Raw genomic sequence first — 44,361 nt, forward strand, 5'->3', positions numbered from 1 at the left:
TATAAATATTGTCGCCAATTTTCTCATAAAGCCATAATCATCTTTGTTGGCTCTTTGTATATATTTTGTAACGAAGCTGAATTTGCCTGTATAATGAAGCATCTCGAAGTCCACATTACGGTAAAGAGAGCCTGAAATGAGTGAACGTATATTAATTATCGAAGATGATGAAAGATTAGCCAATTTAATACAAGTTTACCTAATCCGTCAAGGATATATGGTGGATTGGCACAATAGCGGTGAAGGTGCAGAAGAGAAGATACAACAAATTAATCCTGATTTGGTTATCTTAGATGTAATGCTCCCTGAAAAATCAGGCTTTGATATCTGTCGAGACATACGTTCATGGTTTACCAACTATATTCTTATTATGACCGCTAGCGAAGACAATATTGATGAAATTGTCGGATTAGAGTTGGGTGCGGATGATTATTTAGCCAAACCTGTTGAGCCGCGATTATTACTTGCTCGGATTCGAGCATTGCTACGACGCAAACAGATCGAAAATGATAAAGAAGGCTTAAAAGAACCTACCACCGTGTTTAACAATAATACTTTGACCTTTGAAAATTTAGTCATTGATGGTGAAAATCGCAAAGTATTATTAGACGGACAAGAAATTGATTTAACGACAGCTGAATTTGATTTACTCTGGTTGTTGGCCAATAATACCGGTAAGATTCTATCTCGAGATGATATATTTTCCCAAGTAAGAGGTATTGACTTTGACGGTAGTGATCGTTCAATTGATGCCCGAATTTCTCGATTACGACGCAAGCTATTTGATGATCCAGATAACCCATCACGAATTAAAACGGTTCGAGGAAAGGGGTATTTATTCATGCGAGAAGGGGAAAACCATTGAGACAATTATTAGCTAAACCGCTATTTTTCAATCGTCGCATCGTCTTTTATCTGGTCATTTTACTTTCATTACAATGTATTATTGCTTATGGTGCATTATTAGTATTTGATTCGTTACCTTCGTCATTAACTGATATGCCTGATGATCATATCGTTTTTCGTGAGTCTCAGCGAGGAACGGTTAACTTAATTCGTAAACACATTGATGAGAATAAACAGCGACCACTGCAAACAGTGATTGATGAGTTACAGCCTTATTTCGGCTATCCCATAAAAATTTTACCAGCAAACACTACATTATCTCATTCGATAAAAAAAGAGTTAGAAAAACTAAATTTTGCTTATGATGGTGATGATGAGGTGGTATATATTGACCTCAATGACGGACATTTATTGCAATTAGGTCCGATTCTAATGCGAGATATATTAGCATCAAATACCATGTCGTTAAGTGTTTTTCTTATTATTTGGGCTTTATTTAGTGCCATAATCTTTTTTATTTTAATCTATTTTGCCTTCAGCGCCGTATGGAAAGATCTGGTCAACATACGTCAAACTGCCGAACAACTAGGACAAGGCAATTTAAAAGCACGTACCGAAAATGTGAAAGGTTGGCTATTCAAACCATTAGCCAACGTTTTAAATAATATGGGGACTCATATAGAGCATTTGGTGAGCACTAACCAAACGATTTCGCATGCAATGGCACATGAACTACGCACTCCTCTTGCACGAATGCGATTTGAGTTGAGTATGCTTGAAGAATCTACTGACGAAGATGAAAGAGTCGCATTACAAAAAGGGATGAGTGATGATATCGATGAACTCGAAACATTGATTAACGCTAGTTTGAATTATTTCAAAATGCAGCAAAGCAATATTGAATTAAATCTCACTACAGTATCGTTAAAACAGTGGGGTGAAAAAGTTTGTCAGTCATTAGCGCTATTTAAACCTAAAGGTTTTGAGCTCGTTTGCCATAGCCAAGATGCCAACGCCAAAATTGATACAAATTTAGCAGAAACTATCGTCAAAAATCTGCTACTCAATGCTTTTAAGTATGCAGCGCATAAAGCGGTATTAAATATCACTAAACAGGATAATCGTGTTATTTTGGAAATTGATGATGATGGTACAGGGATTCCTTTTGATGCGCGTGAAAAGATCTTTATGCCATTTGCTCGTCTAGATACCAGTCGTACTCGATCAACGGGTGGTTATGGATTAGGATTAGCTTATGTAAAATTAATGGCAGAATTTCATGACGGTAAAGCGTTTGTGGTTACCAGCCCATTAGGGGGCGCACGATTTGTGGTTTCAATAAAATCAGGTGATTTTTAATCATTTTTTATCATTAAGATTTATGATAAAAAATGATCATATTGGTTATTTATCGGTATTTCATTTTTTTACTGCTATTATAGGATAATATTTACTCTATTGCACAATGAGGTGAGTATTATGGAAAATGATTTAAAACCTTCTATTCCAACAGGTTATTGGCTTAAATTGGTGATAATTTTCTTTTTGGGATGGATAGTAATTTATGCTGGCAGATCGGTTTTAAGTCCCTTAGTTGGTGAATTACAAACTCAGTTTGGTTTAACTAAAGCTGCAACCGGTGGCATCATGAGTTTGTTTTTTCTTGCTTATACCTTATTTCAAATACCATCAGGTATTCTCGGTGATAAAATTGGCCGTAAGCGAGTTTTAGTCACTGGGTTTTCTTTATATGCTATCTTCATCGCGGCAATCTATTTTGTACCTTCCTTTACAATCTTCTTAATCCTTTGGATGTTAACGGGTGCTGCACAAGGATGTTATTATGGACCTCAATATGCGTTATCGTCTGAAGCCATTCCGAAAAAATGGATAACTTTAGGTAGTGCCATCATTGGTAGTGGCATGTCTTTTGGTATAGCAATGGGATATTATCTATCCAGTGTGATGATCTCGGTTTTCAATACTTCATGGAAAATACCTTTTGTGATGGTGGCGATGCCAATCGTAATAGTTACTATTTTGATGATTGTTTTTATTAAAGACAAATCCAAATTTTCAGTCGCATCCCAAACTTCAGAAAAAACCAATTTTTCTCAACTGTTTAAAAATCGCAATTTAGTTTTGGCATATATCACCATCTTTTGTTCTATTTATGGTTTTTTTGTTATTATCACTTGGTTACCTAATTATCTTGAAGTAGAACGCGGCATGAATAAAATTGAAGCGTCACAAATTGCCTCAATTGTACCTTGGATCTCAATTATTGGGACACTATTGTGTAGTTATGTTTCAGATAAATTAGGTCGCCGTAAACCGGTGGTCTTATTTATGATGCCGTTATCTTTAATAGCCATTTTTTCAATAGTCTATTGTGATTCTTATGCGGTACTTGTGGCAGTGCTGATACTATACGGTTTTATTGGTAAAATTAGTTTAAATCCGGTACTGATCGCTTTAGTTGCTGATAATGCGCCTAAAGCATCATTAAGTACTGCATTTGGACTATATAATTTTTTTGGTATGGCCGCCTCAATCTGTGCCCCTTACTTTACCGGCCTTATTGCCGATAAGACAGGAAGTTTAAATAGTGGATTTTACCTAGCAGCAGTTATAACATTGGTTGGCATAACGGCAATGTTATTTGTTAAAGAAGCAAAATCCGCTAAGCAAAGTTAATTCATAGTAATGGTTTTATCTATTTTTAATCATTATTATTAATCAATAATTTTGCTAAAATTATTGCGGAGTATTATCCGTTTGAGCTGAGATATTTTTCAAAAAATTTAAATCTCATGTTTTAACGTTTCGAAAAAACAAAAAATTTGCTATATTCGTCGGTCAAAAGGATAAAAATGATAAATCTCATTTCTAAATTGGTCATGAGTAAATAAATATATAATCAGAGGTTTTTTATGAGCGGTGATTTACCGAACGAAACTCGTCCAACAAACTTTATTCGTCAAATTATTGATGCAGATCTTGCTGCCGGAAAATATAAAACAACGCATACCCGTTTTCCGCCAGAACCTAATGGCTATTTACATATTGGTCATGCAAAATCTATCTGTTTAAACTTCGGTATTGCCCAAGATTATCAGGGTAAATGTAATTTACGTTTTGATGATACCAATCCAGCTAAAGAAGATATTGAATATGTTGAATCAATTAAAGAAGATGTTCGTTGGTTAGGATTTGAATGGGATGGTGAGATTTGCTATTCATCTGACTATTTTGACCGTTTATATGAATATGCATTAGAGCTTATCAATAAAGGTCTTGCTTATGTAGATGAACTGTCTGCTGATGAAATTCGCGAGTATCGAGGCACCTTAACACAACCCGGTAAAAATAGTCCTTATCGCGATCGCAGTATTGAAGAAAACTTAGCATTATTTATCCAAATGAAAGAGGGTAAATTTGCTGAAGGAAAAGCTTGCTTACGAGCGAAAATTGATATGGCATCACCTTTTATTGTTATGCGAGATCCTGTGTTATACCGGATTAAATTTGCTGAACATCACCAAACTGGTAATAAATGGTGTATCTATCCAATGTACGATTTTACTCACTGTATATCGGATGCCATTGAAAATATCACCCATTCACTTTGTACCCTTGAGTTCCAAGATAATCGTCGTTTATATGACTGGGTTTTAGATAATATTACTATCGAAGCCAGACCTCATCAATATGAGTTTTCAAGATTAAATCTTGAATATGCGATTACTTCTAAACGAAAATTAACCCAGTTAGTTGCTGAACAAATTGTTGATGGTTGGAATGATCCGCGTATGCCAACTGTTTCAGGTTTGCGTCGTCGTGGCTATACTCCATCTTCAATCCGTGAATTTTGTCGTCGAATCGGGGTAACTAAACAAGAAAATACCGTTGAAATGAGTACTCTTGAATTTTGTATTCGTGAAGATCTCAATGAAAATGCGCCGCGAGCGATGGCGGTACTTGATCCGGTTAAAGTGGTCATTGAAAACTTTTCGGCAACAATCGATGAAGTATTAAGCATGCCAAATCATCCTAATCGACCAGAACTCGGTCACCGAGAAGTCATGTTTACTCGCGAAATTTATATCGATCGCGCAGATTTTAGAGAAGAAGCTAATAAAAATTATAAGCGCCTTGTATTAGGTAAAGAAGTTCGTTTGCGTAACGCTTATGTGATACGTGCTGATCGCGTTGAAAAAGATGCAGAAGGTCATATCCAAACTATTTATTGTAGCTACGATCCTGCTACCTTAAATAAAAATCCTGAAGATGGACGTAAAGTGAAAGGTGTTATTCATTGGGTATCAGCCAAGTTTGCCAAACCAGCCGAAATTCGTCTTTATGATCGTTTATTTAACACCCCAAATCCAGGTAGTGCTGGAGACTTTTTATCAACCATTAATCCAAACTCTTTAATTATTAAACAAGGATTTGTTGAGCCAAGTTTACAAAAGGCTAAAGCTGAACAAGCCTATCAATTTGAACGTGAAGGTTATTTCTGTCTAGATAGTAAATATGCGACTGAAGATAATCTGGTGTTTAATCGTACGGTAGGTTTAAGAGATAGCTGGAACGAAGCATAATTATAATAAAAACGCCAATTTCAATTGGCGTTTTTATTTTCTTCTCTATAATTAATATTATTCGGCTTTTTTAACCTCTTTTAGTAATTTTAAAGCTAACAGCATTAAAAATAATGCACCAGCTATTAAAACTCCCCAAATTAGCCATTTAGATAAAGAAGATGAATTGCTCGAATTATCATCGGTTTGCAATAATACCTTTTGGTTACCTAATTTAACTTTATCACCTAAATAAGCTTCTGGTACATCTTTTGCAGATATGGTGTCAGATAGTAGTGCTTTTTCACTTAATGATGCCGGTTTAGCTTTTGCCGAACCCCAAGCAAGAATAAATGGTCCATTATTAGCGCTGTTAAAAATAATCCTCATCCGATATAAGTAAGCGGTAACAGAAGGTGGGGTATCTAAAGAGGCATTAATTGCTTTAATTTTTAATTGTTTAATATTTAAAGTCGAATTGTTAATGTTAATTGTTTGACTTTGATTGGTATCATTTATTCTGCGAAAAATATAATCATCAAGTTTATGCCATGTTTTATCATTGTCACTAGTTTTATAAAAAATAGTTGCCGGTAAAACAGTCCGTTCATTTTGTAGTTTAACAGTGAGCTGTTTAATCGGTAGTGAGGTGGATAATTGATAAATAGCTTCTTGCTCATCAGCTGAGATTAAGTTTAAATCGATTGGATACAGATCCCTTACTGGCGTTGCTTTTCTTGATGTGAATTTAACCGTTTTAATAGTAGGTATTAATTGCTTATCTGATTTTAACTGTAAAATCCAATAGATAGATTTGAAATTCATACCAGACGGTAAGTCAATTGTATTAACGTTTAATGATTGATTATTGTTATTATTTGTCAAAGACATTATCGGAACATTATCTATCGCTGTTTGCCATCTTTTCAAATCGTTACTATATAGAAGGTTAGCGCTGGCTTGCCAATTTGACATTTTCTCGAAATCGATAGATAAACGACTAAATGGTTGGCCTAATTTAATTTCACTAGGAATTTGTAACAAATAGGTTGCCTGATATTCATTTGGTTTATTGGCGTTATCAAGGTTAATTTGTACATTCTTATTATTGATGTTGATATTATATTGGCCAATTGCAGATTGTTTTTTTCCTTCTATCTCATCTTCTTGATTATTATTGTTATCGTTTTCTTGATGGTTATCTAAGCTATAAACGGTGACCGGAAAAGTCTGATTTTCATCATTTTGTTGATAAACATTAGCTAATGCAAAGGGAACGGGTTGGCCTTTTTGATTGAAAACTCGAACATCATCTAATGTGCTTGATAATGCTTGAGTATAAATATCACCGGTCAGCTCTATTCGGTTATACATACTTTCGCTGTCGCTAAGTTCAATCATAGCACCATAGGCATATTGATTAGTTTTATCTGCTGCCTGACTTAAACCACTTATTAGCAAAAGTGAGCTTAATAAGATTTTTTTCATAACTTTCTATCCATTAAATTAAATAATATTCAGGAAGTTGTATTGATCTCAATGGTGAATAATGCAATTTTGTTCTTCCTGAATTTGTGTGATATTGGTTTATCAATTTAAATTATATCTTTAATATTTTTATTCATTTTCGACCACACTTTCATCATTTTGTTTCGGTGGTAACGGTGCAAAATAACCGATCAGTAACATCAATAATGCTACACCAATAAAGGCAAATGCTCGTAGTAAACCATCAATTTCTCTGATATCAACAAATATCAATTTAATAATAACAATCATTTGCATTAATTGACCACAAAACCATATTTTTCGGAGTGAATAACGGTGTCCTATAGCAATTAAAATCACAGCGCTTAACATCCAAAGTAATGATAAGGTCATTTGTACAATATTGTTGTGCCATAAATTAAATGTACTCCAACTAATATCAAATGTTTGACTCAAACAACGCAGAACAATACTGTTAGCCCAAAGGAATGTTAATGTCAGTAACAATATCACAATCAAATTAGGTAATGGTATTTTAAAGTTAGCTAAATTGGTTGTTTTATTTTCAATTTGCCAATAATTCATCGCTAATTTTAACCAAACGCAAAACATGATTAAGCTAAAAATGGCACTTTCATCAAGTGGATTAATAATTGGGATATAAGGCCAATAGATAATTTGTCCACTCATACCAAGTCCTACAATCAAATAGAATGCCATATAACTAATAAGTGGCAGCAAACCGATTGACCAATAACTTTTTATCAATGTGAATGACGTAATATATTGGCGTTTAATAAGGATATAGAATAGCAAAGTAATGCCGCTGGCAATCGTTGCTAATAAACTCCATTTTATTACCTCATATCCCCATGGTAAGGTATCGAAAAGATGGAATATTTCCCGAGAAAACCATCCGAGTAACATCCAAAATAGACTAATATGTAATAAAATAAATCGGTTATTTATACCGGTATTACTATTTATTTTGCTATCCTGTATTTTATATAGATAGATATAACCACTTATGAAGGCGGCGATCCAAGCTAGATTGCAAGGCCAATAGCTAGAAAAATAGTAACAGGAAACATCATGGCTTTTTAGCAAACTTATTGCCAGTACCGCCCAAAGTAATAGCATTCCATGACAGATGATATTCCAATTAATCTTTTTACCAATGAAATACCATAACCAAAAGGAAGCAGTAAAACATAATAAAATTAATGGTATTTGCAAAATAATTTGCTGTAAAAATAGCGGGATGCTTAATAAAATCCACGATATCCAAACAACAACAGCTATAGATAAGCAAAAAGATTTGATTAATTTTGTTACTTCGTTTTTTTGTCCATATTGGTGCCATAAACAAGTATTAACTAATAAAACAGTGCTACTAATTCCTAAAAGCGAAGCGTAAAGTATAGGCGTTAGTTGATTATTTTCTAACGATATTGCTGCAGATATAATCCCTAACGACATGATCAAGGTACCTGATAGCGCTGTACGGTAGTATTTTTGAGAGAGCATAATCCAGGTAATAGCGGTTCCCTCAAACATCCACAATGTAGCAGTCCAATTGGCACTAAGTGCAAGCGGAATAGCTAATGTGATGAATGAAACACCAATAGCCAACCAATATAACGATAGTGTTTTTGCTAATGATTTCCACAAATGGAAAATAATAAAGGCACCAACAAGATAGAATAATCCAAAGCCTAGTGATGAAAATGCTGGACCAAATTCCCATTGTTGGGTAATAGCATATTGTAATCCAAATCCGCATAAAGGGGCGCCAAACAGTAATAACAAATCAATAATATTCTGGTATTTCTCTTTATTATGGATACTTCGAATTGATAACAATACCGCTAACACACCGTAAATTACTAAATTACCAAGTATAAAGATCTGACATTCTTTATAAAATTCTGGCGTAAAACTCTGTATTCCCCAAACTAGCGATACAATAAAAGTAAAAGTAAATCCTATTAGATTAAGAATTCGCCAAGATTGTGTGATACTGATTATCAAGATTGCGGTTGAAATCATTAAATAATAACTAAATAACGCAACATGATTACCAGAACCATCGGATAATAAAATTGGTGTTACATAGCCACCAACGCAGGCAATGATTGCCAAACTTATGGTTCTTTGCAAAATAGAAAATAAAATACTGGAAGAACATATCACAACTAAAATAGCAAAGGTGATTAATGCTGGGATTAACTCATATAACTTGAAGGCAGCAAAAATGGTCAGATATAAAATTGCTATTGCACCACCTTGTAATATTAGGGCATAAATTTGACGTTTGCGGCGTAATTTCCAACCAATAGCTAATAAACCAATTCCTAATATAAGTGCACCTAAAATTCTAACTTCAGGTGAAAGATAATGGCGCTGATGTTCAATGCCGTATTTAAATAGATAGGTCAGTCCCAAAAATAGAATTATGATAGCAATTTTAGTAATAATATTGACTTTAATTAACCAATTAAACAAGCTGTAAGCGATATTAGTTTCATTGCTACGAGAATGTTTATGATATGATTCAAACGGATCAGATGAATCTTGTTTAATCTCAGGTTGGTTATCCGGTTCGGTGATTTGTGGTGAGAATGCTTGCTCAATAATTGTTAGAGTTTCGACTTTTGCTCCATCATGTTCAACACTTAATGTGTTTTCAACTATTGATTCAGAATCAGATTGGCCAGTAGTATCAGGTAAAACTGGTTCATTTTGCTCATTAATTGCCAAGTTGGAAAAAGTTTCTTGTTGATGGGATGGTTTTAATGGCTGTATTGTCTCTAATTCTACCGTTACTGATTCTGAATTGCTTTCTTCTATTTCATTAGAATGCATATTAACCGTTGATTGAGCCATTTTTTGCTCAATCTCAATAAAATTAGTTTTATTTTTAGAGATAGAAGGGCTATTGAGTACTGATTCTTCTTGTGTCGTACTGTTTTCTTCTTCTACATGGGTTTTATCTGATTGATAAAGCTGCTGTGTAAAGGATAAAAGATGTTGTTGCAGTTCGGTTAATTGGTTCTGTAAGGCTGTTATTTGTTGCTTCAAATTAGCAAAATTAGCAAATACTGCAATAAACAGAATGATAATGAGGAAATAAAAAAAGAATTCCACCCTACTTTCCTTATATTTCTAACAAAGATACTTATATTTTTTTTAAATTGTTAATACACATATATTTATTTTCAGATTCAGTAAATCAATATTTATTCAATAAATCAATTTATTTTTTTAATTTAATGATCTCCTTCCGTTAAAAATGTTGTTTAAAATGGTAATCAAAGTCCTACATGACAGTAAGATACCTCATTTAAGGTAAAAAAACGGTTACTCAAATTCTTTTTATTGAATCATATAATGATTTTTAAGATAGCCTCTTTAGTGACTTTCTTTTATAATACTGCTCTATTTTTTCCCTTTTTTAGCTTAAAAAGAGTACTTAGGATGAAAATTTTAGCTGGTTCTTCTGCTCTATCTACATTTCGTATTAATAAAATCTTAACTTCATGTCGTGAACAATCTATCCCTATCATCAATATTGAAGCGCAATATATTCACTTTGTTGATTTAACAGATGAATTGATTGGTGAACAACAATCAACTTTGGATAAGCTGTTGCAATATGGCCCTAAAAGCGCGCAGATAGCTGTAGAAAATTCAGCAAGTAAAATACTCTTTTTAGTTACCCCACGCGAAGGCACCATTTCACCATGGTCATCAAAGGCAACCGATATAGCCCATAATTGTGGACTATCACAAATTCATCGAATAGAGCGTGGAATTGCTTATTATGTGCAAGTTAGTTCACCTTTAACCGCTATACAACAAGATATCTTCCTTGGATTAATTCATGATCGAATGATGGAGACGGTATTAAGCAGCTTTGAGCAAGCTCAGCAGTTATTTAAAGCCGAACAACCTAAACCAGTAACCACTATTGACTTATTAGGGCAAGGTCGCCAAGCATTAGAAGCTGCTAACCTAAAATTAGGTTTGGCATTAGCGTCGGATGAAATTGACTATTTGGTTGAGAATTTTCAAAAATTAAACCGTAACCCGACCGATATTGAACTTTATATGTTTGGTCAAGCAAACTCTGAACACTGTCGACATAAAATATTTAATGCTGATTGGGTAATTGATGGTGTAAAACAACCAAAATCACTGTTTAAAATGATAAAAAACACCTTTGAACATACCCCAGATTATGTGTCATCTGCTTATAAAGATAATGCCGCGGTAATGGATGGTTCGAAAGTTGGACGATTCTTTGCTGATTATGAGAATCGAACTTACAATTATCATCAGGAGTATGCCGATATTCTAATGAAAGTTGAAACGCATAATCATCCAACAGCAATATCTCCTTGGCCAGGTGCGGCCACTGGCAGCGGTGGTGAAATTCGTGACGAAGGTGCGACAGGTAAAGGTGCTAAACCTAAAGCCGGATTAGTTGGCTTTTCAGTTTCAAATTTACGTATTCCTAATTTTGAGCAACCTTGGGAACAAGATTTTGGTAAACCCGATCGAATTGTTAGCGCCTTTGATATTATGATGGATGGCCCTTTAGGTGGTGCGGCATTTAATAATGAATTTGGTCGTCCGGCGTTATTAGGCTACTTCCGTACTTATGAAGAGAAAGTCAATAGCTTTAATGGCGAAGAGGTCAGAGGCTATCATAAACCAATTATGTTAGCCGGTGGTATGGGAAATATTCGTCGTGAACATATCCAAAAAGGTGAATTTCCTATCGGCTCCAAATTAATTGTATTAGGTGGGCCAGCCATGAATATCGGTTTAGGTGGTGGTGCAGCCTCATCTATGACATCAGGACAATCAGATGCTGATCTTGATTTTGCTTCAGTTCAACGTGATAACCCTGAAATGGAGCGTCGTTGCCAAGAGGTAATCGATCGTTGTTGGCAACTGGGTGATAAAAACCCAATTTTATTTATTCATGATGTTGGTGCTGGTGGTTTGTCCAATGCGATGCCTGAACTAGTTAGCGATGGTGGCTGTGGCGGTCAATTTGAATTGCGCAAAATACTAAGTGATGAACCCGGAATGTCACCGTTAGAAATTTGGTGTAATGAATCTCAAGAGCGTTATGTACTAGCGATTCATCCGCAAAGTCTTGAGCTATTTGATGAACTTTGTAAACGAGAACGCACTCCTTATGCGGTGATTGGTGAAGCCACAATAAATAAAGCAGTAGTGTTACATGATGAACATTTCAACAATAATCCGATAGATTTACCGTTAGATGTGTTATTGGGCAAAACCCCTAAAATGTTACGAGATGTTAAATCTAGCCAAGCAGAAGGGGATCATTTTTCAACAGCGGATATCAATTTATATGATGCAGTAAAACGAGTTTTACATTTGCCAGTTGTAGCGGAAAAAACCTTTTTAATTACCATAGGTGATCGTTCGGTAACCGGTATGGTCGCTCGTGATCAGATGGTTGGACCTTGGCAAGTGCCGGTTGCCGATTGCGCGGTGACAACAGCCAGTTTAGACAGTTATTACGGTGAAGCAATGTCAATGGGGGAACGAGCTCCTGTTGCTCTGCTTAATTTTGCTGCATCAGCTAGATTAGCGGTTGGTGAAGCAATTACCAATATTGCTGCGACAAATATTGGCGACATTAAACGTATTAAGCTTTCAGCTAACTGGATGGCTGCCGCCGGTCATCCAGGTGAAGATGCTGGTCTTTATCAAGCGGTTAAAGCCATTGGTGAAGAGTTATGTCCTGCTTTAGGATTAGCTATTCCGGTTGGTAAAGACTCTATGTCAATGAAAACAACATGGCAACAAGATGGTGAACAAAAAACGGTAACTTCACCGTTATCATTGGTGATTTCCGCTTTTGCGCGTGTTGAAGATGTGCGTAAAACAGTTACCCCACAACTTTGTACAGATGAGGATAATCTATTACTATTTATTGATTTATCTAAAGGTCATCAAGCATTAGGGGCTACAGCATTAGCGCAGGTTTATCGTCACCTAGGGCAAAGAACCGCTGATGTCCGTGATGCCAAAGAGTTAGCGGATTTTTATCAAGCTATCCAAACGTTAATCGCTCAAAAAAGCTTACTGGCTTATCATGACCGTTCAGATGGTGGTTTATTGGTTACATTGGCTGAAATGGCATTTGCCGGGCATTGTGGTATTGATGTTGATATTCATTCACTCGGTAGTGATGTAATTACTTCACTGTTTAATGAAGAACTTGGTGCAGTTATTCAAATTCGTGGCAGTGAGCTAGACAAAGTGATGGCCTGCTTTAACCAGTTTGGGCTTTCGCATGCAGTTCACACACTAGGAAAAGCTAAAGCTGGACAGCAATTTATTGTACGCAATAAAACTGCTGTGGTGTATAGCGAATCGCGTCTAACGTTAAGAACATGGTGGGCTGAAACCACATGGCAGATGCAACGTTTACGTGATAATCCAGCATGTGCCGATCAAGAGCATCAACTCAAACAAAATGATGAAGATCCAGGCTTGAATGTGCAACTTACCTTCGATCCAGCGCAAGACATTGCTGCACCTTATATCGTCAAAGGTGTAAAACCGAAAGTGGCAATTCTACGCGAACAAGGCGTGAACTCACATGTTGAAATGGCAGCAGCATTTGCTCGCGCTGGTTTTGAATCAGTTGATGTCCATATGACGGATTTATTATCTGGCCAAGTGACCTTGAATCAGTTTAATACACTTGTTGCTTGTGGTGGTTTTTCATATGGTGATGTATTAGGGGCAGGCGAAGGCTGGGCTAAGTCGATTTTATTTAATGAACAAGTTCGCCATGAGTTTGAACAGTTTTTCCATCGTAATGATACTTTGTCATTAGGGGTCTGTAATGGTTGCCAGATGATGTCGAATCTAAAAGATCTGATACCTGGGGCAGAGTTATGGCCGCGTTTTGTACTTAACGTATCGGAACGTTTTGAGGCGCGTTTTAGTTTAGTTCAAATTCAATCTAGTCCGTCATTACTATTTACCGATATGGCAGGTTCGCATATGCCGATTGCGGTTTCACATGGTGAAGGTCAAGTCGAAACCCGTGATTTAGAACATTTGACTCGTTTAGAAGCTTCTGGCTTGGTTGCAGTTCGATATATTGACCATTTTGGTAAAGCGACAGAGCAGTACCCGGCAAACCCAAATGGTTCACCAAATGGTATTACCGCAGTAACCTCAAGTGATGGTCGAGCAACGATTATGATGCCGCACCCAGAGCGAGTATTTAGAACGGTAACCAATTCGTGGCATCCAGATAATTGGGGTGAAGATAGCCCTTGGATGCGTATTTTCCGTAATGCTCGTAAGCAACTTGGTTAGTAAAAAAAATCGCCGACAATAGTCGGCGATTTATAAACATAATTTTAGCTTTAACCGTTTACTTTTTTCTACTCTTTAACGGCTGTGCTAAATCATTATTCATTCTTCGCAATAATTGCTCAGTTGTTTCAAAGTTAATGCAAGCGTCGGTAACTGATACCCCATATTTGAAATTTTCTTTTGGTTGTTCGGATGATTGATTGCCTTCAAATAAATTACTTTCTATCATGACACCAATAATTGAATTATTACCTTGCTTAATTTGCTCAATAATTGAGTCAGCAACAATTGGTTGATTACGGTAATCTTTGTTTGAGTTGGCATGACTACAATCTATCATTAGGTTAGGTACTAATTTAGCCTTATCCATTTGCAGTTCACATAATGCAACATTTTCAGCATCAAAATTAGGTGCTTTGCCACCTCTTAGGATGACATGACCATGTGGATTACCCAAGGTTTGTAATACGGTAACTTGCCCTTGTTGATTAATACCCACAAATCGATGAGCCATGGAGGCTGATTTCATGGCATTAATCGCCACATCTAAACTGCCATCTGTGCCATTTTTAAAGCCAACAGGCATTGATAACCCTGACGCCATTTCGCGGTGGGTTTGTGATTCCGTGGTTCTTGCGCCAATAGCCGACCAGCTGATTAAATCACCAATGTATTGAGGTGTATTTGGGTCTAATGCTTCAGTGGCAATGGGTAAGCCGATTTTAGAGATATCAAGAAGTAATTTACGGGCTTTTTTCAGACCATGTTCAATATCAAACGAACTATCCATATGCGGGTCATTGATCATACCTTTCCAACCAACGGTCGTTCTTGGTTTTTCAAAATAGACACGCATGACAATAAATAAGTTATCTTTAACTTCATCAGAAAGTTTTTTCAGTTTATGCGCATATTCAATTGCGGCTTGAGTATCGTGAATTGAGCAAGGACCGCAAACAATCAATAAACGGTGATCGCGACGTTCTAAAATATTTACGATGGTTTGGCGTGAAGTGGCAATTTGGTTTTCTAATTCAGAAGATAATGGATAAAGATTTTTAATCTCTTCTGGGGTGATTAGCATCTGTTCATCTCTGATTCGAACATTATTTAGTGTGTCTTTTAACATTTTATTTTCCTTGTTAAAATCATTCATATTTTTTATATGTAAAATATTAAATACATAAACATGACATATGTAAACACAAAATTACATTGCAGTAAACTTAATTTTCGATATTTCACTTAATTAATTTAGTTATGTAATAAAATGTTTACATATTACCTGTGAAACTGTGATTTGATAGTCGATTATTTTTTTGTTATAACTGACTTTAAGATTAATAAGTTGTGACCAGCATAATTTTTACTATTAGGAACTCATCAGCATGAAGAATGATAAGCGATTCCTCAATTTAATGGGGACCATAATTCAAATCTGGGTCGAACATGATCAAGCAAAAGATTTATTAGATATAGCTGAAAAAAAATTAATTGATTATGAACGTCGTTTTAGCGCTAATTGTCGCAATTCAGATTTAATGCAAATCAATCTTAATGCCGGTATTAAGCCTGTAACAGTAAAACCCGATCTTTTTACCTTGATAAAAATAGGTAAAGCGCAAAGTTTAATTAATAATCGTTTTTTAAATATTGCAATTGGTCCGCTCATACAAGCATGGCGAGTCGGATTTCATGACGCTAGATACCCACCGGATTCAGAGATTCAGCAACTTTTAACTCTCATCGATCCAAATGATATTGTTTTGGATGAGGTAAATAAGTCGGTATTTTTAAAATATAAAGGAATGGCCATTGATCTGGGGGCGTTAGCTAAAGGGTATTTTGCCGATAACATACTGCAAATTTTTAAAAAACTGAACGCAAAATCGGCATTTATTGATTTAGGGGGCAATGTATTAACTTATGGTGAGTGTCCCTTTCATGATGATGGATTTTGGCGAGTAGGTATTCAAAACCCGTTTCAAAGCCGCGGCAATGTAATTAAGGTATTAAAGATTAAAAATCAATCGATAGTCACATCTGGACTTTATGAAAGAACATTTAATTATAAAGGTAAAACTTATCATCATATTTTTAATAGTCAAACCGGATATCCTGTAGAAACAGACATTGAAAGCCTTACCATTGTATCAACGCATTCAATAGATGGTGAAATTTTGACGACGCAACTCTATGGTTATAGTGCCGAGAATGCGATAAAAAAAATTAATCAATTAGCCAATATTGAAGGAATGGTTATTACCACCAATAAAGAATTTGCCTGTTCAAATGGGTTATTGACGTAATCTACAGCTAATTTGGTTATTTAAGATTAGTCATTAACCCGATAATTTATGGTATAGAAGAGATGAATAGGTCAATGAGTTCTTTTTCCACACTGCTAAGCATTTTATGAGAAGAGTAGGCAATAAAATAACTCAACGAGATGAGATCCAAAGGCAGTGGTATTAAATTATATGCTAGATCACCTGGTTTTTCATTGACACAGACGCTTTCAGGGATAAAGGTAATTCCTAGCCCTTTTTTAGCTAACTCAACAAGTGTAAAAATGTTACTACTTTCGAGAATAATATTGGGTTGAATCCGATATTTTTGAATAAGATAATCAACTTGTTGACGAATTGCTGAACCATGTGCAGTCAAAATAAGCTTTTCTTGTAACAATGATTTCATGAATTTATGATTATATTCATTAGCATTAACTTCTTTTCGATATAATTTTGAGGTTTCTGGTATTAAGGTGTAATATCGATGTTTACCACATTTATGACAAATTAAATTTTGGGATATTGTTTCTGGATTCTGTCCTATAAAAAAATCCAGGGTTTGATTTTCAATTTTTTCTTCACTATTTTTAGGAATATATTCATGTAATTCTATTTTAATATCAGGATATTTACTCATAAATTTAGGTAAAAATAGCGGTAGTAGATAAGTCCCTAAACTTGGTAATACACCAATTTGGATAACGGTATAATCACTGTCAGTATATTTTTTGATTTTTCTTTTGAATTGTTCTTGTTCGTTAACTAATGATGTTAAATACTGATAATAGATCTTTCCAGCTTCGGTTAATTGTAAAGGGGTACTTTGCCGATTGATAATATCAATCCCTAGTTCATTTTCTATTTTTTTTATTGTTTGAGTTAGATATGATTGAGAAATATACAAATTCTGCGCAGCTTTAGTGTAATTGCCATGCTTAAGTAAAACATCAATGTATTGCAACATACTGAGCGAATTAATTTTTGCCATTTGTTTAAATTCTTTTATTAAACCTCATTATAATAAATTACTTATAACCCCATAATTAATCAGCTATTTCACAAACCTTTTTTTCTGTTCTACACTAGCTTACATAATGATTTGCACAATAGTCAATAGGCCTAATATAACTAAAATTCAATCTACTTCTTTGTGCTGTCGACTAAAGAATTTGTATTACTAAAATTTTAATATTGATTTAATTGTACTGTAAGGTACTAAGTGAGGTTATAAAGTGAAATTCGTTGGTATAGTTGGAACTAATTCAGATAGTTCTACTAATAGAAAATTACTTCATTATATGAGAGAACATTTTGCTGATAAAGCAGAAATTGAAGTTTGTGAAATAAAATCGTTACCGGCATTTAATGAACCGAAGGATAAAACGCCTCCTCCAGCGGTTAAAGCGTTATCGGATAAAATTGAATCGGCTGACGGAATCATCATTGCGACGCCAGAATATGATCATTCAATAACAGCCGCGTTGAAAAGTGTTATTGAATGGCTGTCTTATACCACCAGACCGTTGATTAATAAATGTGTCATGATTGTTGGTGCATCACACGGTATGTTAGGTTCTTCAAGAGCCCAAGCTCATTTAAGGCAAATCTTAGATGCTCCTGAATTGAAAGCCCGTATTATGCCTAGTTCTGAATTTTTATTAGGAAAATCTCTGCAAGCATTTGATGAAAAAGGTAATCTGGTTTATTTAGACAAAGTGAAAGAATTGGAAGAGTGTTTTGACGAATTTTTATTATTTGTAAAATTAACTAACCAATTACTGGCGACAGAAAAATTTAATACCGAGCAAAATAAAAAATTCAGTTGGTTAAAAACAGCAGAAGAAGGAGCATTGTCATGAAATTAATTGGAATTGTTGGAACTAATGCTCAAGAATCTTATAACCGAATGCTATTACAATTTATGCAAAAACATTTTAAGCATAAAGCAGAAATTGAAATATTAGAATTGACCGATGTCCCAATGTTTAATGAGTCAGATGATCAATCTAATAGTGATATTATTCAGCATTTTAATAATAAAATTATTGAGGCTGATGGCGTTATTATTGCAACACCAGAACATAATCATTCGATTCCTTCAGCTTTGAAAAGTATTCTTGAATGGCTTTCATTTAATTTACATCCTTTTGATGGTAAACCTGTGATGATTGTTGGTGCATCTTATGATGTACAAGGTTCGTCACGTGCTCAATTACATTTACGCCAAATTCTTGATGCCCCAGGTGTTAATGCAACCGTTATGCCTGGCTACGAATTTTTGCTCGGTCAGGCACATCATGCTTTTGATGAACAGGGTAATATTAAATCAGAACGGACTATCGATTTTCTTGAAAGTTGCTTTTGGCGTTTTTTACGTTTCACTCAAGTTGCTAATTTACTTAATGTGCCGGAAGAGATTACCTATGAACCGGGCCAATATTGTGTAACTGCGCCTGGACATAATGGTGATTTACCTATGGTAGTTACGTTATCAATGGATCGTATTGAATCAATTGATATTGATACTGAAGGTGAATCAGAGGGAATTGCTGATGTCGTATTTAAACGTATTCCTTCACAAATTCTTGAAGGTCAGACCCTTAATGTTGATATTTTATCAGGAGCTTCAGTAACGAGTAATGGTGTTATCGACGGCGTGGCTAAAGCAATAAAAATGGCAGGAGCTAACCCGGATGTATTACGTAAAAGACCGAAAGCACCGAGTGCGGTCGATACTTCAGATGCACAGTATACTACTGATGTAGTGGTAGTTGGTGCTGGTGGGGCTGGATTATCCGCAGCTGCAAGTATTTTGCAGGAAGGTAAAAAGGTCATAGTCGTGGAAAAATTCCCAGCTATTGGCGGTAATACTGTACGGACCGGAGGTCCAATGAATGCGGCAAATCCGCAATGGCAAAACACTTTTGATGCTATCGCGGGTGAAAGTCATACTTTACAGGAAATTTCGGCTATTGATGAGTCAACGATTGATAGTGAATATCTTGATGATTTTAAAGAGTTAAAACAACAGATTACCAACTATTTAGCTGAAAATACCGGTAAAACAGGTTATTTGTTTGATTCAGCATTATTACATCGTATCCAAACTTATCTTGGTGGTAAACGTACAGACCAATCAGGTAATATTATTTATGGTCAATATGATTTGGTTAAAATTTTAACTGACGAGGCATTAGAATCGGTCAAGTGGCTTGAAGATGTTGGTGTTGAGTTTGACAAACACGACGTGACAATGCCAGTTGGTGCTTTATGGCGTAGAGGTCATAAACCGTTAAAAAGTGAAGGTTATGCATATGTTTCTGCTTTACAGAAATATGTTGAAGATCATGGTGGCGTAATCATTACTGATACAGCGGTTAAAGAACTGATAGTTGAAGATGGACATGTATCTGGAGTTATTGGTACTGGTTTAAATGGTAAAAAAATTACCGTTAAAGCCAATGCTGTCATCTTGGCATCAGGCGGTTTTGGTGCAAATACTAAAATGTTAAAAGAGTATAATACTTATTGGACAGAAATTGACGATGATATTAAAACCTCTAACTCACCAGCTATTACAGGCGATGGTATTATTTTAGGGCAAAGTGTTGGCGCTGATTTGGTCGGTATGGGATTTTCTCAAATGATGCCGGTTTCCGATCCTGACACAGGTGCATTATTCAGTGGACTACAAGTACCACCGCAAAATTTCATTATGGTAAACAAGCAAGGTAAGCGATTTGTTAATGAATATGGTAGTCGAGATAAACTAACTCAGGCCGCTATTGATAATGGTGGGTTATTTTATTTAATTGCTGATGAACAAATTAAAAAAACGGCTTACAACACTTCGCAAGAAAAAATTGATAAGCAAATTGCTGCCGGAACGCTATTTTGCGCTAACACCCTAGAAGAGTTAGCTGAAAAACTAGCAATGGATCCGACAGTCTTTAAACAAACTATTGCTGATTATAATACTTATGTTGATGCTGGACACGATCCTGAATTTGGTAAAGATGTGTTTGATCTAAAAGTTGAAATTCCGCCATTCTATGCTACGCCAAGAAAACCGGCAGTGCATCATACAATGGGTGGTTTAAGAATTGATACACAAACTCATGTATTAGATAGTAAGGGACAAAAAATTTCCGGTCTATATGCTGCAGGTGAAGTGGCAGGAGGTATCCATGCAGGAAATCGTTTGGGCGGTAACTCTCTAACTGATATTTTTACATTTGGTCGAATTGCAGGAAAAACGGCTTCGCATGACATAAATCTAAGGAAGGATAGCAATCATGGATCAAACAAATAAAACGATAAATCGATGGGTAGTACTAATTGCCTCAACTTCGATTTTACTTTGTACTGGGGCCATTTATGCTTTTAGTGTATTCGCCGAACCATTAAGCCTTGCAAAAAATTGGAGTAAAGCGGATGTCATGATTGCATTTTCAATTAATGCAGCAGTGGGTCCTATTCCGATGATACTAGGTGGTTTTTTAACCGATAAAGGGTTGGCAAAATGGTCTAGTGTTATTGGTGGACTGTTATTTGGGCTTGGTTTTTTCCTATCAGGTTTTGTTACCAGTCCAATTATGTTGTATGTAACTTATGGATTATTAAGTGGTTTTGGTCAAGGATTGGCCTATTCTGGCTGTTTAAGTAATACTATAAGGTTTTTCCCGGATAAAAAAGGTCTTGCCTCCGGAATTATCACCGCCGGGATGGGCGGTGCATCGATTATCGCTGCGCCGATAGGTCATCATTTAATTGAAAATTATGGGGTCTTGCATGCTTTTCAAACACTTGGATGTAGCTATTTAATCGTCGTTGTGGTTGCCAGTGTCTTTATTAAAGTTGCCCCCGTTAATTACCAACCAGAAGGCTGGACTCCGGCAAGTATTCAACAAGGTAAAGCTATTATTAATAAAAATTGGCTAGAGATGTTACAAACACCTTATTTTTACCTTATATTTTTTATGCTTGGAACAGGGGCTTTCTCGGGATTAATGATTGCCTCAAACGCCTCTGGAATTGGTCAACAAATGTTTGGATTAACTGCGGGTATTGCTTCATTTTATGTGAGTTTATATTCGTTAAGTAATTGTGCCGGGCGTGTAGTTTGGGGGACGGTGTCAGATAAACTGGGACGAAATAAAACATTGAATATCATTTTTTTGGTAATTATCTTTGCTTTTATCGCATTTTTATATATACCATCGCAAATAGGTTTTGCAATAGGAATTATAGCGTTAGGTTTATGTTTTGGTGGTGTGATGGGCGTTTTCCCGCCAATGGTAATGGAAAATTATGGTCCAGTTAATCAAGGCGTAAACTATGGTGTCATTTTTATTGGCTATTCTTCAGCAGCCTTTTTTGCCCCCAAAGTAACCGCTGATATTTTAGCAAATAATGGTGGAAGTTATACCTATGCGTTTTATATCGCTATTTCAGTGGCATTCGTTGGTTTAATATTAAATATAATCTATAAATCACTAAAGAATAGACAATAATATTTGAGTTTATTGTCTATTATATTGGTAAAGGGAGCACACTGTTAGTGCTCCTTTATTTACATATACAATATCATTTAACATAGTTAAATAAATTTTATGAGTTGTTTATTGACTCAAGTACCACACTTTTCTCTATTCCATCCATTACTTCAACCTGACCAATTTTAGTTGGAATTACTAACCGAAGCTTACCAGAAATAACTTTTTTATCTCGTAACATATGGGGAATGTAAGATTCGATTGCCATCTGTTCTGGTCTTTTAACTGGCAGTTTAGCTTTAATTAATAAATTTTCTATTCTTTCAATATCTTTATCTGCCAACAGACCTAGCAATTTAGCTGTTTGTGCCGCCATTAACATACCAACACTAACTGCTTCGCCATGTAACCAATTGCCATAGCCGAGCTCGGCTTCAATGGCATGCCCATAGGTATGACCAAGATTTAAAATAGCACGCATATCTTGTTCGGTTTCATCGGCGGCAACCACTTGAGCTTTTAATTCACAGCAGCGATAAATACAATAACTTAAGGCATCGACATCTAAATTAAGCAAATCATCAATATGAGTCTCTAACCAATTAAAAAAAGCAGAGTCCATAATAATGCCATATTTAATTACTTCAGCTAGACCGGCAGAGAGCTCTCTTTGTGGTAAGGTTTTTAAACAATTAATATCAATTACCACTGATTGAGGTTGATAAAATGCGCCAATCATATTTTTACCTAAAGGATGATTAATAGCCGTTTTACCGCCAACTGAAGAATCGACTTGAGATAATAAGGTTGTCGGAACCTGAATAAATTTAATTCCACGTTGGTAAGCAGAAGCCGCAAATCCTGCTACATCACCAATAACTCCCCCACCAAGCGCAACAAGTATACTGCTTCGAGTATGATTATTGGCGAGTAAAGCAGTTAAAATTTGGTTCCATGTTTCCATCGTTTTGTATTGTTCACCATCTGGGACAATAACCGAGTCAGTTTTGACGCCATGAGCCTCAAGCATATCAAGCAAATCTTGTAAATAAATCGGAGCAATGGTGTCATTGGTGACAACAAGTACTCTCTGGCCACTATGCAGTTTAAAATGTTCAAATTGACTAAGTAAGTTTTCACCAATAGTAATTGGGTAACTGCGATTGTCTAACGCCACATTTAAGATCTTTTGCATAATTTTTTCCAGATAAGTTAATACCAATTTAATCTTGCATGTTAACGATAAAAAAGTAGCAGTGCAACTTAGAATCATTTAAACTTACTGGTAATTTTTATCTGTAATGTTGAATTTATATGTCTTTATCGTTAGTGTTAGCCCAAAAAAATTGGTGTGTTGGTGATATTGAAGGTAATACTCAGCAAATCATTGAACTGATACAAAACCATTCATCGCATGATCTTATTATTTTTTCAGAACTTGCAATCTGTGGTTATCCTCCAGAGGATTTAATTTATCGTAATGATTTTAAAATTCGTTGCCAACAGGCTTTATCAACTATTAAACAAGCAAGTAAACAATGTGGAGTGATTGTTGGACATCCACATTGGCAAGATGGCGTAGTTTATAATGCGTTGTCACTATTTTTTGAAGGGCAGCAGTTAGCGTGTTATCACAAACAGCTGTTACCTAATTATGATGTATTTGATGAAAAACGTTACTTTACTGCCGGTGAACACACTTGCGTTGTCGATTTTAAAGGCAAAAAAATTGGTTTATTAATCTGTGAAGATCTATGGCAATCTGAACCTATCGATCGAATTGATACGAATTGTGCAGATTTGGTTATCTCTATCAATGCATCACCTTATACTTATGAAAAACAGCAATATCGCCATGAACTGATTAAACAACATGCTCTAAGAACCGGTTTACCAATTATTTATGTTAATCAAATAGGTGGTCAAGACGAGCTTGTTTTTGATGGTGGATCATTTGTATGTAATGAAAAAGGCGATATCATTCACCAATTAAACTCTTTTGAAGAGCAAATTTCCGTTTTTCAAATGGGGCATAATTATCAACCTGTCTCTGTTTCTAAAAATGAACCACTAGCTGATGTTTATGACGCATTAGTTCTCGCGACTCGTGATTACATTACCAAAAATGGTTTCCAAGGAGCGGTATTGGGGTTATCTGGTGGAATTGATTCGGCTTTAACTTTGGCAATCGCTGTTGATGCTTTAGGTAAAGATAAAGTACAAGCAGTTATGATGCCATTTCGTTATACGGCTGATATTAGTATCACTGATGCTAAAGAAGAGGCGGAAATATTAGGTGTTGAGTTTGATATCATTTCAATCGAACCGATGTTTGATGCTTTTATGTCTTCTTTAACACCGATGTTTTTGGGAACACAAAAAGATACTACCGAAGAGAACCTACAAGCGCGTTGTCGTGGCGTCATTTTAATGGCTCTTTCCAATAAACGTCGAAGGTTAGTATTAACGACTGGTAATAAAAGCGAAATGTCGGTTGGTTATGCTACACTGTATGGCGATATGGCTGGTGGTTTTGATGTACTTAAAGATGTGCCTAAAACCATGGTCTTTGCATTATCTAAATATCGAAATAGCCGATCGTATGTTATCCCAGAACGCGTTATTACTCGTCCTCCATCAGCTGAACTTGCGCCAGATCAAAAAGATGAAGACAGCCTACCTCCTTATGATATTTTAGATGGAATATTAAAAGGCTATGTTGAACAAGATTTTTCCGTTGAACAACTGATTACGCAAGGTTATGATGAAGCAACTGTAAGGCGAGTGGTTAAATTAGTTGATATCAACGAATATAAAAGACGGCAATCAGCAGTTGGGCCAAAAATAACTGCGCGTAACTTTGGTAAAGGCAGACGCTATCCAATAACTTCTGCTTTTGGTTTTAAGAATTGGTAATCTCGAATTAAGGGCAAAGAGATATGAAAAAAATTGAAGCAATTATTAAACCTTTTAAATTAGACGATATTCGAGAAGCACTTGCCGATCAAGGCATTACCGGCATGACAGTCACGGAAGTGAAAGGGTTTGGTCGTCAAAAAGGACATACTGAACTTTATCGGGGTGCAGAATATATGGTTGATTTTTTACCAAAGGTAAAAATAGAACTTGTTGTTGCTGATGATATTTTAGAAACCTGTATTGAAACTATCATGAAAACAGCGCAAACCGGCAAAATTGGTGATGGAAAAATATTTGTTTATAATGTTGAACAAGTAATACGTATTCGTACTGGCGAAATGGATGAGTCAGCTATTTAATTTGACCGATTTGAATATCAGGGCGTTCTTGCCGAAGTAAATTATTGGTGACAATGCCTTGAATAGAACAGATAAGAAGTTGCATATTATCCCCCTTTTCAAGTAATAATAATTTTTCAGTGGTATTGGGCGCTGGAATCGTTTTAACGCCAACAACAGTTCCAGTATTTTTATGCCAGACTTGAATATCATCATTAACACTTCGAATCATTGGATTGGCGATATACAGAAGATTATCCTCCATACTTTTCCACTCCAGAAAGTTTAAACTGTCACGTATCTCATTTATATCGTTATCAATAATAAAACCCCAAAAATAGTATTTACCCATTTTTTTTAAATCCATTGCACTATCATAATAACCAATAAGTTTCAGGTTTTTATATTGAATAGGCGATTTGAAATACACAAAGTTTTTGTTAGTATCTGAGCGATTTTCAACGGGAATATAAGCTTGATTCTGGTTAAAAACCTCAACACTAGTATGAGTTTTTAACTCTTCTCTATGTGCATAGATATGATTAAAAAAATCTGGATTACAGGCTGTCAATTCTTGAATCAGTGGTAATTTATCTGCTGATGCGAAAAATGAAAAAAAAATAAAAAGCGTTAATATAGCGTTTTTAAACATGTTGATTGAAATTGACAATAATGGATACCATTTAGTTAATACCGCTGATTGTATAATTATTACAACAGAATAACAATCTAAAGGCGTCTTTTCTTTTTTAAAGAAATATTAAGATATTTACAACTAGTTAATTGTTAAAAAGTTGCTAAAAATCTTTAGAACAAAAAAATATAATTAATCAAGTTTAAATCAAACAAATATTCATTTATGGAAGACAGATCCCATATTTATTAATTAATACTAAATAATTGTTTGAATATCAAAAAAATTACTATAGTTTAGCATAAACTCATTCTTTGGAGTTACATGTTGTAGTAAGTGAAAAAGGGAATTTTTATGCTTAAGACATTAGCAATAAATATTAAACATGAGTTTTCTTACCTTAAAGATGTTACTTTACGTTCATTTTTTGGCGGATTCAGTCTGAATAGCGAATCAATTATGTTTGCCTGGATAGATCAAAATAATATTTATTTAAGGGCCCATGATGAGTATCGGTCAATGTTTATTGAGTTAGGTATGCTGCCACTTGATTTAATTTTTGATGGATCGCATAAACTACTTGATTACTATAGAGTTGAAGATGAATTACGCCAAGATAGACAAAAATTGCATACTATTGTACAAATGGTTATTAAATATGCTAAGCAAGATCTTGATGAGAAATTAGCTAAAAGCCAAAGTCGTTTAAAATCATTACCCAATATGACAGTTTCTTTGGAAAAATTAATGGTAAGTGCTGGTATTATCGATATTAACATTTTCAGAGAGGTAGGTTATTTGGAAACTTATTATCGGATAAAAAGTAAAAACCCAAAGTTGTCGATTAATATTCTATTTGGATTATTTGGCGCATTACATGGCCGACATGTTGGAACATTATCATCCGAATCGAAACAAATAATTGAATTAGCTTATCAGAATTTTTTGAAGAAAAAATAGGTTTTAAATTAATTGGTAACTTAATAATTAAGAAGAATACCATCATTAAATGTATTTTTAATAATGGTATTGAGTTAATTTTTTAGATATTTATCAATTATCTTTTTACGATGGTTTTCTACGGTTGGTTCTTTTAAATGGTTTAGGTGTTGGCAAGCCAGATAATAACGCCTGAGGGTCATATTGGCTAACTGGAATTGGGTGGTCAATGGCTTTTTCAATAGCGGGTAAGTTTTGTGAATAACGTTCACAAGCTAGTGAAATTGAATAGCCTTCAGCGCCAGCACGTCCGGTACGACCAATTCGATGTCTATAATCATCACAATCATCAGGAAGATCGTAGTTAAAAACGTGAGTTACATTTGGAATATGTAAGCCACGAGCTGCGACGTCTGTTGCTACTAATATATCAAGTTCGCCTTGAGTAAATTTATCAAGGATGGATAAACGTTTTTTTTGTGCAATATCGCCGGTAAGTAATCCAACACGATGACCATCAGCAACTAAATGACGCCAGATTTTTTCACAAGCGACTTTGGTGTTAGCAAATACAATGCTTCGCTCGGGCCACTCTTCTTCTATAAGTGTTTGTAATAATGCTAATTTATCTTCATTTGATGGGAAAAATAGCTCTTCTTTTATTCTATGACCAATTTTTTGTTCCGGTTCTACTTCAACATATTGTGGTTCATTCATGTATTCAAAAGCAAGTTCACGCACATTGTGGGTTAAGGTTGCTGAAAATAACATAGTAAGACGATTTTGTGGTGGGGTCATTTGTCTAAATATCCATCGGATATCACGGATGAAACCTAAATCAAACATACGATCGGCTTCGTCCAAAACAGCAACTTGAATTGCCCCTAAATTGATATAATTTTGTTTTGCATAATCAATTAAGCGTCCTGTAGTTGCAATCAATATATCCACACCGGCAGAAAGCATTTTTAATTGCTTATCATAACCATCACCACCATAAGCCAATCCTAATTTAATACCAGTTTCTTCTGAAAGAGGTAGCGCATCATTATATATTTGTACAACCAATTCGCGTGTAGGCGCAATAATGATAGCTCTTGGTTGATTAGGTTTATGCTCGGGTAATGGACCATTATTCAATAAATGATTAAATGTTGATGCCAAAAACGCAATCGTTTTACCTGTACCGGTTTGTCCTTGTCCTGCAATGTCAATTCCTTTGGTTGTTAATGGCAATGTTTGCTCTTGAATTGGGGTACAGTAAACGAAACCTTTTGTCTCCAATGCTTTGATGACTGAAGGGTGTAAGGGAAATTGATTGAAAGTTGTTTTTGTAAGATATGATTGAATCATTATTGTTTAGAAGATAATTATCAGAGTGCCGCAATTGTAACACACTAAATACAACAACTTCACTAATAATTATGTCCTATTAGAATAATTACTAGCGGTAAATATGAAAATATCCTAATATATTTTCAGATAAATTCCTTAGGAGATAACTAAATGAGTCATAACATTGTTGCACTTACTGAAGCTACATTTGATAAGACGATAAATGAATCAACTAAACCGATTCTAGTCGATTTTTGGGCTGAATGGTGTAGACCTTGTAAACAAATTGCCCCTATTTTAGATGAACTCGCTGAAGAATACGGTGACAAAATTATTTTTACTAAATTAAATGTGGAACAAAATCCTAGTGTTGCCCCTAAATTTGGTATTCGTGGTATTCCAACGTTATTAATTTTTAAAAATGGTCAAGTTGTTGCTACTCATGTAGGCGAATCATTAAAAGCGCAACTTAGAGCTTTTATTGAACCATTCCTTTAATTAAAATCTAAATTTGTTCAGTAAATATAATAATAAGCGTTTAAAATAGCGCTTATTATTTTTTTATTCCAATAAAATATAATTAAAAATATAGACATCCCTATAAATTTAGTGTAAATTGCTAAACTCTTACATAGACCCCTTTCAGCAATCCATTGTTTTTCTTGATAAAGTGGTGAGAATTCAATATCCAAAGTATATAATTATCATCGAAAGCTAGGTAATAAATTAATTTTACATATTGCTAGAAAGAGAATTTTTTATAAGTAAATGAAAGAAATATACAAAAATAGCAGTAATTGCAAACATATCAATTTTATCCTCAAGAATTTATAAACTATGAATTTAACTGAATTAAAAAACACTTCTGTTTCCGAGCTTGTAGCGCTTGGTGAGAAAAAAATGGGGCTTGAAAATCTTGCCCGTCTTAGAAAACAAGATATTATTTTTGCAATTTTAAAACAGCACGCTAAAAGTGGCGAAGATATTTTCGGCGATGGTGTACTTGAAATTTTGCAAGATGGCTTTGGCTTTTTACGCTCTGCTGATAGTTCTTATTTAGCTGGTCCTGACGATATATATGTATCACCAAGTCAAATTAGACGATTTAATTTGAGAACGGGTGATACTATTGCCGGTAAAATTAGGCCGCCAAAAGAAGGTGAGCGATACTTTGCGTTATTAAAAGTAAATGAAGTTAATCACGATAAACCTGAAGACGCTCGCAATAAAATCCTTTTCGAAAACCTAACTCCTCTACATCCTAATTCTCGCTTACGTATGGAACGTGGTAATGGCTCTACTGAAGATATTACTGCCAGAGTTCTTGATTTAGCTTCGCCAATTGGTAAAGGTCAACGTGGTTTGATTGTAGCTCCACCAAAAGCAGGTAAAACAATGTTACTGCAAAACATTGCTCAAAGCTTAGCGGTGAATCATCCAGAATGTGAATTAGTGGTATTGATGATTGATGAACGGCCAGAAGAAGTTACCGAAATGCAACGTTTAGTCAAAGGGGAAGTTGTGGCTTCTACGTTTGACGAACCAGCAGCAAGACATGTTCAGGTCGCCGAAATGGTAATTGAACGAGCAAAACGTTTAGTTGAACATAAAAAAGATGTGATTATTTTATTAGATTCGATTACCCGTTTAGCTCGTGCATATAACACGGTTATTCCATCATCAGGTAAAGTATTAACAGGTGGTGTTGATGCTAATGCATTACATCGTCCTAAACGCTTTTTTGGTGCAGCACGTAATGTGGAAGAAGGTGGTAGCTTAACAATTATTGCGACTGCTCTAATTGATACCGGCTCTAAAATGGATGAAGTTATTTACGAAGAGTTTAAAGGTACCGGTAATATGGAAGTTCATTTATCGCGCAAAATTGCAGAACGACGTGTTTTCCCTGCGATTGATTTTAACCGTTCTGGTACGCGTAAAGAAGATTTAATGACTTCGCCTGATGAACTACAAAAAATGTGGATTTTACGTAAAATCCTCAATCCAATGGGTGAAATTGACGCAATGGAGTTCTTAATCGACAAACTTGCCATGACGAAAACCAATGACGAGTTTTTTGAAATGATGAAGCGTTCATGATTCGCTTAATTGCAAAACAGTTTAACTAAATGATGAAAAACCGTATTATGTATTGATACGGTTTTTTTTTATGGCAATATATCACTTAATGGTAATATTCCATCGAATTAACATATTAGTAGCAAAACCTTATTAAGGTTATAGAGATTAAATAAAGGAGCCAAATTATGTCAAAACAGCAAATCGGTGTCATTGGAATGGCCGTGATGGGGCGAAACCTAGCACTGAATATTGAAAGTCGAGGATTTTCAGTATCAATTTACAATCGCTCTAGAGACAAAACAGAAGAGGTTATAGCAGAACATTCTGATAAACAATTGGTTCCTTATTATACTATTGAAGAGTTTGTTAATTCTTTAGAAAAACCTCGCCGCATCCTAATTATGGTGCAAGCAGGTAAAGGTACCGATGCTGTCATTGATGAACTTAGACCCTTGTTAGATAAAGGTGATATTATTATAGATGGTGGAAATGCTTATTTTGAAGACACTATTCGTCGTAATAAAATGTTATCTAATGAAGGCTTTAATTTTATAGGGGCTGGTGTTTCTGGTGGTGAAGAAGGTGCACTAAAAGGCCCTTCAATTATGCCTGGCGGTCAAAAAGAAGCTTATGAACTGGTTGCCCCAATTTTAGAAAAAATTGCTGCAAAAGCGAATGGGGAACCTTGCGTAGCTTATATCGGCCCTGATGGAGCAGGACATTATGTGAAAATGGCTCACAATGGCATTGAATATGGTGATATGCAATTAATTGCCGAAACCTATAGTGTGTTAAAACATGTAGGAGGGTTAACTAATGATGAACTTTCTGATGTTTTTTCTGATTGGAATAAAGGCGAGTTAGATAGTTATTTAACTGAAATCACGGCTGATATCTTTAAGTATAAAGATGAAAATGGCGATTATCTGGTAGATAAGATCCTTGACGCGGCAGGCAATAAAGGTACTGGCAAATGGACAAGCCAAAGCGCATTAGATTTAGGTGAACCATTATCTTTAATTACTGAATCGGTATTTGCACGTTATATTTCAGCGATTAAAGATCAACGCGTTGCTGCATCAAAAGTACTAAGAGGACCTAGTAAAGAGGCATTTACAGGAGATAAGCAAGCGTTAATTGAAAAAGTTCGTAAAGCACTTTATATGGGGAAAATTATCTCTTATGCCCAAGGATTTGCGCAATTGAAAGCCGCATCAGAACATTATAATTGGCAACTAAATTATGGTGAAATTGCCAAGATTTTTAGAGCAGGTTGTATTATTCGCGCACAATTTTTACAAAAAATTACTGATGCTTATAGTGAAAATAATAATATTGATAACTTACTTTTAGCACCATATTTTTCTAAAACCGTTGAAGCTTATCAACAATCATTGCGTGATGTTATCTGTTTAGCCGTTTCACAAGGGATCCCGGTTCCTACTTTATCGGCAGCAATTGCATATTATGATAGTTATCGCTCAGAAGTATTACCAGCTAATTTAATTCAGGCTCAACGAGACTATTTTGGTGCACATACTTATAGACGTATCGATAAAGATGGCGTGTTTCATACTGAATGGTTAAATATTGAATCTTAATTCTTAATAAAATCTGTTCTAATATTAAATTAAGAGTGCAAAATCGGTTGCACTCTTACAAAATTTCTACACCTTTTATACTCTTTTTAGCCAAATTTATCGACGTTAATTTTTCGGGAAAACTTGCGGTTATTGGTGTTGGCCTTGTCAAGTAAATTTATTTTTTAAAAAACTAGAAAAACACAATATATGGTGTATAATTCACGCATATTTACTACATATAGTGTTTTCATTGGCAATGTGAAAATCCGACTTTATATCGAAAAGCCCATATTTCAATAAAAAATCAATAGCTTTGAATAATACAAAAACTATTAAGGTTGATATAAAAATCATGCTGAGCGCTAACTATTAATGAATATCGAGGAGTATATATGCCCGTAGTAATCAAACGTGATGGCTGTCAAACTGCATTTAATGAGAATCGCATTAAAGATGCTATTATAAGAGCGGCTGTTGCGGCCAATGTTGATGATCCAGATTATTGTGCTGCTGTTGCTCGCGTTGTTACCAATCAAATGAAGGATCGGGACAGTGTTGATATTAATGAAATTCAAGATATGGTGGAAAATCAGCTCATGTCAGGGCCTTATAAAAAATTGGCCAGAGCTTATATTGAATATCGACATGATCGTGATCGTGCCCGTGAAGAACGTAGCCGTTTGAACCAAGATATTCGCGGTTTAATCGAACAAAGTAACGTCGCCATTTTGAACGAGAATGCCAATAAAGATAGTAAAGTTATTCCAACTCAACGTGATCTACTAGCGGGTATTGTTGCTCGGCATTATGCTAAACAATATTTATTACCTAAAGATATTTCTCATGCTCATGATTGTGGTGAAATTCATTATCATGATCTTGATTATGCGCCATTTTTCCCAATGTTCAATTGTATGTTAATTGATTTAGATGGGATGTTAACCAATGGATTTAAAATGGGTAATGCTGAAATTGAACCGCCAAAATCTATTGCCACTGCAACCGCGGTAACCGCTCAAATTATTGCGCAAGTAGCCAGCCATATTTATGGCGGTACCACCATAAATCGAATTGATGAAATTTTAGCAAAATTTGTGACTATCAGTTATCAAAAACATAAAAAAGTTGCCGAAGAATGGAATATTCCAAATCCTGAAGCTTATGCAGAAAGCCGTACCCAAAAAGAGTGTTATGATGCATTTCAATCTCTAGAGTATGAAGTTAATACACTTCATACCGCTAATGGACAAACTCCTTTTGTTACTTTTGGTTTTGGTTTAGGAACCAGTTGGGAATCACGATTAATTCAAGAATCGATTTTAAAAGTGCGTATAAAAGGTTTAGGGAAAAATCATAAAACAGCGGTATTCCCGAAATTGGTTTTTGCTATTAAAGATGGTATTAATCACAAACAAGGTGATGCTAATTATGACATTAAACAGTTAGCGTTAGAGTGTGCGAGTAAACGTATGTATCCGGATATTTTAAACTACGATAAAGTTGTTGAAGTAACCGGATCATTCAAAACACCAATGGGATGTCGAAGCTTTTTAGGTGTTTATGAAGAAGATGGCCAACAAATTCATGATGGGCGTAACAATTTAGGGGTAATAAGCCTCAATTTACCTCGTATTGCAATTGAAGCTAAAGGTGATGAAGCCCGTTTCTGGGAAATTTTAGATAAACGTTTAAACCTTTGTAAAAAAGCATTAATGACGCGTATTGCTCGTCTTGATGGTGTAAAAGCACGTGTTGCGCCGATTTTATATATGGAAGGCGCATGTGGTGTTCGATTAAAAGAAGATGATAATGTTTCTGAAATCTTTAAAAATGGTCGCGCATCAATTTCATTAGGTTATATTGGTTTACATGAAACATTAAATGCACTTTATGGTAACCAAACTCACCCATTTGATAGCGAAACTTTACGTAAAAAAGGTGTGGCAATCGTTGAACACTTAGCCAAAGCTGTCGATCAATGGAAAAAAGAGACTGGCTATGGATTTAGCTTATATAGTACTCCAAGTGAAAATTTATGTGACCGATTCTGCCGTTTAGATACAGCCGAATTTGGTATTATTCCTGGAGTAACTGATAAAGGTTACTATACTAATAGTTTCCACCTTGATGTTGAGAAAAAGGTTAATCCATATGAAAAAATTGAATTTGAAAAACCTTACCCAGCAGTAGCGAGTGGTGGATTCATCTGTTATGGTGAGTATCCTAACATGATTAATAATGTTAAGGCATTAGAAGATGTATGGGATTATAGTTATGCCCGTGTACCTTATTATGGTACCAATACCCCGATTGACGAATGTTATGAATGTGGTTACACCGGTGAGTTCTCCTGTACTAGCAAGGGTTTTGTTTGCCCTAGTTGTGGTAATCATGATTCGTCGAAAGTTTCTGTTACTCGCCGTGTTTGTGGATATTTAGGTAGTCCTGATGCTCGTCCATTTAATGCTGGTAAGCAAGAGGAAGTAAAACGTCGGGTTAAACATTTGGATAATGGTCAAATAGGTTAATCAATAATTTTGTCATCATGAATTATCATCGTTATTATCCTGTGGATGTCGTTAATGGCGAAGGGACTCGTTGTACACTTTTTGTAGCAGGCTGTGTACATCAATGTCCTGGCTGTTATAACAAAAGTACATGGGGAATAAACTCTGGTAAGCCATTTACACAATCACTTGAAGATCAAATTATTAAAGATTTACAAGATACCGAAATAAAACGCCAAGGATTATCACTTTCTGGTGGTGATCCTTTACACCCTCAAAATGTCTCAGCTATTTTAAAACTGGTTAAACGAGTTAAAACTGAATGCACTAATAAAGATATTTGGTTATGGACAGGTTATAAACTTGATGAATTAACCGATGATCAGCAAGCGGTAATTCCTTATATTGATGTATTAATTGATGGAAAATTTGTCCAAGAACTGGCCGATCCTAAACTAGTATGGCGCGGAAGCAGTAATCAAATAATCCATCGTTTCAAATGAATTTACTGTAATTTGTGCAGATTTAATAGATAAGAAATCGCTTCACGATAGTTGATTTCAAGGTTTTCACGACTTGATGATGTAATGTGTAAATCAGTAATCTTGCCATTATCGATCCCATAAACCCAACCATGCAAATTGACTTTTTGACCACGTTGCCATGCCGATTGAATGATTGTGGAATGTCCTAAGTTATAGATCTGCTCAATTACATTAAGTTCACATAAAATATCCATTCTAATATCAGCAGGGAATTTGCCAAGTAAAGAACTGTTACGAAACCATAAATCTCGAATATGAAGCAGCCAATTATTAATTAAACCTAAATCAGGATTTTCAACCGCAGCACGAATGCCACCACAATCTAAATGGCCACAAACAATAATTTCTTCGATTTTAAGTACATCAACTGCATATTGAACAACCGAAAGGCAATTTAGGTCCGTATGAATTACTTGGTTGCCAACATTTCGGTGAACAAACATTTCTCCAGGTTTTAATTTAATCAATTTTTCTGCAGGAACCCTGCTATCAGAACAACCAATCCATAAAAATTTAGGATTTTGTGCAATAGCTAGTTGTTTAAAAAATTCAGGATCTTCCTGTTCAATTTTTTCTGACCATTCATGGTTAAAACGAATTAAATCACTTACATCAAACATATATCTATTCCTTATTATATTTAGTTGTGTTAATAATGTTTGTTAATTTTGTATAGCTAAATTGTTTTTACATGCTTAATCTTACTTTTCATTATTAACTTTCGCCATAATGGGGTAGTAAGAATTTTGGCTTTGATTATTTTACTATAGAGCTTTAAACGTAAAGGTATGGTTTTTTGGTAATAATGTTTGTTTGGTTTGGCTATGCCACTATTTAATACTTTGCTTAAAATCTCAGCACTATCAAGTGCATAACTGATTCCTTCTAACGAACTTGCGCTAATGAAGCCAGCGGCTTCACCGATTAGAAAAATATTTTCATTGCCGGTATAAAAATCTCGGAAGCGATTTGGATAAATCACAAGACATTTTTCCGTTTTTAACGGTTCTCCAAAAATAAAACCTTGCTTAGTTAACTTTTGTTGTAGTAATTCAAAATTTTGATTAGCGGTTTTTTTCGGGAACGCACCGCCAAAAATGAAATATCCATCTTTAGAAATGCTCCATGCATAGCAATTAGTCGATTGATTATCAAAAATACAAGAATAAAAAGGACGTTGATGTTTTTCAGCAAACCATTGTTGAATGGCTACATATTGCCTGATGGAATGATGCGGATAGCGCATGCGTCTAACAACTGAGTTAGCACCATCGGCACCAACTACATATTTAGCGGTTATTTTATGCTCTACGTCATATTCATCAGTATAAGTGACTTGATATCCATCGATGACTCTTCTAATTTCTTTGCATAACGTGTTATGTAAAACGTTAACATTGTTTGGAATCAGTGATTTTAACCATAAATCGAATTTATGCCGATCAAAGCTGACATAACTGCGCTGATAATTACGAATTAGTTTAGTTTGAAGATCAATTGTTTTAACACTAAAAATTTGCGGTTCAGTTAATATATCGGCAGGTAAATTTAACTTTTGACGCACAAAGGCTTTTTGGGCATCGTTAGCTAATAAACCACCACAAGGTTTATGAAAGCCTTCATTACCCGTTTGATGTTTTTTATCCAATGCAATAATTTTAAAAGAGGAATTAAGTAAACGTGCAAGTGTACTACCAGCAGGTCCAAGTCCAATGATTGCAATATCGTAGTCCATATTTTTGTGTTGTATGTTTTAACAGGTTGAAAACCGCTCATTCTATCATATTTGATAAAAAGGCAGTTAATAGTAAAATTGATGATTTATCACATTTTATTAAAATGTTTGAAAAAAAGAGGTCACCGCAGCTAACTAATTAACTGGCGGTAGTTTGCAAAAATGCCTTGTTTAATTCCTCAAATGGTAATGTACGGCTGATCACCACTAAGCGAGATATTTTTTCCGAAGCTTGTTGCCAAGGAGAACCATAATCAAAACCGACAATTTTATGAACACCTTGAACGATTAATCTTTGGTTATTATCTTGAATTGCAAGAATGCCTTTATAGCGCAGCATATCATTGCCGTATTTTTCAACCAAATTTTCCATAAATGAACCTATTTTTTTTAAATCAAGTTCTCCTGCTTCAAAATAATAAGAACAGATATCATCATTCCAAGATAAGGTTTGATAGGGAATTGTTTTAAATTTAGTTTCTAATTGTTTTGTTGGATCAACGATAAAAAAACCTTTATTAAGAACTAACTCTTCATCTAAATCAAAGGCATGAATATCTAACCATTGTGATTTGGCAATTTTCCCGTTAATCGCTTGATAGATAGCTGCTTTACTATTGATTTTTTGAAGGCGATTTATAATTTCAATTTGTTGTTGTTCAGTTATACAATCAGTTTTAGATAAAATAATTCGATCAGCAAAGCCTATTTGAGAAACAGCAACTCGATGTTCATTTAAATGCTGCAAAATATGCTGACAATCAACAATAGTAATAATCGCATCAAGTCTAATGGTTTGTCTAATTAGCTCATCAATAAAAAAAGTTTGAATAATTGGTGCTGGGTCAGCGAGTCCAGTGGTTTCGATAATAAGCCTATCAAATTGCAATTTACCTGCTTGCCTTTCTGCATATAATTGATGAAGGGCCTTGGTCAATTCTCCTTGCACTGTACAACAAATGCAGCCATTAGTCATTTCAACCACTTGGATATTATGATTTGGTATAAGTAAGTTGCTATCGAGGTTTACCGAGCCAAATTCATTTTCAATAATCATTATTTTTTCATGGTGATTATTTTCGAGCAGGTAATTGATGAGAGTGGTTTTCCCTGAACCCAGAAATCCGGTTAATAAAGTGACAGGTAATAATGATGTAATATCTTGAGTCATACATTATCTCTTTATATTTAACAACACTTAAAGCCACCTTTGCCACTATAACGAGCATCTTGTCGTTCTTTAAAAAACTCTTCATAAGTCATAGGAGTCTGTTCAGGATGGGTCAGTTTCATATGTTGAACATAAGTATCGTAATCGGGAATCCCAACCATAAGCTTGGCAGCTTGGCCTAAATATTTTCCTGCTTTAGCGATTGAGTCAAACATACTTCTCTCTTTTATTAAATATTAAACAAATCAGTTAGGATGAATTTGATTTTTAACCAGATGATATTTTGAAAATATCCATCTCACTATAAATGCCGATGTGAAACGAGTCAATCTTTGATTAACAATAATTTTAATCTAGTTTGTTAAATTAAAATTAAGATAAAAAAGAGCAATATTAAATAATTGCAATTGTTCTGGGTGATAGTAAAGATAATTCGATCATTATGTTTTAATAAAATTCATTTATCTATTAGTAAATAACTTCTATAATGTTGCCCATTTGAAATGAATAAGAGTTAATAATGGAAAAGTTTCATGTTACAGGCCCGACTTCTTTAAACGGAGAAGTTGTTATTTCTGGCGCTAAAAATGCGGCGCTACCCATTTTATTTGCTGCGATTTTGGCTGAAAAACCAGTCGAATTACAAAATGTTCCTAAATTAAAAGATATCGATACTACACTGGAACTGCTTGCGCAATTGGGCGTGAAATACCAACGTAATGGCTCTATTCATCTTGATGCTGGACAGATTAATAACTATTGTGCACCGTATGAACTGGTTAAAACTATGCGGGCTTCAATTTGGGCTTTAGGTCCGTTAGTTGCGCGATTTGGTCAAGGTCAGGTCTCATTGCCAGGAGGATGTGCGATAGGTGCAAGGCCAGTTGATTTGCATATTACTGGTTTACAACAGTTGGGCGCAACAATTACTTTAGATGAAGGTTATGTTAAAGCGTCAGTTGACGGTCGTTTAAAAGGCGCTCATATTGTAATGGATAAGGTTAGTGTTGGTGCAACAGTCACTATTATGTGTGCTGCAACGTTAGCTGAAGGTAAAACGATAATTGAAAATGCAGCGTGTGAGCCAGAAATTGTTGATACAGCAAAATTTTTAAATATGCTAGGTGCTAAAATTAGCGGGGCTGGTACTATGCGTATTGAAATTGAAGGCGTTACTAATCTTGGAGGTGGCGTACACGAAGTGGTTTCTGATCGCATTGAAACAGGAACCTTTTTGGTTGCTGCTGCTATTTCACGCGGTAAAATAACTTGCCGTAAAACAGATCCCAATTTACTTGATGCCGTATTATCAAAATTGAAAGAAGCCGGTGCTAATATTGAAATAGGTGAAGATTGGATTTGCTTAGATATGCAAAATAAACGCCCTAAAGCTGTCAATATTCACACTGCTCCTCATCCGGGCTTTCCAACTGATATGCAAGCCCAGTTTTCATTATTAAACATGGTGGCAGAAGGAACAGGAATTATTAAAGAAACGATTTTTGAAAATCGTTTTATGCATGTGCCTGAACTTATTCGTATGGGGGCTCATGGTGAAATTGAAGGTAATACATTGATTACTCACGGAGTTGAAAAACTTAGCGGTACTCAAGTAATGGCAACAGATTTACGTGCTTCTGCAAGTTTAGTTCTAGCCGGATGCATAGCCGAAGGTTCAACAATTGTTGATCGTATTTACCATATTGATCGTGGTTATGATAATATTGAAGACAAATTGAGAAAATTAGGCGCAAATATCGAACGTGTAAAATAGTGCCGTGTTTAACGTTATTTAAATATAGTTAACAGCTAGAACGGAGTGTAATATGACAAAGCAAGCATTAGTTTTCTTATCAAATGGCTGTGAGGAAACCGAAGCGGTTACAACTATTGATCTATTAACACGAGCTGGAATTAAAGTTACCTACGCCAGTATCACTGAAGATAAAAAAGTTGAATGTTCTCGTGGTGTTACTATTTTAGCCCAAAAAACATTTTCAGAAGTTGACAATCTTGATTTTGATGTGATTATTTTACCTGGTGGATTAATTGGTGCAGAAAACTTTCGAGATTCGCAACAATTAATCAAAAAATTAAAACAAGCACATCAAGCTGGGGTTGTCATTGCTGCTATTTGTGCAACACCAGCAATGGTTTTCCAACATCACAATTTATTCCCAAATGCTTATATGACTGGTTATCCAACGACCAAAGATACAATTAAAAATTGGAAATCGGATAGAGCTTATTTTGATGCTCAATATAAACTTATCACCAGTCAAGGTCCTGGAACTTCTATTGATTTTGCCTTAAAAATAATTGACGTTCTGTTAGATAAAAAGGCCGCGGCTGAAGTAGCTGCACAATTGGTGCTTCCACAAGGGATAAAATCCTACCAATAAATAGGTAACAAATGTCAAAATCGCATTTGTACGAAAAATTAATTAAAAAGGCAACATTATGTGCCGTTTTAATTTCTGTTTTCCTTATTATTATCAAATTACTTACCTGCTGGTTTACAGGCTCAATGAGTTTATTTGCCTCGCTTTTAGATTCGAGTATTGATTTGCTGGCATCTGGGCTTAACTTCTTCTTAGTTCGTTATGCATTGAAACCAGCTGATGATGATCATACTTTTGGTCACGGAAAAGCCGAATCGTTAGCCGCATTAGCGCAAAGTACCTTTATTATCGGTTCAGCGACCATTTTGTTACTTTCTAGTATCAAATCAATTATTCATCCTACTATGATAAAGTCACCTTTATTAGGTATTAGCGTATCTATCATTTCGGTTATTGTGACAGGTATATTAGTTTTATATCAAAAGCATGTTATAAAAGAGACAAGTAGCAAAGCGATAGAAGCAGATATGTTACATTACTCTTCAGATATGTTTATGAACATTGCGGTTATTATGGCGCTATTTTTAAGTTGGTATGGGATCTCTTATGCTGACGCCTGCTTTGCATTTTTTATTGCGTTATATATTTTTTATAATGCTTGTAAAATAGCTTATAGTGCAATTCAAGACTTGTTAGATAAAGCTTTACCAGAAAGTGATAATCAGAAAATCAGTGGTATTGTTTCCTCTTATGCAAATGTGCGTGGTTTCCATGATTTGAAGACTAGACAAGCCGGGCCAGTAAAATTTATACAATTACATCTTGAATTAGATGATGACATGCCTTTAATCAAAGCCCATGCAGTTGCGGATGCAATTGAAAAACATATCTCTCGAGAATTTGCCCCGGCAACAGTGATTATCCATCAAGATCCTGTTTCTGTTGTTCCCCTAGAAATGAAGCAGTAGAAAAACTATTCAAAATAGCTCCTAAACTTTATATTGTTAGTTAATAATTATGACTTTATAATAGCCAAAGGTTTATAAATTGGAGTTATTTTTTATGATAAAAAAAATAGGTATTTTAACCAGTGGTGGTGATGCCCCAGGGATGAATGCAGCTATTCGTGGCGTTGTGAGAACCGCGTTAACTGAAGGTCTAGAGGTTTTCGGTATCTATGATGGTTATTTGGGACTTTGTGAAGATCACATTGTTAAGTTAGATCGCGCTAGTGTTTCAGATATTATCACCCGCGGTGGGACATTTTTAGGATCAGCGAGGTTTCCTGAATTCAAAGATCAAGAAGTTAGAAAAAAAGGGATCGCGAATTTAAAGAAACATCAAATTGATGCCTTAGTGGTTATTGGTGGTGATGGTTCATATATGGGAGCTATGCGATTAACTGAAGAAGGTTTTCCATGCATAGGTTTACCTGGCACCATTGATAATGACATTCGTGGAACTGACTATACTATTGGTTATTTCACTGCATTAAGCACAGTTGTTGAATCTATAGATAGATTAAGAGACACTTGTTCTTCACATCATCGAATTTCTGTGATTGAGATCATGGGCCGTGATTGCGGTGATTTGACATTAAGTGCATCAGTGGCTGGTGGTTGTGAATTTATGATCATCCCTGAAGTTTCTTATACTAAAGAAGACTTAATTGAAGAGATAAAATTAGGTTTTGAGAAAGGTAAAAAACATGCAATTGTGACTGTTACGGAGCATATGTGTGATGTAAACCAATTAGCGAAGGATATTGAAGCAGCTGTTCATCATGAAACTCGAGCAACAATTCTGGGGCATGTACAACGCGGTGGTTCGCCTGTGCCTTATGACCGAATTTTAGGTTCGCGAATGGGTGCTTATGCTGTTGAATTACTTATTAATGGTCATGCTGGACGTTGTGTTGGTATCCAAAATGGTAAATTAGTGCATCATGATATTATTGATGCTATCAATAATATGAAAAGACCATTTGATATGGATCTTTACAATACTGCGAAACGTTTATTCTAATAATTGCACTATTGATAATCTAATAAGATGTGAATAATTGGTAATACTATGCTTTGAACTCGGTTTATCTATTGTTCACATTATTAATTTTATAAAAAACTTTAAAATCGAATAATTTCAAAGGTAATTTCTTCTTATTTTTAACGAATTTCGCTAAAAAATCATACCAATTATTGAGGGATTTTATGACATTACAGTATAAGCAAGATAACGAGCGTTTCTATGTGTGTAATGATAATAATCAAGAAATAGCTGAAATGACGTTTACTCGAATTGGCCAAGATAAAGCAACCATTAATCATACTTATACCGATCCTAATTATCGTGGACAAGGAATTGCAGATAAGTTACTTGAGCTTGTGGTAAAAGTATTAATGCAAGAAAAACGCGAAATTATACCTTTATGTTCTTTTGCTGCTAGTAAATTAGCTAATTAATTGAGTTCATATCGTATAAGTGTTTGTAATTTATCCATAAATATGTCAAGCAATATTTTCAGTGATTTATAAAATAATACTAGTTTTTATCTAATGATTTTATGCTAATGTATAACAAATTTTTTTGTTATATTTTGATAACTGAAATGACAACAGTAAGACCCCAAAAAATTCATTCTATTCATTTATTACGTGGTGTAGCCATTATCATGATTGTTTTTAGCCATTGTTTAGGTGTATTTAAAAATAGTCATTTAATAGCTAATAGTTATTTATTTTCTTTTTTAAATTTATTTGCTTTTAATTTCACAACCTTCTTCGTGTTAATTGCAGGTTTTTTATTTCAGCATTTAACGTATAAATATGATGTAAAAGGATATTATTTATCTAAATTTAAAACGGTAGTATGCCCTTATATTTCTGTATCAATATTTTGTTTTTTATATTTCCATTACCAATACTTGTCCAGATTACCTGTTTTCTCGCTAACCGAGCCTAGCTCTAGTATGTCAATTGTTAAAATGATGTTGACCGGAACCCAGCTTTTACCACTGTGGTTTATGCCGATGATTATCATTATTTTTGCAATTAGTCCTTTATTGTATAAATGGTCAAAAAAGAGTTTGATTGTCATTGGGTTAGTTTCGATGTTTTGGGTGGTAATGTTCACTAAACCTGATTATAAACAACCATTATTAAATTTATTGCATTATGGACCGGTATATTTAACCGGCATGATGATAAAACAGAATTATGAAAAAATTATGAAACTAGTTAAAGAAAATTTGGCTCTAGTTATATTTTTCTTTGGTTTATGTCTTTTTATTCCATTTGCTTATCGTTATGTTGATTATCTTGGTGTTGAAAGACTTTATTACGATACATTACAAAAAATTATTTTATTTATTTTAGCGCTTTACTTTTTAGATGGTTTGAACCATAGAAATAATGAAGGTGGAATATATAAGTTTTTTTCATATCTGGCTAATGTCAGTTTTCCAATCTACTTTATTCACCAAATTATAGTATTATTTTTAGAACAGCGATTAATTAACTCTTCTTTTGGTTACATCATTAAAACAGATAATGGTCAATTGGCGTCTGTCGGTGCCATAAGCTTTTTAATCTGTACGTTGACTATAAGTATTTTTATTGCCAATACCATTAAATTTGTATTTAAAGATAAAGCAAAATATTTAATTGGTGGTAATCGTTAATTTCTCAATAGTAATAGCTGTACGTTTTTTAGGTAAAAATTTAAGTTTTTTATGGTTGAAAGTATCAATAAATGTGACAGACATCAAAGTTTTGTTTTTTTTAATGTTTATAATAGGATATCTTTCTTTATTACATATATATTAACAATGTTATTGAACAAATAAAAAACAAACGGAATTTTAAGTGTTATTTTTTACTTGCCAAAAAAAATGAAGCGCCTATAATGCGCATCCACTGACACGGCGTCAGCGATAAGCAGACAAAACTAGTGTTAGTGAGCAAGGTCAAAAATTTTTAAAAAAGATCTTGACGAATGAAAAAGTGTAGCGTAATATACGCAGCCCTTGAGACAGCAAACTAAAACAAGAAATTGTGAAGTTAATTAATAAGCTGTCAGCTCTTTAAAAAGAAGAAACAGACAATCTGTGTGGGCACTTGCGAGACGAAAAATTAAAAGTCTACGGACTA

Annotated in this window: 34 protein-coding genes; 23 read left to right on the forward strand and 11 right to left on the reverse strand. The window is 34.8% G+C overall.

Annotation, left to right across the window (positions count from 1 at the left end; all coding sequences use genetic code 11):
* Positions 1–136 precede the first annotated feature (136 nt).
* From DKK70_RS01810 to glnS, 4 genes are all read left to right on the forward strand, one after another.
* Positions 137–865 (forward strand): winged helix-turn-helix domain-containing protein, encoded by a 729-nt coding sequence (locus DKK70_RS01810; protein ID WP_110432477.1) that lies wholly within the window; start codon positions 137–139, stop codon positions 863–865.
* Positions 862–2,205, forward strand: a complete 1,344-nt coding sequence (locus tag DKK70_RS01815) for an ATP-binding protein (RefSeq protein WP_110432478.1) — start codon at positions 862–864, stop codon at positions 2,203–2,205. Before DKK70_RS01810 ends, DKK70_RS01815 begins: the two co-directional genes overlap by 4 nt.
* Positions 2,206–2,325: 120 nt before the next feature.
* Positions 2,326–3,543 carry an MFS transporter gene (locus tag DKK70_RS01820; RefSeq protein WP_110432479.1) on the forward strand — a complete coding sequence of 406 codons (1,218 nt, stop codon included), beginning with the start codon at positions 2,326–2,328 and terminating at the stop codon, positions 3,541–3,543.
* A gap of 236 nt (positions 3,544–3,779) precedes the next feature.
* Complete coding sequence (gene glnS / locus DKK70_RS01825) at positions 3,780–5,450, forward strand: glutamine--tRNA ligase (RefSeq protein WP_110432480.1); 1,671 nt, start codon at positions 3,780–3,782, stop codon at positions 5,448–5,450.
* A gap of 57 nt (positions 5,451–5,507) precedes the next feature.
* On the opposite strand, the gene DKK70_RS01830 is transcribed toward glnS, so the two are convergent.
* On the reverse strand, positions 5,508–6,917 hold the full coding sequence (locus tag DKK70_RS01830; protein WP_110432481.1) for a DUF3999 family protein: 1,410 nt from the start codon (positions 6,915–6,917) through the stop codon (positions 5,508–5,510).
* Positions 6,918–7,046: 129 nt separating this feature from the next.
* Complete coding sequence (locus DKK70_RS01835) at positions 7,047–10,064, reverse strand: DUF2339 domain-containing protein (protein WP_110432482.1); 3,018 nt, start codon at positions 10,062–10,064, stop codon at positions 7,047–7,049.
* A gap of 330 nt (positions 10,065–10,394) precedes the next feature.
* On the opposite strand from DKK70_RS01835, the gene purL reads away from it, so the two are divergent.
* Complete coding sequence (gene purL / locus DKK70_RS01840) at positions 10,395–14,297, forward strand: phosphoribosylformylglycinamidine synthase (RefSeq protein ID WP_110432483.1); 3,903 nt, start codon at positions 10,395–10,397, stop codon at positions 14,295–14,297.
* A gap of 58 nt (positions 14,298–14,355) precedes the next feature.
* Here purL and DKK70_RS01845 read toward each other — a convergent pair whose 3' ends face one another.
* A complete protein-coding gene (locus DKK70_RS01845) occupies positions 14,356–15,426 on the reverse strand; it encodes a 3-deoxy-7-phosphoheptulonate synthase (protein WP_110432484.1) in 1,071 nt (356 codons plus the stop codon).
* Positions 15,427–15,685: 259 nt separating this feature from the next.
* Between DKK70_RS01845 and DKK70_RS01850 the strand changes: the two genes are divergently transcribed.
* Positions 15,686–16,606 carry an FAD:protein FMN transferase gene (locus DKK70_RS01850; protein ID WP_110432485.1) on the forward strand — a complete coding sequence of 307 codons (921 nt, stop codon included), beginning with the start codon at positions 15,686–15,688 and terminating at the stop codon, positions 16,604–16,606.
* A gap of 46 nt (positions 16,607–16,652) precedes the next feature.
* On the opposite strand, the gene DKK70_RS01855 is transcribed toward DKK70_RS01850, so the two are convergent.
* Positions 16,653–17,576, reverse strand: a complete 924-nt coding sequence (locus DKK70_RS01855; protein WP_110432486.1) for a LysR family transcriptional regulator — start codon at positions 17,574–17,576, stop codon at positions 16,653–16,655.
* 244 nt (positions 17,577–17,820) lie between these two features.
* On the opposite strand from DKK70_RS01855, the gene DKK70_RS01860 reads away from it, so the two are divergent.
* The 3 genes from DKK70_RS01860 to DKK70_RS01870 are packed head-to-tail and all read left to right on the forward strand — an operon-like array spanning position 17,821 to position 22,101.
* Entirely contained in the window at positions 17,821–18,447 is a 627-nt protein-coding gene (locus DKK70_RS01860; RefSeq protein WP_086364966.1) for an NADPH-dependent FMN reductase, read from the forward strand.
* On the forward strand, positions 18,444–20,900 hold the full coding sequence (locus DKK70_RS01865; protein ID WP_110432487.1) for a flavocytochrome c: 2,457 nt from the start codon (positions 18,444–18,446) through the stop codon (positions 20,898–20,900). The genes DKK70_RS01860 and DKK70_RS01865 overlap by 4 nt, the downstream gene beginning before the upstream one ends.
* Positions 20,884–22,101 carry an L-lactate MFS transporter gene (locus tag DKK70_RS01870; protein WP_086364968.1) on the forward strand — a complete coding sequence of 406 codons (1,218 nt, stop codon included), beginning with the start codon at positions 20,884–20,886 and terminating at the stop codon, positions 22,099–22,101. Before DKK70_RS01865 ends, DKK70_RS01870 begins: the two co-directional genes overlap by 17 nt.
* A gap of 97 nt (positions 22,102–22,198) precedes the next feature.
* On the opposite strand, the gene aroB is transcribed toward DKK70_RS01870, so the two are convergent.
* Positions 22,199–23,278, reverse strand: coding sequence for a 3-dehydroquinate synthase (gene aroB, locus DKK70_RS01875; protein WP_110432488.1), 1,080 nt, complete (start codon positions 23,276–23,278; stop codon positions 22,199–22,201).
* Between the two features lie 113 nt (positions 23,279–23,391).
* On the opposite strand from aroB, the gene DKK70_RS01880 reads away from it, so the two are divergent.
* Positions 23,392–24,999, forward strand: coding sequence for an NAD+ synthase (locus tag DKK70_RS01880; RefSeq protein WP_110432489.1), 1,608 nt, complete (start codon positions 23,392–23,394; stop codon positions 24,997–24,999).
* Positions 25,000–25,022: 23 nt separating this feature from the next.
* Entirely contained in the window at positions 25,023–25,361 is a 339-nt protein-coding gene (gene glnB / locus DKK70_RS01885; RefSeq protein ID WP_034883030.1) for a nitrogen regulatory protein P-II, read from the forward strand.
* Here glnB and DKK70_RS01890 read toward each other — a convergent pair.
* On the reverse strand, positions 25,354–25,992 hold the full coding sequence (locus DKK70_RS01890; RefSeq protein WP_110432490.1) for a hypothetical protein: 639 nt from the start codon (positions 25,990–25,992) through the stop codon (positions 25,354–25,356). The genes glnB and DKK70_RS01890 overlap by 8 nt on opposite strands.
* A 336-nt stretch (positions 25,993–26,328) precedes the next feature.
* Here DKK70_RS01890 and DKK70_RS01895 point away from each other — a divergent pair, with 336 nt between their 5' ends.
* Positions 26,329–26,934 (forward strand): TfoX/Sxy family protein, encoded by a 606-nt coding sequence (locus DKK70_RS01895; protein WP_110432491.1) that lies wholly within the window; start codon positions 26,329–26,331, stop codon positions 26,932–26,934.
* A gap of 105 nt (positions 26,935–27,039) precedes the next feature.
* Here the strand turns inward: DKK70_RS01895 and rhlB are convergent, their stop codons facing one another.
* Positions 27,040–28,266 (reverse strand): ATP-dependent RNA helicase RhlB, encoded by a 1,227-nt coding sequence (rhlB, locus tag DKK70_RS01900; RefSeq protein ID WP_110432492.1) that lies wholly within the window; start codon positions 28,264–28,266, stop codon positions 27,040–27,042.
* A 153-nt stretch (positions 28,267–28,419) separates the two neighbouring features.
* Between rhlB and trxA the strand changes: the two genes are divergently transcribed.
* The 5 genes from trxA to nrdG all read left to right on the forward strand — a co-directional run bounded on the left by trxA (position 28,420) and on the right by nrdG (position 34,923).
* Entirely contained in the window at positions 28,420–28,746 is a 327-nt protein-coding gene (gene trxA, locus DKK70_RS01905) for a thioredoxin TrxA (RefSeq protein ID WP_110432493.1), read from the forward strand.
* 339 nt (positions 28,747–29,085) lie between these two features.
* Positions 29,086–30,348, forward strand: coding sequence for a transcription termination factor Rho (gene rho / locus DKK70_RS01910; RefSeq protein WP_034883026.1), 1,263 nt, complete (start codon positions 29,086–29,088; stop codon positions 30,346–30,348).
* A gap of 167 nt (positions 30,349–30,515) precedes the next feature.
* On the forward strand, positions 30,516–31,931 hold the full coding sequence (gene gndA, locus DKK70_RS01915) for an NADP-dependent phosphogluconate dehydrogenase (RefSeq protein WP_110432494.1): 1,416 nt from the start codon (positions 30,516–30,518) through the stop codon (positions 31,929–31,931).
* A gap of 374 nt (positions 31,932–32,305) precedes the next feature.
* Positions 32,306–34,441, forward strand: a complete 2,136-nt coding sequence (gene nrdD / locus DKK70_RS01920; RefSeq protein ID WP_110432495.1) for an anaerobic ribonucleoside-triphosphate reductase — start codon at positions 32,306–32,308, stop codon at positions 34,439–34,441.
* Positions 34,442–34,458: 17 nt separating this feature from the next.
* Positions 34,459–34,923: an anaerobic ribonucleoside-triphosphate reductase-activating protein gene (gene nrdG, locus DKK70_RS01925; RefSeq protein WP_110432496.1), complete on the forward strand. Its 465-nt coding sequence runs from the start codon at positions 34,459–34,461 to the stop codon at positions 34,921–34,923.
* Positions 34,924–34,925: 2 nt separating this feature from the next.
* On the opposite strand, the gene can is transcribed toward nrdG, so the two are convergent.
* The 4 genes from can to DKK70_RS01945 form a co-directional block, all read right to left on the reverse strand.
* Positions 34,926–35,585 (reverse strand): carbonate dehydratase, encoded by a 660-nt coding sequence (gene can / locus DKK70_RS01930; protein WP_110432497.1) that lies wholly within the window; start codon positions 35,583–35,585, stop codon positions 34,926–34,928.
* A gap of 56 nt (positions 35,586–35,641) precedes the next feature.
* On the reverse strand, positions 35,642–36,700 hold the full coding sequence (locus tag DKK70_RS01935; RefSeq protein WP_110432498.1) for an FAD-binding protein: 1,059 nt from the start codon (positions 36,698–36,700) through the stop codon (positions 35,642–35,644).
* Between the two features lie 139 nt (positions 36,701–36,839).
* Positions 36,840–37,871, reverse strand: coding sequence for a CobW family GTP-binding protein (locus DKK70_RS01940; RefSeq protein WP_219999650.1), 1,032 nt, complete (start codon positions 37,869–37,871; stop codon positions 36,840–36,842).
* Between the two features lie 17 nt (positions 37,872–37,888).
* Positions 37,889–38,086 (reverse strand): YbdD/YjiX family protein, encoded by a 198-nt coding sequence (locus DKK70_RS01945; RefSeq protein ID WP_034883017.1) that lies wholly within the window; start codon positions 38,084–38,086, stop codon positions 37,889–37,891.
* 305 nt (positions 38,087–38,391) lie between these two features.
* On the opposite strand from DKK70_RS01945, the gene murA reads away from it, so the two are divergent.
* From murA to DKK70_RS01975, 6 genes are all read left to right on the forward strand, one after another.
* Positions 38,392–39,645, forward strand: coding sequence for a UDP-N-acetylglucosamine 1-carboxyvinyltransferase (gene murA, locus DKK70_RS01950; RefSeq protein WP_110432499.1), 1,254 nt, complete (start codon positions 38,392–38,394; stop codon positions 39,643–39,645).
* A 52-nt stretch (positions 39,646–39,697) separates the two neighbouring features.
* Positions 39,698–40,273 (forward strand): DJ-1 family glyoxalase III, encoded by a 576-nt coding sequence (locus DKK70_RS01955; RefSeq protein WP_110432500.1) that lies wholly within the window; start codon positions 39,698–39,700, stop codon positions 40,271–40,273.
* An 11-nt stretch (positions 40,274–40,284) separates the two neighbouring features.
* On the forward strand, positions 40,285–41,181 hold the full coding sequence (locus tag DKK70_RS01960) for a cation diffusion facilitator family transporter (protein ID WP_110432501.1): 897 nt from the start codon (positions 40,285–40,287) through the stop codon (positions 41,179–41,181).
* A gap of 94 nt (positions 41,182–41,275) precedes the next feature.
* On the forward strand, positions 41,276–42,238 hold the full coding sequence (pfkA, locus tag DKK70_RS01965) for a 6-phosphofructokinase (RefSeq protein WP_110432502.1): 963 nt from the start codon (positions 41,276–41,278) through the stop codon (positions 42,236–42,238).
* A gap of 173 nt (positions 42,239–42,411) precedes the next feature.
* Complete coding sequence (locus DKK70_RS01970) at positions 42,412–42,675, forward strand: GNAT family N-acetyltransferase (RefSeq protein ID WP_375334957.1); 264 nt, start codon at positions 42,412–42,414, stop codon at positions 42,673–42,675.
* Positions 42,676–42,782: 107 nt separating this feature from the next.
* A complete protein-coding gene (locus DKK70_RS01975; RefSeq protein WP_181415886.1) occupies positions 42,783–43,892 on the forward strand; it encodes an acyltransferase family protein in 1,110 nt (369 codons plus the stop codon).
* Positions 43,893–44,361 lie beyond the last annotated feature (469 nt).

This window comes from Gilliamella apicola, assembly GCF_003202655.1.
Lineage (GTDB): Bacteria > Pseudomonadota > Gammaproteobacteria > Enterobacterales > Orbaceae > Gilliamella > Gilliamella apicola_R.

What these genes read in the sequence shown, in the direction of transcription:
- DKK70_RS01810 (WP_110432477.1), top strand. Translation starts at nt 137, where the DNA reads ATGAGTGAACGTATATTAATTATCGAAGATGATGAAAGATTAGCCAAT.
- DKK70_RS01820 (WP_110432479.1), top strand. Translation starts at nt 2,326, where the DNA reads ATGGAAAATGATTTAAAACCTTCTATTCCAACAGGTTATTGGCTTAAA.
- glnS (WP_110432480.1), top strand. Translation starts at nt 3,780, where the DNA reads ATGAGCGGTGATTTACCGAACGAAACTCGTCCAACAAACTTTATTCGT.
- DKK70_RS01830 (WP_110432481.1), bottom strand. Translation starts at nt 6,917, where the DNA reads ATGAAAAAAATCTTATTAAGCTCACTTTTGCTAATAAGTGGTTTAAGT.
- purL (WP_110432483.1), top strand. Translation starts at nt 10,395, where the DNA reads ATGAAAATTTTAGCTGGTTCTTCTGCTCTATCTACATTTCGTATTAAT.
- DKK70_RS01845 (WP_110432484.1), bottom strand. Translation starts at nt 15,426, where the DNA reads ATGTTAAAAGACACACTAAATAATGTTCGAATCAGAGATGAACAGATG.
- DKK70_RS01850 (WP_110432485.1), top strand. Translation starts at nt 15,686, where the DNA reads ATGAAGAATGATAAGCGATTCCTCAATTTAATGGGGACCATAATTCAA.
- DKK70_RS01855 (WP_110432486.1), bottom strand. Translation starts at nt 17,576, where the DNA reads ATGGCAAAAATTAATTCGCTCAGTATGTTGCAATACATTGATGTTTTA.
- DKK70_RS01865 (WP_110432487.1), top strand. Translation starts at nt 18,444, where the DNA reads ATGAAATTAATTGGAATTGTTGGAACTAATGCTCAAGAATCTTATAAC.
- DKK70_RS01870 (WP_086364968.1), top strand. Translation starts at nt 20,884, where the DNA reads ATGGATCAAACAAATAAAACGATAAATCGATGGGTAGTACTAATTGCC.
- aroB (WP_110432488.1), bottom strand. Translation starts at nt 23,278, where the DNA reads ATGCAAAAGATCTTAAATGTGGCGTTAGACAATCGCAGTTACCCAATT.
- glnB (WP_034883030.1), top strand. Translation starts at nt 25,023, where the DNA reads ATGAAAAAAATTGAAGCAATTATTAAACCTTTTAAATTAGACGATATT.
- DKK70_RS01890 (WP_110432490.1), bottom strand. Translation starts at nt 25,992, where the DNA reads ATGTTTAAAAACGCTATATTAACGCTTTTTATTTTTTTTTCATTTTTC.
- DKK70_RS01895 (WP_110432491.1), top strand. Translation starts at nt 26,329, where the DNA reads ATGCTTAAGACATTAGCAATAAATATTAAACATGAGTTTTCTTACCTT.
- rhlB (WP_110432492.1), bottom strand. Translation starts at nt 28,266, where the DNA reads ATGATTCAATCATATCTTACAAAAACAACTTTCAATCAATTTCCCTTA.
- trxA (WP_110432493.1), top strand. Translation starts at nt 28,420, where the DNA reads ATGAGTCATAACATTGTTGCACTTACTGAAGCTACATTTGATAAGACG.
- rho (WP_034883026.1), top strand. Translation starts at nt 29,086, where the DNA reads ATGAATTTAACTGAATTAAAAAACACTTCTGTTTCCGAGCTTGTAGCG.
- gndA (WP_110432494.1), top strand. Translation starts at nt 30,516, where the DNA reads ATGTCAAAACAGCAAATCGGTGTCATTGGAATGGCCGTGATGGGGCGA.
- nrdD (WP_110432495.1), top strand. Translation starts at nt 32,306, where the DNA reads ATGCCCGTAGTAATCAAACGTGATGGCTGTCAAACTGCATTTAATGAG.
- nrdG (WP_110432496.1), top strand. Translation starts at nt 34,459, where the DNA reads ATGAATTATCATCGTTATTATCCTGTGGATGTCGTTAATGGCGAAGGG.
- can (WP_110432497.1), bottom strand. Translation starts at nt 35,585, where the DNA reads ATGTTTGATGTAAGTGATTTAATTCGTTTTAACCATGAATGGTCAGAA.
- DKK70_RS01935 (WP_110432498.1), bottom strand. Translation starts at nt 36,700, where the DNA reads ATGGACTACGATATTGCAATCATTGGACTTGGACCTGCTGGTAGTACA.
- DKK70_RS01940 (WP_219999650.1), bottom strand. Translation starts at nt 37,871, where the DNA reads ATGACTCAAGATATTACATCATTATTACCTGTCACTTTATTAACCGGA.
- DKK70_RS01945 (WP_034883017.1), bottom strand. Translation starts at nt 38,086, where the DNA reads ATGTTTGACTCAATCGCTAAAGCAGGAAAATATTTAGGCCAAGCTGCC.
- murA (WP_110432499.1), top strand. Translation starts at nt 38,392, where the DNA reads ATGGAAAAGTTTCATGTTACAGGCCCGACTTCTTTAAACGGAGAAGTT.
- DKK70_RS01955 (WP_110432500.1), top strand. Translation starts at nt 39,698, where the DNA reads ATGACAAAGCAAGCATTAGTTTTCTTATCAAATGGCTGTGAGGAAACC.
- DKK70_RS01960 (WP_110432501.1), top strand. Translation starts at nt 40,285, where the DNA reads ATGTCAAAATCGCATTTGTACGAAAAATTAATTAAAAAGGCAACATTA.
- pfkA (WP_110432502.1), top strand. Translation starts at nt 41,276, where the DNA reads ATGATAAAAAAAATAGGTATTTTAACCAGTGGTGGTGATGCCCCAGGG.
- DKK70_RS01975 (WP_181415886.1), top strand. Translation starts at nt 42,783, where the DNA reads ATGTATAACAAATTTTTTTGTTATATTTTGATAACTGAAATGACAACA.